This is a genomic window from Hydrogenobacter hydrogenophilus (assembly GCF_900215655.1).
In the GTDB taxonomy this organism is placed as follows: Bacteria; Aquificota; Aquificia; order Aquificales; family Aquificaceae; genus Hydrogenobacter; species Hydrogenobacter hydrogenophilus.
In genome coordinates, this window is the sequence record NZ_OBEN01000009.1 from 1 (window position 1) to 55,829 (window position 55,829).

The 55,829-nt window shown below is 41.1% G+C and carries 60 protein-coding genes and 1 pseudogene (1 of these 61 running past the window's edge); 30 read left to right on the forward strand and 31 right to left on the reverse strand.

Going from position 1 to position 55,829, the window contains the following annotated elements:
- Positions 1 to 231, forward strand: a pseudogene (locus CP948_RS07095) (lipid-A-disaccharide synthase); the annotation flags it as partial.
- On the opposite strand, the gene CP948_RS07100 reads toward CP948_RS07095, so the two are convergent.
- The 4 genes from CP948_RS07100 to CP948_RS07110 are packed head-to-tail and all read right to left on the reverse strand — an operon-like array spanning position 208 to position 5,326.
- On the reverse strand, positions 208 to 1,173 hold the full coding sequence (locus tag CP948_RS07100) for an RluA family pseudouridine synthase (protein WP_096602817.1): 966 nt from the start codon (positions 1,171 to 1,173) through the stop codon (positions 208 to 210). The pseudogene CP948_RS07095 and the gene CP948_RS07100 sit on opposite strands and share 24 nt — an antisense overlap.
- Positions 1,136 to 1,309: a hypothetical protein gene (locus CP948_RS08885; protein WP_180764107.1), complete on the reverse strand. Its 174-nt coding sequence runs from the start codon at positions 1,307 to 1,309 to the stop codon at positions 1,136 to 1,138. Before CP948_RS08885 ends, CP948_RS07100 begins: the two co-directional genes overlap by 38 nt.
- 17 nt (positions 1,310 to 1,326) lie before the next feature.
- Complete coding sequence (locus tag CP948_RS07105) at positions 1,327 to 4,209, reverse strand: AAA family ATPase (RefSeq protein ID WP_096602819.1); 2,883 nt, start codon at positions 4,207 to 4,209, stop codon at positions 1,327 to 1,329.
- On the reverse strand, positions 4,190 to 5,326 hold the full coding sequence (locus CP948_RS07110) for a metallophosphoesterase family protein (protein ID WP_096602945.1): 1,137 nt from the start codon (positions 5,324 to 5,326) through the stop codon (positions 4,190 to 4,192). The genes CP948_RS07105 and CP948_RS07110 overlap by 20 nt, the downstream gene beginning before the upstream one ends.
- A 102-nt stretch (positions 5,327 to 5,428) precedes the next feature.
- Here CP948_RS07110 and hypB point away from each other — a divergent pair, with 102 nt between their 5' ends.
- From hypB to hypF, 6 genes are read left to right on the forward strand one after another with little or no spacing between them, the layout of a single operon-like run.
- Positions 5,429 to 6,154 (forward strand): hydrogenase nickel incorporation protein HypB, encoded by a 726-nt coding sequence (gene hypB / locus CP948_RS07115; protein ID WP_096602821.1) that lies wholly within the window; start codon positions 5,429 to 5,431, stop codon positions 6,152 to 6,154.
- Positions 6,151 to 7,008, forward strand: coding sequence for an NADH-quinone oxidoreductase subunit B family protein (locus tag CP948_RS07120; protein WP_096602823.1), 858 nt, complete (start codon positions 6,151 to 6,153; stop codon positions 7,006 to 7,008). The genes hypB and CP948_RS07120 overlap by 4 nt, the downstream gene beginning before the upstream one ends.
- On the forward strand, positions 6,998 to 8,314 hold the full coding sequence (locus CP948_RS07125; RefSeq protein WP_096602825.1) for a nickel-dependent hydrogenase large subunit: 1,317 nt from the start codon (positions 6,998 to 7,000) through the stop codon (positions 8,312 to 8,314). The genes CP948_RS07120 and CP948_RS07125 overlap by 11 nt, the downstream gene beginning before the upstream one ends.
- A 13-nt stretch (positions 8,315 to 8,327) precedes the next feature.
- A complete protein-coding gene (gene hypE / locus CP948_RS07130) occupies positions 8,328 to 9,329 on the forward strand; it encodes a hydrogenase expression/formation protein HypE (RefSeq protein WP_096602827.1) in 1,002 nt (333 codons plus the stop codon).
- Position 9,330: 1 nt separating this feature from the next.
- On the forward strand, positions 9,331 to 9,687 hold the full coding sequence (hypA, locus tag CP948_RS07135; RefSeq protein ID WP_096602829.1) for a hydrogenase maturation nickel metallochaperone HypA: 357 nt from the start codon (positions 9,331 to 9,333) through the stop codon (positions 9,685 to 9,687).
- Entirely contained in the window at positions 9,677 to 11,905 is a 2,229-nt protein-coding gene (hypF, locus tag CP948_RS07140; RefSeq protein ID WP_096602831.1) for a carbamoyltransferase HypF, read from the forward strand. Before hypA ends, hypF begins: the two co-directional genes overlap by 11 nt.
- Here hypF and CP948_RS07145 read toward each other — a convergent pair.
- The 6 genes from CP948_RS07145 to CP948_RS07170 are packed head-to-tail and all read right to left on the reverse strand — an operon-like array spanning position 11,890 to position 16,706.
- Positions 11,890 to 12,267, reverse strand: coding sequence for a hydrogenase expression/formation protein (locus tag CP948_RS07145; protein ID WP_096602833.1), 378 nt, complete (start codon positions 12,265 to 12,267; stop codon positions 11,890 to 11,892). The genes hypF and CP948_RS07145 overlap by 16 nt on opposite strands.
- The gene (locus CP948_RS07150) at positions 12,258 to 12,569 is read right to left on the reverse strand and encodes a thioredoxin family protein (RefSeq protein WP_096602835.1); all 312 of its coding nucleotides are present in this window, start codon (positions 12,567 to 12,569) and stop codon (positions 12,258 to 12,260) included. Before CP948_RS07150 ends, CP948_RS07145 begins: the two co-directional genes overlap by 10 nt.
- A complete protein-coding gene (locus tag CP948_RS07155; protein ID WP_096602837.1) occupies positions 12,541 to 13,032 on the reverse strand; it encodes a HyaD/HybD family hydrogenase maturation endopeptidase in 492 nt (163 codons plus the stop codon). The genes CP948_RS07150 and CP948_RS07155 overlap by 29 nt, the downstream gene beginning before the upstream one ends.
- Entirely contained in the window at positions 13,029 to 13,733 is a 705-nt protein-coding gene (gene cybH / locus CP948_RS07160) for a Ni/Fe-hydrogenase, b-type cytochrome subunit (protein ID WP_245810113.1), read from the reverse strand. Before cybH ends, CP948_RS07155 begins: the two co-directional genes overlap by 4 nt.
- Before the next feature lie 13 nt (positions 13,734 to 13,746).
- Positions 13,747 to 15,648, reverse strand: a complete 1,902-nt coding sequence (locus CP948_RS07165; RefSeq protein WP_096602839.1) for a nickel-dependent hydrogenase large subunit — start codon at positions 15,646 to 15,648, stop codon at positions 13,747 to 13,749.
- A 2-nt stretch (positions 15,649 to 15,650) separates the two neighbouring features.
- Positions 15,651 to 16,706 (reverse strand): hydrogenase small subunit, encoded by a 1,056-nt coding sequence (locus CP948_RS07170; RefSeq protein ID WP_096602841.1) that lies wholly within the window; start codon positions 16,704 to 16,706, stop codon positions 15,651 to 15,653.
- Between the two features lie 140 nt (positions 16,707 to 16,846).
- Here CP948_RS07170 and gltA point away from each other — a divergent pair, with 140 nt between their 5' ends.
- The 7 genes from gltA to CP948_RS07210 all read left to right on the forward strand — a co-directional run bounded on the left by gltA (position 16,847) and on the right by CP948_RS07210 (position 22,876).
- Entirely contained in the window at positions 16,847 to 18,274 is a 1,428-nt protein-coding gene (gene gltA, locus CP948_RS07175; protein ID WP_096602843.1) for an NADPH-dependent glutamate synthase, read from the forward strand.
- A complete protein-coding gene (locus CP948_RS07180; RefSeq protein ID WP_096602845.1) occupies positions 18,271 to 18,699 on the forward strand; it encodes a DUF4878 domain-containing protein in 429 nt (142 codons plus the stop codon). Before gltA ends, CP948_RS07180 begins: the two co-directional genes overlap by 4 nt.
- Positions 18,696 to 19,646 (forward strand): glycosyltransferase family 9 protein, encoded by a 951-nt coding sequence (locus tag CP948_RS07185; protein ID WP_096602847.1) that lies wholly within the window; start codon positions 18,696 to 18,698, stop codon positions 19,644 to 19,646. The genes CP948_RS07180 and CP948_RS07185 overlap by 4 nt, the downstream gene beginning before the upstream one ends.
- On the forward strand, positions 19,646 to 20,509 hold the full coding sequence (gene rsmH, locus CP948_RS07190; RefSeq protein WP_096602849.1) for a 16S rRNA (cytosine(1402)-N(4))-methyltransferase RsmH: 864 nt from the start codon (positions 19,646 to 19,648) through the stop codon (positions 20,507 to 20,509). The genes CP948_RS07185 and rsmH overlap by 1 nt, the downstream gene beginning before the upstream one ends.
- A gap of 8 nt (positions 20,510 to 20,517) precedes the next feature.
- Positions 20,518 to 20,754, forward strand: a complete 237-nt coding sequence (locus CP948_RS07195; protein WP_245810114.1) for a hypothetical protein — start codon at positions 20,518 to 20,520, stop codon at positions 20,752 to 20,754.
- A 521-nt stretch (positions 20,755 to 21,275) separates the two neighbouring features.
- Positions 21,276 to 21,701, forward strand: coding sequence for a hemerythrin domain-containing protein (locus CP948_RS07205; RefSeq protein WP_096602855.1), 426 nt, complete (start codon positions 21,276 to 21,278; stop codon positions 21,699 to 21,701).
- Positions 21,698 to 22,876, forward strand: a complete 1,179-nt coding sequence (locus CP948_RS07210) for a hypothetical protein (protein WP_096602857.1) — start codon at positions 21,698 to 21,700, stop codon at positions 22,874 to 22,876. The genes CP948_RS07205 and CP948_RS07210 overlap by 4 nt, the downstream gene beginning before the upstream one ends.
- Here CP948_RS07210 and CP948_RS07215 read toward each other — a convergent pair.
- Positions 22,860 to 24,662 (reverse strand): KUP/HAK/KT family potassium transporter, encoded by a 1,803-nt coding sequence (locus CP948_RS07215; protein WP_096602859.1) that lies wholly within the window; start codon positions 24,660 to 24,662, stop codon positions 22,860 to 22,862. The two genes, CP948_RS07210 and CP948_RS07215, sit on opposite strands and share 17 nt — an antisense overlap.
- Positions 24,662 to 26,455, reverse strand: a complete 1,794-nt coding sequence (gene aspS, locus CP948_RS07220) for an aspartate--tRNA ligase (protein ID WP_096602861.1) — start codon at positions 26,453 to 26,455, stop codon at positions 24,662 to 24,664. The genes CP948_RS07215 and aspS overlap by 1 nt, the downstream gene beginning before the upstream one ends.
- A gap of 25 nt (positions 26,456 to 26,480) precedes the next feature.
- Between aspS and CP948_RS07225 the strand changes: the two genes are divergently transcribed.
- On the forward strand, positions 26,481 to 26,933 hold the full coding sequence (locus tag CP948_RS07225; protein WP_096602863.1) for a hypothetical protein: 453 nt from the start codon (positions 26,481 to 26,483) through the stop codon (positions 26,931 to 26,933).
- Here the strand turns inward: CP948_RS07225 and aroA are convergent.
- A complete protein-coding gene (gene aroA, locus CP948_RS07230; RefSeq protein ID WP_096602865.1) occupies positions 26,917 to 28,215 on the reverse strand; it encodes a 3-phosphoshikimate 1-carboxyvinyltransferase in 1,299 nt (432 codons plus the stop codon). The genes CP948_RS07225 and aroA overlap by 17 nt on opposite strands.
- Positions 28,216 to 28,280: 65 nt before the next feature.
- Here aroA and CP948_RS07235 point away from each other — a divergent pair, with 65 nt between their 5' ends.
- The 4 genes from CP948_RS07235 to CP948_RS07250 are packed head-to-tail and all read left to right on the forward strand — an operon-like array spanning position 28,281 to position 31,542.
- Complete coding sequence (locus CP948_RS07235; RefSeq protein ID WP_096602867.1) at positions 28,281 to 28,712, forward strand: hypothetical protein; 432 nt, start codon at positions 28,281 to 28,283, stop codon at positions 28,710 to 28,712.
- Positions 28,693 to 29,373 (forward strand): response regulator transcription factor, encoded by a 681-nt coding sequence (locus tag CP948_RS07240; protein ID WP_096602869.1) that lies wholly within the window; start codon positions 28,693 to 28,695, stop codon positions 29,371 to 29,373. Before CP948_RS07235 ends, CP948_RS07240 begins: the two co-directional genes overlap by 20 nt.
- Positions 29,348 to 30,496 (forward strand): sensor histidine kinase, encoded by a 1,149-nt coding sequence (locus tag CP948_RS07245; RefSeq protein WP_096602871.1) that lies wholly within the window; start codon positions 29,348 to 29,350, stop codon positions 30,494 to 30,496. Before CP948_RS07240 ends, CP948_RS07245 begins: the two co-directional genes overlap by 26 nt.
- Positions 30,496 to 31,542, forward strand: coding sequence for a hypothetical protein (locus CP948_RS07250; protein ID WP_096602873.1), 1,047 nt, complete (start codon positions 30,496 to 30,498; stop codon positions 31,540 to 31,542). Before CP948_RS07245 ends, CP948_RS07250 begins: the two co-directional genes overlap by 1 nt.
- Here the strand turns inward: CP948_RS07250 and CP948_RS07255 are convergent.
- From CP948_RS07255 to CP948_RS07285, 7 genes are read right to left on the reverse strand one after another with little or no spacing between them, the layout of a single operon-like run.
- Positions 31,522 to 32,430: a TIGR00269 family protein gene (locus CP948_RS07255; RefSeq protein ID WP_096602875.1), complete on the reverse strand. Its 909-nt coding sequence runs from the start codon at positions 32,428 to 32,430 to the stop codon at positions 31,522 to 31,524. The genes CP948_RS07250 and CP948_RS07255 overlap by 21 nt on opposite strands.
- Entirely contained in the window at positions 32,427 to 32,636 is a 210-nt protein-coding gene (locus tag CP948_RS07260; RefSeq protein WP_096602877.1) for a MoaD/ThiS family protein, read from the reverse strand. The genes CP948_RS07255 and CP948_RS07260 overlap by 4 nt, the downstream gene beginning before the upstream one ends.
- A 2-nt stretch (positions 32,637 to 32,638) precedes the next feature.
- Positions 32,639 to 33,655: a phenylalanine--tRNA ligase subunit alpha gene (pheS, locus tag CP948_RS07265; RefSeq protein WP_096602879.1), complete on the reverse strand. Its 1,017-nt coding sequence runs from the start codon at positions 33,653 to 33,655 to the stop codon at positions 32,639 to 32,641.
- Positions 33,652 to 33,999, reverse strand: a complete 348-nt coding sequence (gene rplT, locus CP948_RS07270) for a 50S ribosomal protein L20 (RefSeq protein WP_096602881.1) — start codon at positions 33,997 to 33,999, stop codon at positions 33,652 to 33,654. Before rplT ends, pheS begins: the two co-directional genes overlap by 4 nt.
- 49 nt (positions 34,000 to 34,048) lie before the next feature.
- Positions 34,049 to 35,305 (reverse strand): FAD-dependent oxidoreductase, encoded by a 1,257-nt coding sequence (locus CP948_RS07275; RefSeq protein ID WP_096602883.1) that lies wholly within the window; start codon positions 35,303 to 35,305, stop codon positions 34,049 to 34,051.
- A complete protein-coding gene (locus CP948_RS07280; protein ID WP_096602885.1) occupies positions 35,280 to 35,996 on the reverse strand; it encodes a Rieske 2Fe-2S domain-containing protein in 717 nt (238 codons plus the stop codon). Before CP948_RS07280 ends, CP948_RS07275 begins: the two co-directional genes overlap by 26 nt.
- A 29-nt stretch (positions 35,997 to 36,025) precedes the next feature.
- Positions 36,026 to 37,369: an FAD-dependent oxidoreductase gene (locus CP948_RS07285; protein WP_245810115.1), complete on the reverse strand. Its 1,344-nt coding sequence runs from the start codon at positions 37,367 to 37,369 to the stop codon at positions 36,026 to 36,028.
- Positions 37,370 to 37,677: 308 nt separating this feature from the next.
- Here CP948_RS07285 and acpP point away from each other — a divergent pair, with 308 nt between their 5' ends.
- The 3 genes from acpP to rnc are packed head-to-tail and all read left to right on the forward strand — an operon-like array spanning position 37,678 to position 39,822.
- Entirely contained in the window at positions 37,678 to 37,914 is a 237-nt protein-coding gene (gene acpP, locus CP948_RS07290) for an acyl carrier protein (RefSeq protein WP_096602889.1), read from the forward strand.
- Positions 37,914 to 39,152, forward strand: coding sequence for a beta-ketoacyl-ACP synthase II (gene fabF / locus CP948_RS07295; protein ID WP_096602891.1), 1,239 nt, complete (start codon positions 37,914 to 37,916; stop codon positions 39,150 to 39,152). The genes acpP and fabF overlap by 1 nt, the downstream gene beginning before the upstream one ends.
- Positions 39,124 to 39,822, forward strand: coding sequence for a ribonuclease III (gene rnc, locus CP948_RS07300; protein ID WP_096602893.1), 699 nt, complete (start codon positions 39,124 to 39,126; stop codon positions 39,820 to 39,822). Before fabF ends, rnc begins: the two co-directional genes overlap by 29 nt.
- Here the strand turns inward: rnc and CP948_RS07305 are convergent.
- From CP948_RS07305 to CP948_RS07320, 4 genes are read right to left on the reverse strand one after another with little or no spacing between them, the layout of a single operon-like run.
- Positions 39,810 to 40,310 (reverse strand): hypothetical protein, encoded by a 501-nt coding sequence (locus CP948_RS07305; RefSeq protein WP_096602895.1) that lies wholly within the window; start codon positions 40,308 to 40,310, stop codon positions 39,810 to 39,812. The genes rnc and CP948_RS07305 overlap by 13 nt on opposite strands.
- The gene (locus tag CP948_RS07310) at positions 40,237 to 40,635 is read right to left on the reverse strand and encodes a toprim domain-containing protein (protein WP_096602897.1); all 399 of its coding nucleotides are present in this window, start codon (positions 40,633 to 40,635) and stop codon (positions 40,237 to 40,239) included. The genes CP948_RS07305 and CP948_RS07310 overlap by 74 nt, the downstream gene beginning before the upstream one ends.
- Positions 40,632 to 41,306 carry an N-glycosylase/DNA lyase gene (locus tag CP948_RS07315; RefSeq protein ID WP_096602899.1) on the reverse strand — a complete coding sequence of 225 codons (675 nt, stop codon included), beginning with the start codon at positions 41,304 to 41,306 and terminating at the stop codon, positions 40,632 to 40,634. The genes CP948_RS07310 and CP948_RS07315 overlap by 4 nt, the downstream gene beginning before the upstream one ends.
- A gap of 7 nt (positions 41,307 to 41,313) precedes the next feature.
- Complete coding sequence (locus CP948_RS07320; RefSeq protein ID WP_096602901.1) at positions 41,314 to 41,871, reverse strand: Maf family protein; 558 nt, start codon at positions 41,869 to 41,871, stop codon at positions 41,314 to 41,316.
- Positions 41,872 to 41,908: 37 nt separating this feature from the next.
- Between CP948_RS07320 and CP948_RS07325 the strand changes: the two genes are divergently transcribed.
- Genes CP948_RS07325 through purD form a run of 8 tightly spaced genes read left to right on the forward strand, consistent with a single transcriptional unit; the run spans position 41,909 to position 48,524 of the window.
- Entirely contained in the window at positions 41,909 to 42,349 is a 441-nt protein-coding gene (locus tag CP948_RS07325; RefSeq protein WP_096602949.1) for a F0F1 ATP synthase subunit B, read from the forward strand.
- The gene (locus tag CP948_RS07330) at positions 42,346 to 42,840 is read left to right on the forward strand and encodes a F0F1 ATP synthase subunit B (protein WP_096602903.1); all 495 of its coding nucleotides are present in this window, start codon (positions 42,346 to 42,348) and stop codon (positions 42,838 to 42,840) included. The genes CP948_RS07325 and CP948_RS07330 overlap by 4 nt, the downstream gene beginning before the upstream one ends.
- Positions 42,837 to 43,373: a F0F1 ATP synthase subunit delta gene (locus tag CP948_RS07335; protein ID WP_096602905.1), complete on the forward strand. Its 537-nt coding sequence runs from the start codon at positions 42,837 to 42,839 to the stop codon at positions 43,371 to 43,373. The genes CP948_RS07330 and CP948_RS07335 overlap by 4 nt, the downstream gene beginning before the upstream one ends.
- Before the next feature lie 2 nt (positions 43,374 to 43,375).
- Positions 43,376 to 43,675: a hypothetical protein gene (locus CP948_RS07340; RefSeq protein ID WP_096602907.1), complete on the forward strand. Its 300-nt coding sequence runs from the start codon at positions 43,376 to 43,378 to the stop codon at positions 43,673 to 43,675.
- 13 nt (positions 43,676 to 43,688) lie between these two features.
- On the forward strand, positions 43,689 to 44,855 hold the full coding sequence (locus CP948_RS07345) for an LL-diaminopimelate aminotransferase (protein WP_096602909.1): 1,167 nt from the start codon (positions 43,689 to 43,691) through the stop codon (positions 44,853 to 44,855).
- Positions 44,852 to 46,126: a PDC sensor domain-containing protein gene (locus tag CP948_RS07350; protein WP_245810116.1), complete on the forward strand. Its 1,275-nt coding sequence runs from the start codon at positions 44,852 to 44,854 to the stop codon at positions 46,124 to 46,126. Before CP948_RS07345 ends, CP948_RS07350 begins: the two co-directional genes overlap by 4 nt.
- Complete coding sequence (locus CP948_RS07355; RefSeq protein WP_096602913.1) at positions 46,123 to 47,250, forward strand: acetoin utilization protein AcuC; 1,128 nt, start codon at positions 46,123 to 46,125, stop codon at positions 47,248 to 47,250. The genes CP948_RS07350 and CP948_RS07355 overlap by 4 nt, the downstream gene beginning before the upstream one ends.
- An 8-nt stretch (positions 47,251 to 47,258) precedes the next feature.
- Positions 47,259 to 48,524: a phosphoribosylamine--glycine ligase gene (purD, locus tag CP948_RS07360; RefSeq protein WP_096602951.1), complete on the forward strand. Its 1,266-nt coding sequence runs from the start codon at positions 47,259 to 47,261 to the stop codon at positions 48,522 to 48,524.
- On the opposite strand, the gene CP948_RS07365 is transcribed toward purD, so the two are convergent.
- The 7 genes in view from CP948_RS07365 to CP948_RS07395 are tightly spaced (at most 38 nt apart) and all read right to left on the reverse strand, a layout consistent with a single transcriptional unit that may run on beyond the window.
- Positions 48,511 to 49,581, reverse strand: coding sequence for an AI-2E family transporter (locus CP948_RS07365; RefSeq protein ID WP_096602915.1), 1,071 nt, complete (start codon positions 49,579 to 49,581; stop codon positions 48,511 to 48,513). The genes purD and CP948_RS07365 overlap by 14 nt on opposite strands.
- Positions 49,578 to 50,879 carry a UDP-glucose dehydrogenase family protein gene (locus CP948_RS07370; RefSeq protein ID WP_096602917.1) on the reverse strand — a complete coding sequence of 434 codons (1,302 nt, stop codon included), beginning with the start codon at positions 50,877 to 50,879 and terminating at the stop codon, positions 49,578 to 49,580. The genes CP948_RS07365 and CP948_RS07370 overlap by 4 nt, the downstream gene beginning before the upstream one ends.
- Positions 50,876 to 52,975, reverse strand: coding sequence for a ribonuclease R (gene rnr / locus CP948_RS07375; RefSeq protein ID WP_096602919.1), 2,100 nt, complete (start codon positions 52,973 to 52,975; stop codon positions 50,876 to 50,878). The genes CP948_RS07370 and rnr overlap by 4 nt, the downstream gene beginning before the upstream one ends.
- 23 nt (positions 52,976 to 52,998) lie before the next feature.
- Positions 52,999 to 54,510 (reverse strand): diguanylate cyclase, encoded by a 1,512-nt coding sequence (locus tag CP948_RS07380; protein WP_096602921.1) that lies wholly within the window; start codon positions 54,508 to 54,510, stop codon positions 52,999 to 53,001.
- Positions 54,511 to 54,528: 18 nt separating this feature from the next.
- Positions 54,529 to 54,888: a holo-ACP synthase gene (gene acpS / locus CP948_RS07385; RefSeq protein WP_096602923.1), complete on the reverse strand. Its 360-nt coding sequence runs from the start codon at positions 54,886 to 54,888 to the stop codon at positions 54,529 to 54,531.
- Between the two features lie 38 nt (positions 54,889 to 54,926).
- Complete coding sequence (locus CP948_RS07390; RefSeq protein ID WP_096602925.1) at positions 54,927 to 55,370, reverse strand: group I truncated hemoglobin; 444 nt, start codon at positions 55,368 to 55,370, stop codon at positions 54,927 to 54,929.
- A 14-nt stretch (positions 55,371 to 55,384) separates the two neighbouring features.
- Positions 55,385 to 55,829, reverse strand: the 3' portion of a protein-coding gene (locus tag CP948_RS07395; protein ID WP_096602927.1) for a group I truncated hemoglobin. It continues 80 nt past the right edge of the window; only the last 445 of its 525 coding nucleotides appear in the window; its start codon lies beyond the right edge, outside the window; its stop codon occupies positions 55,385 to 55,387.

Consider the following 55,829-nt stretch of genomic DNA (forward strand, 5'->3'; position numbering starts at 1 on the left):
AAAGTAAAATGGGTTTCTCTGACTAACCTTATACTCAAGAGACAGACTGTTCCAGAAATAGTGCAAAAAGACTGGAAAATCCTTTACAAGTATGCGCAGGAGCTCCTTTCCTCAGAGCACCTAAGGCAAGAGATGAAGGAGAGCTTTTTAGAACTTCGTAAGCTCTTAGGGCAGGAAGGTGTTTTAGAAAAACTACGCGAGCTTTTCTTAAGCATTTTCCAAGAAAGCTAAGACATCACTAAAAGGTTTTGGGTCTTCTATCTGAAAATCCATCCACTCTCCAGTATGAGGATGATAAAAACCTAAACGATAGCTCACAAGCATGTGGCAATCACCAAGAAGTTTTCTTAAGTTTTCTCCGACAGATGAAGGCTTAAAGCCGTAAGTTATATCACCAAGGATGGGATATCCCAAAGAAGAAAGATGAACTCTTATCTGGTGGGTCCTTCCTGTGTATATGCGCAGCTCTAAAAGGCTAACGCGGTACTTCTCAAACCTTTTGAGCACTCTGTATTCTGTCTTGGCAGGTTTTCCCTCTTGGCTTACCCAAAACTTTTTCCTATCCGTAGGGTGTCTTCCAATGGGTCTTTCTATAACTCCTTCATCCTCTTTGGGAAGCCCGCTAATAAGTGCCCTGTATAGTTTGAGAACTCTTCTTTCTTTGAACTCTTCCGCTAAGCGCAAATGTGCCTTGTCAGTCTTTGCAACCACCATAAGCCCTGCTGTGTTTTTGTCCAATCTGTGGACTATCCCTGGCCTTTCCCATCCTCCAATGCCAGAAAGATGTTTTATCCTAAAAAGAAGAGCATTTACCAGAGTACCAGAAGAGTATCCGGGAGATGGATGCACCACAAGACCACAGGGTTTTATAAGCACTAATATGTGCTCATCCTCATAAACCGTATCAAAGGGTATATCCTCGGGTAGTACTTCTACAGGCTGTGGCTCTGGTACAAAGAAAGTGATCCTCTGCCCCGGTTTTAGCTTTTTAGATGGCTTTTTGATCTGAATATTATCAACCAGCACAAAACCCTCTTCTATGAGCTTCTGTATATAACTTCGCGAAAACTCTCCGTAAGCTTCTGTTAAGAAAGTATCTAACCTCTTGTTTTCAAAAGGTTCTTCAACCGCAAATTCAAGAACTTCCGCTATCTTCTTTCCCAACTCTGACATATATAACTATATCTTCTGGCTCTTCTTCAAGATTTAGGCTCTTTATCAGCCCAAAAACCACATTGTAGGCGACCCTTTTTGGAAAGTCTTTTAGCCTTATGTCTTTTCCATTGACCTTTATAACCACCTGTTTCATAGTAGAATAATTTTAACTCAAGTGATCTCAACTTTTACAAAGGATTGATCACCCTTTTTCTCTATAAGTATTCTCTGGTCAAACTTTTCCGCCAAATCCTCAAGATGGCTAATAATACCTACCATTCTTCCTGCGTTTAGCTTTATAAATTCAAAAAACTCTCCCAAGGATTCTCTTGTTTCTCTGTCAAGAGAGCCAAAGCCTTCATCTATGAATATACTTTCCAAGGGTGCATTGTGTGAGACTATATCACTGACTGCAAAGGCAAGGGACAGGCTGGCAAGAAAAGTCTCTCCTCCACTTAGCGTCAGGACACTCCTCTCATAACCAGAAGACCTATCAATAATGTAAAGATTATCCCTTTCATCATCAACAAGCTTAAACTCGTACAGTCCAGAGCTAAACTTAAGAATGTAGTAGCTTGCTCTGTCAAGTATGCTGTGTAGCATGTATCTGCTTATAAAGTCCGGAAAGTGATCGCTTCTCATGTCTCTCTCTAAGACTTCGTACTTTTGAAGTTCCTGCGTTAGTTGAGTAAGCTCCTGCTCCACTTCCTTTTTTCTGCGTAAATTTTCTTTAGCTTGCTGTAGATCTTTGGAAAGACTTCCTACCTCTTGATATATCTGATTTATAGTATTTTCTAAGGATCTTAGCTCTTCCTCTATACTCCGCCTGTTTATATCCTGTGGATACTGAGCGAGAGCTTTCTCTAAACTTTGCAGTTCTTCTTGGAGGCTTTTAACAGACATATTATACTGAGAAATTTCTTCCTCAAGCTTTTGTAGTTCTTCCTTTGGAACGCACAGAGATTTTAGGCTTTCTATGTTTCCAAACTTTTTTATGGCTGGAAGGAGAACCTGGTATATCTCTCCAAGCTTTTTTCTTGTGTCTTCTCTATCACTTTCGTTCTGTCTTAATTTCTCCTCTATAATTGAAAGCTTTGCCTTTAAAGATTCCCTGTAATCCCTTATTTTTTTATATTTTTCTTGCACTTGGTTTATGATCTCTTGTCTTTCTATAAGCTCCCGCTCAATGGCTAAAAGCTCTTTGTAGGGATCTTCTATCTTTCTGCTTAGCCTTTCTAAAAGTTCCTGTTTTCCTTTATTTAGCTCAGCAAGGTCTTTGTTGAGGTGTTCCAAGCTTGTGCGGATAGCGGTTAGCTCCTCTGACTTTTTTAACACTCTGGGCATTAGGTCTTCACGCTGTTTTCTTATTTGTTTTTCCTCTTCCTTTAGCTTTAAGAAGGTTTCGTACTTTTCTTTAAGCTGTGAGTAAGTTTTATAAAAGTCCTCGTAGTCTACAAGCTCGTTTCTCTTTTGCTCAAGGTCTTTTTTCCTGTTTTCCTGACTTGCTATATCACTAATAACTTTCTGTTCCTGCTGTCTGATCTTCTCAAGCTCCTGTTTTATGTGGGTAAACTCTTCGGTACCTTTTTCAGATAGTGCGGGCAAAGTTTGGATCCTATTGCCACAAACGGGACATAACTGCCCGGGTGAAAGTCTTAGCGCTATTTGGTGAATACTTGCCTCAAAAAGTTTGGACTCCAGCTTCTCTCTTTCAAACTGAAGTTTTTTGAGCAGTTCTTCGAGGTTTTTCATCTGGATTTCTATCTTTTGTATTTCCAAATTTATCTTAGAGAGCTCATCGTATCTTGTTTTACGTTCTTTGGCTTCTGCGTATTTAGCTTCAATACCTTCTAAGTCTTTAAGTTGTTTTTCTATCTGAGAAAGCCTATCTTCTTTACTTTTTAGGTTTTCTTGGAGGTGCTTTAGTTCTTCTTCAAGATTTTCTTTTAATTTCTGCTTCTCTTCCAAATCTAGAGTGGTCTGTTTTATCTTTTCTTCTATTTTTAACAGTTGATTAATAAGGTCTCTTTCTATTTTCAAATGTCCTATTTCTGATGATAGTTCTCCAAGCTTTTCATACTCTTTTTCTACACTTTTGAGTTCTTCCTCTACATTTTGAAGTTCGTGTTTATACATTATATGGCCACTTTCTAAGCGTTTTTTTTCTTCTATAAGCTCATCCGATTTTTTTTCTAACTGCTCGTATTCCTTCAAAAAATGCTCGTATCCTGATATCTCCTTAGCTATGCTTAGTTTTTCCTGTTTTTTTTGCATCTGCTCTTGCTCTTTCAAAAGCTCTGAAAGTTTTGACTTTTTATTTGATAACTCTTCTTCTATCCTCTCCTTTTCCATTGCTCTGCTAAGCTGGGATCTGAGTTTTTCTTTTTCTCTTTCAAGTACTTCTATCTGCCTTTTTTTATTTTCTAACTGATGCTCCATGTTAACCACTGTTTCTTCTGTAATGTTTACTAAGTTTGAGTATTCTGCCTCAAGAACGCGTTTCTTTCCTTTTAGGTCATTTAAAGTTTCTTTTATGATCTGGTTCATTTTTTCAAAGATCTTGTCGTATCCCAAAAGTTTGTTTAGAATTTCTCTGCGTTCGGTGGGTCTTTGTGGCTTTAGAAACCTATCAAACTGTCCTTGAGGTAGCACTATAACCTTCGTGAAGGTTTCATAATCCATACCCAGTATCTTGGATATATAGTCTTCTACCTCTTTGACTTTTAGGTTTAAGGGTTTTGAGCCTTCGTAAAACCTTACTACCTGAGGCTTTGAAATTTCGTATAATCTGTCTACGGTGTATCTTTTGTCTTTTACCGAAAACTCAAAGCGGACTCGCATGCGCCTTTGTCCCTTTGAAAGAAGGTATTCCTGCGGGTTTGTTCCTTTGTATCTGGGTACTTTTCCGTATAAAGCATAGCATATGGCGTCTATAAGACTTGTCTTACCCGCACCTGTTCTTCCCTGAATTATAAAGAAGTTAAGGTCTGAAAAATCAACCATCTGTCTTCTGTAAACGGTGAAGTTCTCAAGTTCAAGCAGTATGGGTCTCATATTCCGCCCTTTGAAGCAGTTTAATAAACTCTTCCATCAGCTCTTTAGATGGTTTTTGTCTAAGAAACTTCTCGTAATAATCCATGTAAGCGGATATCAGGTCTACTTTTTGTGGTTCGTATGTTCTCTCACCGTTATCTTGGTTTAATGGTTGTATCTCAAACCTTACAAGGTTATCGCCAAGTATCTCCTCTATCTGTTTTTTCTTTACATTTATACTCATATCTCTCATATCTGCAGTTAAAATCACTTTGAAAATACCTCTCATGCCTCTGAGTCTTTCAAGCACCTCAGAAAAGTTTTCTCTGGGACCTACTTTTATCTCATGAAGTTCTCTTTTAATGTCTAACTTTATAGGTTTTACTTGAAGCTCATCTTCAAGAATTACCAAGTTAGCAAACTTCTCCATGCCTTTTTCAGAAAAGTCTATCTGATAAAGACTTCCCGAATAGTAAGCTCTGTTTATTCTTTGGTGCCTATGTACATGTCCAAGAGCTATATAATCAAAACATTCGGGTATGTGCTCCAATTTTAGTGCGTAAAACTCTCCTACTGTAGACTGTCTTTCCGTTCCTGAGATTTTGGCGCTTTCCACCATTAGATGTGCCAAAAGCACCTTGTAGCGTGCAGACTCAACATGTTTGGCTAATACTTTCAAATAGTTAGCTACTTTTTCCGTATAGCTTCTGTGTGGGTTTTCGTGTAGGTGAGTTAAGAGTCTTTCGCTGGGATAAGGAAGGCACGCTACAGTTAAGTCTCCAAATTTTAATATACAATCCTTTGGGTCTTTACATGGTCTGTCTATCACATGTAGATGAGCTATCCTTCTAAGGTGTTTGTAGGACCTTATAAGGTCGTAGCTGTCATGATTACCCGCTATGAGTACCGTGTGTACACCTTCAGTGTGTAGTTTAGTTAAGAAGTCAAGCATCATATCTTGTGATTCGTGATCTGGGTTTGCTTTGTCGTAAATGTCCCCCGCTATGAGAAGTACATCTACTTTTTCTTCTTTACATATATTTATCACCTGACTAAGGGCATATTCAAGGTCCTCATTTCTGTTTATCCTTCCTAAGGACTTACCTGCATGAAGGTCTGATATGTGCAATAGTCTCATGTTTCCCTCCACTTACAGAGCATTATACTACTCTTGCCTCCTTGAAAGAAATAATCCTATGGCGTATATTTTAAAGAATGAATACCTATTCGGAGGATTATCATGTGTAGAGAGTGTGGTTGTTCAGTCAATCATCAGCACGAACACAAACACGAAGAGACAAAGACCTTGGAAGTATTCACCAAGATCCTTGAAGCCAATGACAGGCAGGCACAGGAAAACAGAGAACATTTTGAAGAATATGGAGTTTATTGCATAAACCTGATGAGTTCTCCCGGTGCTGGGAAGACGAGCCTCTTGGAGAAAACTATAGAACTTTTAGGAAACGAGCTAAGGATAGGGGTCATAGAAGGAGATCTGGAAACCAACAGGGATGCAGAGAGGATAAAAGCGAAGGGTGCACCAGCTTATCAGATCACTACAGGGAGCGCTTGCCATCTTGATGCCTCAATGGTTCACGATGGAATACATCATCTTCCTTTAGAAGGCCTTGATGTGGTCTTTGTGGAGAATGTGGGGAACCTTGTCTGTCCAGCCTCTTACGATGTGGGAGCACACCTCAATGTGGTGCTCCTTTCCGTCACGGAAGGGGATGATAAGCCAGAGAAGTATCCGGTGATGTTTAGGTCTGCAGACCTTATGTTGATAACCAAGATAGACCTTCTTCCTTATGTGGATTTCTCCGTTGAGAGGGCACTCAGTAGCGCGAGGAAGATAAAGCCAAATATGGACTTTATGATGTTGTCCACAAAAACGGGAGAAGGGCTTGAGGACTGGATAGATTACTTAAAGTTTAAAGTAAAGTTCTACAGGAAGGCACTGAAATGAATGTACTTTGGCTCCAGAGACTTTCGTGTTGCGGAAATACTCATTCTCTTTTGAACTGTGACACTTTTAACTCCCTTCTCAAAGAAGTAAACTTTCTTTTTCACCCATCTCTTTCCATAGAAAACGAGGAAGAGATTATAAACAAAGTGCTTGAGGGTAGTTTAAAGCTTGACCTTTTTATCCTTGAGGGTGCGGTAAGGATTAATGACGAGAAGGTGAAGGAGCTTTGTTATACCGCAAACTATGTGATGGCAGTAGGCAGTTGTGCGGTTTACGGCAACATACCAGCCTTGAAAGATAACTATGTGTGTGGACTTCAGTATAGATTTAAAGAGAAGGGAGGGTTGTTGGGAGAAGATTTTGTTTCTAAAGGAGGGCTTCCGGTTATCAATCTATCTGGCTGTCCAGCGCATCCCGAATGGATAGTAGGTGTTATCAGATCGCTTGCAAGAGGCATAAAACCTGCGTTGGACAGCTGGGGCAGACCCAAAGAGTTTTACTCAAGCCTTACCCACTGGGGATGTACAAGAAACGAGTACTTTGAATGGAAGATAGAACCCGAAAGCTTAGGCTCAAAAAAGGGATGTCTATTTTATAACTACGGATGCAGAGGTCCCATGACTTACTCTTCTTGCAACACTATCCTCTGGAACGGAGTGAATTCAAAAACAAGAGCAGGCACACCCTGTTTTGGTTGTACTGAGTTTGACTTTCCAAGGGTGGGGCTTTTTGAAACAAAGCAGTTTGCTGGCTTGCCTGCGGAACTACCCATAGGTGTCTCAAAGAGAGGCTACATAATGCTTTCTGGCATTGCAAAGATGTTTGCACCTGAGAGGTTGAAAGTTGAAGATTGAGAAAAGGCTTCTTTCAAGAGTAGAAGGTACAGCAGAACTTGAACTTATATGGGGAAACGGCTATGTACAGGATGTCAAGATAAAAATACCCAGTTCAAGAGGCATAGAGAAGGTACTTGAAGGAAGACCCTTTATGGACGCTCTTGTAATAACGCCAAGAGTGTGTGGTATATGTGGACATGCCCATCTTATGGCTTGTGTAAGAGCCTTAGAGGATGCTGTAGGGAATGTAAAGCTTACCCAAAAGGCTAAACTGGTGAGGGACATAACGCTTACCGTGGAAATGATACAGAACCACATAAAGTGGTTTTACCTGTTCGTAATGCCAGACTTTATAAGGCTTGGAGAAAAAATTGAGGATTTTGAACCCTTCAAAGGTAAAAAGTGGAAGAAAGCTATAAATGTATCATCAAATGTGGTAAAAGTAATAGCAATATTTGGTGGTCAGTGGCCCCACTCTTCTTACGCTGTTCCTGGAGGCATAACTTCAAACTTTACTACCTCAGATATTTCAAGAGCATTATCCGTAGTAGAAAGTGTTGTCGAATTTTTTCTTGAGGATATGGTGGGTATGGATGAGGAAAGTTTTCTTTCTGCAAGGAGCGCCGGTTTATGGGAAGAACTAAAGGGAGATATAAGACTATTTGTAAACTTGTGCATCAAACACAAACTTGAAAAGGTAGGATCTTCCTATGGAAGACTGCTTACTGGAGGTGAGGTATTTCCTTGCATAAGTCCGGGTCATTTTACTGGAGAAAAAAAACTGTGTTCCCTTAATCTTTCAAAAATAAAAGAAGTTGTTAGTCCCTCCTATTCCAGTGTAAAAGTGGTAAGATACAATGGGCTTCCCTACGAAACTGGACCTCTATCGCGCCAATTTCTTTCTGGTAATCCCTTCATCAAAAGACTTTACAAGGCATACAAAGATAGCTACATGACAAGAGTATTGGCTCGTCTTCTTGAGGTTTGGGAACTACTGGATGCCATCAGAGAAAAGCTCCGCGGGCTATATGCTTTAATAAAGGAAGCTTCTTACCATCCTTCTTATCAAAAGGCAGACAAGGTATTTGGAGAAGGAATAGGCGTGGTTGAGGCTGCAAGAGGTACGCTTATACACCGTGTACATATAAGCAAAGGCATTATAACTGAGTACCACATCATAACTCCTTCTGTGTGGAACTTGGGTCCTAGATGTGAAAAGTACTTAGGCGTAGCAGAAAAAGCAATTATCGGTTTAGAAGATCCCTTACATGCAGAGATGGTCTTAAGAAGTTTTGATGTCTGTTCTGTATGCACAACGCACTAAAAGGAGGTGGCTAATGAGAAGAATTCTTCTATCGCAAGGTGGTGGTGGAGAGGAAACATGGAAACTCATAAAGGATGTATTTTTAAAACACTTTTCCAACGAACATTTAGAAAAGCTTGAAGATGCCACATTGCTTGAGATAGATTCTAAGATAGCTTTTACCACAGATTCTTTCACAGTAAACCCTCTCTTTTTTAAAGGAGGAAACATCGGAAAGCTTGCGGTTGCCGGTACAGTAAACGACCTGGCAGTGATGGGAGCAAAGCCTCTTTATATGTCAGTAGGATTTATCATAGAAGAAGGTTTTCCTTACGAGGACCTTGAAAGCATTGTGGTAAGTATGAAGGAAGAAGCAAAAACCTCAGGTGTACTGATAGTTGCTGGTGATACAAAAGTAGTACCCAAAGGAACTGCAGATGGGATCTTTATAAACACTTCTGGCATAGGCAAAGTGCTTTACGAAGGTTTGTCCTGTAGGAACATAAAGGAAGGAGACCTCATTATAGTGTCTGGAGGTATAGGTGAACATGGTGCGTGCATACTTGCCCAAAGGGAGGGTATATATATGGACATAGAGCTTGAGAGTGATTGTAGAAGCCTCTGGAATCTTGTAGAGAGGATAATCTCTTCTAATGCGGAAATACATGCTATGAGAGATCCTACAAGAGGTGGTCTTTCCGCGGTTCTTCACGAATGGGCAAGAAGTTCCCAAGTTTCCTTCTTAGTACAAGAAGAAAATATACCAATAAAGGAACCCGTTTTGGGACTTTGTGATCTTTTGGGTCTTGAACCTTATCACCTTGCCTCTGAGGGAAGGCTTGTTGTAGCAGTCCCTGAAAAAGAAGCAAAGAAGGTACTTGAAATAATAAAGGAACACCCTGATGGAAGAGATGCACAGATAATAGGCAGAGCTATTCCTGCAGAAGGACAACCCAAGGTTATTCTTAAAACTTCTTACGGTACACACAGAGTGCTTGATCCCCCTGCAGGTGAGCTTTTACCGAGGATATGCTAACATGCACGAGTTTTCCGTAGTACAGAGCCTGATGGAACTTATAGAGAAGTATGCGGAGGAAAATAGAGCAAAAAAGGTCCTTAAGGTTGTTGTAAGCATAGGCGCACTTTCAGGTATAGAGCCACACCTTCTTGAGCTTGCCTTCAACACTTTCAAAGAAGGTACCATAGCCGAAAGTGCCCTCTTAGTTATTGAAAAGGAGAAACTAAAGGTTAAGTGTCAGGAGTGTGGTGCAGAAGATGAAAAAGATGAGCTCAACGCACTATGCCCTTTCTGTGGATCGCTGAATACAGAGATCATCTCTGGACAGGAGATGCTTCTTAAAAGCCTTGAGTTAGAGTGTGAAGATGAGACTTAAAATAAACCTAAAAGGTGCGGTTCAAGGTGTGGGTTTTAGACCCTTCGTGTTTCGCCTTGCGTCTGAGTTAGGATTGAAGGGATGGATAATAAATGACTCTTCCGGTGTGGAGATAGAAGTTGAAGGAGATGAGACTATTTTACAAACCTTTTTGATACGGTTGAACGCAGAGAAGCCCCCCTTAGCTCACATATACTCACAGGAAGTGGAGTACTTAGAAGATGTAGGGTACTCAAGCTTTGAGATAAGAGAAAGCAAAGGAGAAGGTAGGAAGGAAGTTTTAGTACTGCCAGATATAGCCACATGCGACGAGTGCCTGAAAGAGCTTTTTGATCCGCAAGACAAGAGATACATGTATCCCTTTATAAACTGTACCAACTGCGGACCAAGGTTCACCATAATAGAAAAACTTCCCTACGATAGACCCAACACAAGTATGAAGGTTTTTCCCATGTGTGAAGACTGTCTTAGGGAATACGAAGACCCTGTCAACAGAAGATTCCACGCACAACCCAACGCTTGTCATGTTTGCGGTCCTTGGGTAAGCCTCTACGCAAGTGATGGAAAATTACTGGCAGAAAGAGGTGATGCTATAAACCTCCTTATAAAAGCTCTGAGAGATGGTCTCATCGTTGCTGTGAAAGGTATAGGAGGCTTTCATCTCATGTGCGATGCCACAAGAGAAGAACCAGTAAAACTTCTCAGAGATAGGAAAAGAAGGTTAGAAAAACCTTTTGCTGTCATGTTTAAGGATATGGAGCAAGTAAGTGAGTATGCGGAACCAACAGAACTTGAAAAGGCACTACTCCTATCCCCAGAAAGACCAATAGTTCTAATAAAAAAACGAAAGGAACTTGCACCTTCCGTAGCACCAGGGCTTAAAAGAGTTGGAGCATTTTTACCTTATTCACCTCTTCATCACATAATTCTAAAAGCTCTTGATTTTCCTGTGGTTGCAACCTCTGGTAATCTTTCTGACGAACCTATAGTCAAAGATAATGAAGAGGCTCTAAGAAAACTATCCTTATTTGCGGATATGATCCTCGTGCATAACAGAGATATAAAAAGAAGGTGCGATGATTCGGTTTTTAAGGTGGTAGGTGGGATACCACAGCCCATTAGGAGATCAAGGGGGTACGCTCCGCTTCCCGTAAAGCTATCTTTCAAACTTCCCAAAAAGATCCTCGCCGTAGGTGGTATGCTAAAGAACACTTTTGCTATAGGTTTTGATGATACGGTAATTCTAAGTCAACATGTGGGTGATGTGGAAAATTTAGAAACGCAGAAAAGTTTTGAAGGTATGGTATTTGACCTCATGACTCTTTACGAATTCAAACCGGAGGTCGTAGTGTGCGACCTCCATCCCAGATACGAAACCACAAGGTGGGCAGAATACTTTTCTCAAAAAGAAAACATACCTCTCATCAAAGTCCAGCACCATTATGCTCACATACTCTCGTGTATGGCAGAAAGAGGTATAAACGGTAAGGTGTTAGGAATAGCTTGGGATGGCACTGGGTACGGTGATGACGGAACACTTTGGGGTGGGGAGTTTATGATATGTGATTATCAGGGTTATGAAAGGGTTTTTTACATGAAACCTTTCAGACTCATAGGTGGAGAGAAAGCGGTCAAAGAGCCAAGAAGGATGGCTCTATCTTTACTATTTGAGCTTTACGGAAAAGATGTCTTTGATATGTCCCTACCAGCAGTTAGTTCCTTCACGAACAGTGGGCTTGTAAACCTCTACACAGCATGGTCTAAAGGCATAAACTCCCCTTACTCAAGCTCAGTAGGGAGGCTATTTGATGCTGTTGCTTCCCTTTTGAACATAAAGCAAACTATATCTTACGAAGGACAAGCAGCGATGATGCTCGAAGACCTTTACGATCCATCTATTAAGGACCATTATCCTTACTTCATTGAAGAAAAACACATAAACTGGAAGCCTACCATATTGGCTATTATTGAAGACAGAGAAAAAGAAAAAATACCTTCTAGGTTTATAAACACATTGGCTAAAATATGTCTTGATGTGTCTATCAGGATGGATGTTGAACAGGTTTGTTTATCTGGTGGAGTGATGCAAAACGATCCCTTGGTAAGCAAGATAAAAGAACTTCTAAGTAATAGAGGTTTCAAAGTTTATACACACCAAAGAGTCCCAGCTAACGATGGAGGGCTGTGTTTAGGACAGGCTGTTTATGGCTCCCTTTGAAACAAGACCTTCAATCTCTCTTCAAGAAGTTTTATAGACTCTTCTATATCTTCCTCTTGTGAAGATGCTAAACGCGGAAATATTGTTATTTCAATGGTTTCCAAGATGGGTTTATTGTCCCTGTCAAAGAACACCCCTATCCAAACGCCGTTTATCCCCGTCTCTCTCCATTCTGCAGGCTGAGTTTTGGAATCAAGCCTTATCCTTACCTGTCCTTCTCCAAGTGTATCTAATATTGCAATTCTGTCTTCCTCAGTTAAGGGTAGTTTGTTTATGTATATAATGTGCTCTTCGCCTTTTTCGTAAAGGTCTTTGAGAGCTTGAAGTATTTCGTTGAGTATGGCTGGAGCGTTCATAAGCATAGTAAAGCCTCCACATATTCGTTCCAAGCCTTTATACCCTCAAGCTTCACCACTTCTTTGCCTTCTTTAAAAATTACTACCGCAGGAACGGGATAATCTTTAAGAAGGTCTGGGTAATTGTCTACATTTACGCTATAGAACTTAAACTTACTGCCAAAACTCTTTTCCATCTCAGGAACTACAATATCCGTGTCAAAAATCTCTCTTATCTTTTCCTTTTTCAATTCACTGCGTACATAAAGAACGAAAGTTTCTTTGCCATCAACCAAAGCTCTAAGCTCTTGCCGGCTTAACTCTTTCATAAGTTATACCCCATTCTCTTAACTGTTCTAAAACTTTATCTATCAGATCCTGCATCCTTCTTTTAATTGAGTATGAAAGCTCTACAGAAAGGTCTAAACTCTCTGGCTCTATACCTATCATAACCACCTCTTTAGGTTTTTTACCCAAAAGGTCTGCAAGTGCCAGAACCTCCTGAAAACCAAGCTCGTGTGCGGATACCTTTTTTCTGAAGTACGCCTTTACCTCCTCATCTTTTAGCTTATAAAGGGTGCCTGGAGGTCCTCCCCCAAGCACCGCATCAACTACTAACAGCCTCTCAAAGCCTTCCATAAAGTAAAGCAGGTCTATACCGAGCGTTCCACCATCCATGAGTTCCACACCATCAGAGAAGGAGTAGTTCTTCCTAAGCTCTTCTACCACCCTTACTCCAACGCCTTCGTCGGACAGAAGTATGTTCCCTATACCCAGCACGAGCACCTTCATTCTTCTACATCCTTTATATCAACGGGTTCCCTTTCAAACACCTTATAACCGCTGAACATGGAAGAAAGCTCACCGTTCTTCTTTATGGCTTCCTCTCTTATGACAAAGTAAACATGAAGCACTGCAAAGATGATTATGAGCCACGCTATCCAGTGATGCCACATGTGCACCATAAACTCACCACCTAAGAAACCTAAAAGCCATCCAAACAGAGAAGACCAAAAGCTACCGGGCTTGGACATTCCGTACATGGCAAAACCTGTTGCTATCATGAAGAATATCATAAAGTAAACGATGGGATAGACCGTTCTTGCACATGCGTTTCTTATGTACTCGTGTCCTTCTGTATCCCTCATGATAAAGGCATACTTTAGTGTGATCTCCTTCAGGCTCGTCCAGTAATCTTTCTTCCAAACAGCAGGAAAGACCAACCTGTCCCTCTTATTAAACACAGCGATTATTATCCTAAAAAGAAAGGAAGCCAGAAGAATATACCCAGCTATGAAGTGGACTTTCCTGATGAAGTCCATGGTAAGTCCTTCTCTGTAAGCGTATGTAGCTTCTACGCCTGTAGGACCCAAGAAGAAGGGATTTCCTATGTAAAGTCCAGTAAAGAAGAGAACCATTATGGTTAAAAAGTTTACCCAGTGCCACAACCTCAACCCTGGGCTAAATATGTAAATCTTCTTTGCTTCTATCATAGCCTATACCTCCTTAATAGCACACATTGGCGCCCTGCACTTTGACGCTTACTATCTCTTTCCCTTCTGTATCGTAAATATGTGTAGAACATGCAAGACATGGATCAAAGGAGTGAATACCTCTGAGAACCTCAAGGGGTTTGTCTACAACTTTAACGGGTGTGTCCTTCATGCACTCTTCAAAGGCACCCTGTCCTCCCATGGGATCCCTCGCCCCACCGTTCCATGTGGTGGGAACAACGCACTGATAGTTTGCTATCTTGCCATCTTTTATTACTACCCAGTGTCCTAAGGCTCCCCGTGGTGCATCAGTTATACCAACGCCTTTTGCCTCCTTTGGCCATGTAGAAGGGTCCCACTTTTCCATGTTTGCAACCGCTGTATCTCCTGCCTTTATGTTATCGTAGAGCTTTTTCAGGAAGTAGAGGTTAGCAGTAGCACCTAACTGAGCCTCAAGTCCTCTTGCTGCTGTTCTTCCTACAGTGGTAGGTAACCATACATGAGGGGGTAAATCAAGCACTTTTGAGACTGTGTCTATCTGTTTTATCACCATCTCATCTATCCAGCTGGGTTTTATATGTCCTTGCTTTACTGCAGTATAAACTACTATGTACCTTGCCAGCGGACCCACCTCGCAGGGCTTTCCTCTCCATCTTGGGGATTTTATCCACGAGTACTTACCCTTTTCGTCAAGATACTTCCACTGAGTCTTAGTTCCTTCCTTGGGTCCCGTGTAGTTGGGTTCTGTTATGCCGTCCCAAGGATGGAGTCCTTTAGTTTCGTCAGGATACTTGTACCAAGAGTGGGCTACATACTCCTGTATCACATTGGGATCTGCAAAGTCCTTTCCTACCATGGGATAGTATTTAGCCTTATCAACACCTTCTGCAAAGTCTTCCACAACGCCGTTGCAATGGTAAAGTATCTTGTTATGATAGTCTCCCGTCTTTATACCTCTGTAAGGCTCGTCAGGAAACTCACCGTACCCGATCACCCTTTTCTTTGCAAGTCCACCGCCGTAAACCTGTCCCTTCTGTACATATATGTGTCCTATAGCCAGAAGGTCTATAAGATAAAAGAGATTTACCGCTTCTACTTGTGTGTATATGGCATCTTCAACCACTGCGAGCCTTTCTGTGTTTATAGGTGCGTTCATGTCGTTCATAGATATGGAACAGGTCATTCCGCCTACCAGATAGTGAGGATGTGGATTTTTACCACCGAAAACCACCTGAGGTATAAAGAGCTCCCTCTGAACATCAAGCATGTTAAGATAGTGAGCTACTGCCATGAGATGTACCTCAGGAGGTAAGAGTTTGTAGTCCGGATGGTCCCACCAGTGCGCAGCGAAAATTCCAAGCTGTCCACTTTCCACTATCTTCTTTATCTTTTCCTGAAAAGCTCTGTAATATCCCGGTGTAGCCTTGGGAAACTTTTTTGGATAGGCTCTGTGACCCAAGAAATCAGGCATGACTTCTGCAATAGCTCCGTATTTTTCTAAGAGCTGGTTCTGTAAAACCGCAGTCTGAACTGGATCCGCTTTAAGAGCCTCTACAGGAGAAACCCAGTCAAGAGCATGAAGGTGGTAAAAGTGTACCAAGTGATCGTGTACCTGCAAACTGCCGTACATGATGTTCCTTATATAGTTAGCATTTTTGGGAATTTGAATCTCAAGGGCATCTTCTATGCAACGCACAGAGGCGAGCGCATGTATAGATGTACACACACCGCATATCCTCTGAGCAAAAGCCCACGCGTCCCGTGGGTCTCTTCCGCGCAGGATAAGCTCAATACCTCTCCACATGGTACCCGAGGATACAGCATCCTGCACTTTACCCGTTTTTTCGTCTACAATGACCTCGATCCTGAGATGCCCTTCAATTCTTGTTACAGGGTCAACTACCACCCTTGCCATGTTTATTTACCTCCTCTGTTTTTTATCTTAGAAAGCACACCGTGAGCAACCGCACCTGCTGCAGCGGCAGCCACAGCCACCGCACCTACCTTGTCAGGGCTTGCTTCTACATTAGGTAAAGGTATTGTAGTAAGTCTTTGGTAGAAGGGTCCTTTGTCCCAAAAGTCTTCCTCTGCACAACCTATACAACCGTGGCCAGCCTGTATTGGATAAGAAAGACCGTTGTACCAACGGATGTTTCCACAGGAGTTATAAGTAGTTGGTCCTCTGCATCCTACTTTATAAAGGCACCACCCTTTCTTAGCGCCATCATCGTCAAATCTCTCTACAAACTGACCTGCGTTGAAGAATGCTCTTCTGTAGCAAGTGTCGTGTATGCGATTGCCATAGAACTGCTTGGGTCTTCCCTGAGAATCTAAAGGAGGTATAGCATCAAAAAGAACAAGATACATAATAACGCCCGTCATTACCTCTGCAATGGGAGGACAGCCAGGAACTTTTATGATGGGTTTGTCCGTTATAACCTTGTGTATGGGGACAGCGGTGGTAGGGTTTGGCTTTGCAGCTTGTACGCATCCCCAACTGGCACAAGAACCCCAAGCGATAACAGCCTTTGCTCCCTTTGCAGACTCCTTGAGGTTCTCAAGGAAAGCTCTCCCTCCTACTACGCAGTACATACCATCCTCACCCAGCGGAGGGTTTCCTTCAACAGCAAGGATGTAATTCCCCCAGTACTTTTTTATGATCTCCTCCCTGTGCCTTTCAAGAGCTTCTCCTGCAGCAGCAGAAAGTGTATCATCGTACTCAAGGGATATCATGGAAAGCACCACATCAGAAGCCAGAGGTGTTGCAGACCTTATAAAAGATTCAGAACAACAGGTACATTCAAGTCCGTGTATCCACAAAACAGGCACTCTCGGTTTTGTTTCTAAAGCCCTAACAACCTGCGGTATCATGGAAGGAGAAAGCCCCATCATGCCCGTTATGGTGGTTGCAAATTTCAAAAAGTCCCTTCTGCTCACACCGTGCCTTTTAAAAGCTTCCCAAAAGGTTTCCATACCTTACCTCCTTATTGAATATTCGTTCAATAACATGATAAAAAATACATTGATTCTTGTCAAGAAAGTTTTTTTTATAGTTTTTATAAGAAACGCTTATACAAACTTTTCAGTGGGAATTATAATATAGTTATATTGAAATGGGTAAAAGCATAAGGTATTTGGACAGAAACACCGAACCCATGCTACCTCCTCAGGAGAGGAACAAAACTTTCAGAGAGTATGCACTGGGATTTTCCGTAAGTATGGCTCTTGATGAAGCCAAAAGATGTCTCTTTTGCAGAGATGCGGAAAAAAGGTGTATAAGAGGCTGTCCTGTGAATGTGGATATTCCTGGTTTTATTAAGAAAATAACAGAAGGAGACCTTGTGGGTGCATACAAGAAGATTATAGAGACAGACCTATTTCCTTCCATATGCGGGAGAGTATGTCCTCAAGAGAGACAGTGTGAAGGTTCTTGCATACTCTATTACGATACAGTAAAAGACAGGAAAAATAAAGGTCTTCCTGTGAGCATAGGAGCTCTTGAGAAGTTTGTAGGGGACTTCATTCGCGTATCGGGTATTGAGATAGAGGAAGAAAAGAGAGAACCCACAGGAAAAAAAGTAGCTGTAGTAGGAGCAGGTCCTGCTGGTCTTTCCTGTGCTTACGACCTTCTACGGTGGGGACACGAGGTACACATATACGAAGCTCTACCCAAGGCAGGGGGAGTTATGGCTTATGGCATACCACCAGCAAGGTTGGACAGAGATCTGCTTGATTGGGAAATAGAGAGGCTCAAAAAGCTTGGTGCCAAGTTCTTCTTCGGTTATGTAGTGGGAAGGACTGTTAGCCTGAAAGATCTGTTAGACAGATACGATGCTGTCTTTTTAAGCGTGGGTGCTGGCAGAGGATCTCTGGGAATAAAAGGGGATCACTTGATAGGTGTGTATTCTGCCATAGAGGTGTTAATGCGCATAAATCTGATGCACGCTAAAGACTTTCCTTTGGCTTCCACACCGATAAATTTGGGAAAAAGGACCGTCATAATAGGTGGTGGCTTTACTGCGGTTGACTGTGCCATCAGCGCTTTGAGGTTAGGTGTAGAGACCCATGTGGTCTATAGAAGAACAAGAGAAACCTCTTCAGCAAGGGACGAAGAGTGGGATCACATAAAAGAAGAAGGTGCCATGATTCACTGGCTTACACAACCCATAGAGATACTAGGAGATGAAAAGAATAGGGTTATAGGTGTTAAGTGTATAAAGATGCAGTTAGGAGAACCTGACGAAAGTGGAAGACCCAGACCAGTAGCCATACCCAACTCGGAACACATTATAGAGTGCGATTCTGTTATATTTGCTATAGGACAGAAACCAAACCCTATAGCTTACGAAGATATTCAAGGTATTGAGCTTACAAAGTGGGGTACAATAAAAGTAGATGAACATTTTAGAACAAACATTGAAGGACTTTTTGCAGGAGGGGATGTAGTAAATGGTGGGGATACAGTAGTAAGAGCCATATCTCACGGTAGAAAAGCTGCAAAGGCTATAGATGAATACCTTATGAAGGAGGTAAGAAGATGAAAAAGGTAGCCATAGGTATAGGCTTAGTCTTACTTGCCTTTTTCGTGATCAAGTCCTGCGGTAAATCTCCAGAGGAGCAGGCAGAGAATACAGTCAAAGACTTTATCTCTGCTATAAAGGATAAGGAAGGTGAGGATGCGGTAAAGCTCCTTTACCCACCCTTTAGAGATGCTCTTGCACAAAATGTAAAACTGCCAGTAGAAATTACAGAACTTAAACCTTCCGAACTTTTAGCTTGCATACTTTCAAGCATGGGAAATAACATTGAAAAAGTAAAGTATCTTGATGCTAAAAACATAGATGACAAACATGTAGAGGTGCTTGTCAAGGTAATAGACAAAAATGGTATAGAAAAGCTTTTTAGCTTTATACTTATAAAAGACGAGAAAAAGTGGAAGATAGCCAGTATATCACCTGTCAAATGAAGATACTCATATGGCAGACGGCTTACTTAGGTGATGTTATACTGACTACCCCTATTATAAGAACCTTAAAAAACAACTTCCCAGACGCGGAGCTGGGCTTTGTAGGAAGGTCCTTTGTGGGTGAGCTTTTGAAGGGATATCCCATACGATTTATTCCATTTAACAAAGGCTTCTTTGAGTCTTTCTCAATAATAGACAAGATAAAGGATCACCATATGGTTTTGTCTCCTCACATATCTGCCAGATCTGCGCTCCTTCTGTTTTTGTCAGGCATTCCTGTCCGTATAGGTTTTGATAGATCTGAACTTTCTTGGCTTTACACCCACACAGTAGCCCACACTTGGGGAAAACACGAAGTGGAGAGGAATTTAGACCTTCTGAGACCCTTAGGGATTAGACAAGACAGCATGATAAAAGAAACAAAACTTTTTGTTGATGAGGAGGAGACAAAGATAGTACGAGAAAAGTTTCGTCTGCCGGAAGAGTATGTGGTGCTTGCCCCCTTTTCTAATTTTCCTCTCAAGGAGTGGTACGCAGAAGGGTGGATAGAATTAGCTCAAGCTTTGGATTTACCAAAGGTGCTTGTAGGTACAGAGAAGGATTTACGAAAAGCTATGCATATAGAAAAAAAAGCTAAACTCATAAACTTGACAGGAAAAACCTCTCTCAGAGAGCTCCTTGCAGTGGTTTCGGGGGCAAAGCTCGTGATCTCATCAGACTCCTCACCTGTACACATTGCTAACGCCCTTGGTATTCCTGCCATTTGTGTATACACATCTACCTCACCCTCTTACGGCTTTTATCCTACAATAGGCTCTTATCTCACTCCGCAAATTCCTTGCTCTCCGTGTTCTCCAAATCCTAAAAAATGTAAAACGGGAAGTTATGAGTGCCTCAAAGCAGTAAGTCCAGAAGATGTAATAAAAAAAGCTAACTTTTTCCTATAATGCACGTTCCTGTGTTATTAAAAGAAACTCTGGAAATACTTGTAAAAAACAGGGGAGGGGTGTATGTGGATTGTACTGTGGGGCTTGGAGGACATACAAAAGGAATACTCCAAAAAGACCCTACAGCGTATGTGATAGGTATAGACAGAGATCCCTATGCATTAAAGTTAGCCAAAGAAAACCTCAAGGATTTTGAAGGAAGGTATTCCTTATATCAAGCTAACTTTAAGGACTTGGATCAAGTTTTAAAAGAAGAAGGTATAAAAGAAGTGGACGGTTTTTTGTTTGATCTTGGTGTGTCCATGCTACAGCTCAAAAGCGATAGAGGTTTTTCTTTCCAAAGAGATGAACCTTTGGACATGAGAATGAATCCAGAAGACAAGAAAACCGCCTATCAAGTAGTGAATACTTACAGCGAGAAAGAACTTGCGAGGATTTTCAGGGAATACGGAGAAGAGCGTTACGCAGAAAAAATAGCCAAAGCCATAGTTGTGCAAAGAGCTAAAAAACCCATAGAAACCACCGCTGAGCTTGTACAGATCATACTATCCGTCATACCCTACAGATACGGTAAGATACACCCCGCTACCAAGGTGTTTCAGGCTCTGAGAATAGAAGTAAACCAAGAACTTGCTTCTCTTGAGATTGCCCTTGAGAAAACCATCCCTTTTTTAAAGAAAGGGGGAAGGCTGGTGGTTATCTCCTTTCATTCTCTTGAAGATAGGATAGTGAAGAACTTTTTTAAAAAACACGCGGATACACTCAAAGTGTTAACAAAAAAGCCTATAAGACCCACTATAGATGAGGTAAAACGCAACCCAGCAAGCAGGAGTGCCAAACTTAGAGCGGGAGAGAAAATATGAAATACCTGATGGCAAGTTTGATACTTTTATTCCTTAACTTGCTCTACTCAGCTTATGCGCTAAAAACATCTAAAGAGTATGCCAAAAAACTCTCCGAACTTAGATCCCAGTCTGAGAGATACCTTAAACTCAAAGCGGAGATAGACAGTAAGATCAACTATTCAACCGCTAAAAACTACGCCAAAAGCGATGCTTTTACACCTGTGGACTGGAGCAAAATAAGTATCCTGAAGGAAATCAAGTAAGCTCTTTAAAAATACTCAAAGCTACGTTAATCAAAAGCATGTTAATATAATCGCTCTTATATTAACATAGTTTAATTTTACGTTCTTGGGAGAAGACTGCTTCTTCCAAAACTCCCACCAGCTTTTATTAAGTTTAGTTTTGAGCTCTGCTATTAGTTCCGCCTTAGTTTGCAACTGCCCTTGAAGCTCTCCCAACTTGTACATGACTATGGTATTCGGAAAAGACACTACTATAGCACCAACACTGATCTGTTCCTCTTCCTTCAACTAGATGTAGAAATTGTGAATGACCCATGATATAACTTCTGTCTCCGATACACCAAGAATTTGAGATATTTCACTTAGCTCCCTTATCGTTTCGTAAGATAACCTAAAGTTCTTGCTCTTCTTCCTCATGTTTAATTTAGTGTATAGTTTTGTATAGATTTTGTATAGTGAAAAATTTATGAAGAAAGAGAGAAAGTTCTACTCTTGACTTTTACTATTGTAAGTATATATATACTTATTTAAGGAGGTGATAGATGAGTATCAGAGACTATCTCACACAAGAGCACAGAGAATGTGATGAGCTTTATGCAGAGGTTGAAAGCCTTCTGCAGGAAGATAATTGGGAGAGAGCTTTGGAGGCATTCAAAGCCTTTAAAGATGCTACCCTTCTGCACTTCAAAAAGGAGGAGGACATTCTCTTTCCTGCCTTTGAAGAAACCACCGGCATGGTTATGGGACCAACTCAAGTGATGAGAATGGAACACGCACAGGCAAAAGAGCTTATAGAGAGAATGGAAAAAGCTATTAAGGAAAGGGACAAGAAGTCTTTCCTGTCCTTAGGTGAAACCTTTATGGTGCTCATTCAACAGCATAACATGAAGGAAGAGCAGATCCTTTATCCCATGTGCGACCAGCACCTTCCTGCAAGCAATATAATAGAAAACATGGAAAGATTATGACGGGACTTTCTTTACAACAGGCACCGCCTTTTATAATAGTCTTTGGTTTTTTCTTAACTGCCTGCTCTTTTGGTGTAATCCTCTCTATTGCAGAGTTTTACATGGCTTTGAGACATGCTCTTTATCTACCTGCTTTAGTGCACCTATACACCTTAGGATTTGCTCTCTTTACTATGTTTGGAGCGCTCTTTCAGATGCTACCCGTAGTTGCAGGAGCGGTTATAAAAAATCCAAAACCTAAGGCTCTCATCTCTTATCTTTTACTCATCTCTGGAATACCTACATTTGTTTATTCCTTTATTTTTGGCAGGTTCATGCTTCTTGGTGCTCTCTTGACCTACGCAGGGATACTTTATACATCTCTACTCATGCTGTACCATCTTTTTAAGATCAAGAGCTTCACACCCACACCCAAGGGCATGAAGTTCTCCTTGGTGTTTCTCTTACTTGGTGCTACAGCAGGTCTATACCGCGTGCTTTCTTACTATGGCTATTTACCTACATGGGAAAAGGTGCTTGACCTTCACTATACCTTGCTTCTTTTTGGGTGGATAGGACTGCTCATATCTGCTGTTTCTTTTCAGGTAGTGGAGATGTTCTTTGTAGCTAAGGGTTATCCCAAACATTTTTCAGAAAATTTCCCTCTGCTTGTTTCGTTGTCCATCTTTCTATCTATCATGGGTAATTTCTTCAGTCTACTTCTGCTTTTTCTCTTCTTTGCATACTCTTTTCTGACACTAAAAGGGCTGATAGCAAGAAAAAGAAAAATTAAAGACTACACTCTGTACTTCTGGTATCTTGGGCAGATTAGCCTTGTGATCTCTCTTGTACTTTTTGGTTTTAAAGAGGGCTTTTTTATTCCTTTTCTCTTTTTCTATGCAGTTTTCTTTACCAGCATTATTATGGGTATGATGTACAGGATAATACCCTTTCTCGTGTGGTTCCACTCAAGCAATGAAGGAAGAAAAGATGTACCATTAATGTCAGAAGTGATACCTCCAGAAAGAATAAAGATTAGCTTCTACCTACACTCAGCTTGGGTTTTAATGACTGTGCTTATCTACCTACTGGGTGAAGGGTATCTTCTTGCGTCCGTTATCCATCTTATATCTTCCCTTTTTCTTCTTTACAACATATATAAAGGTGGCATTCTTTACTTTAAAACTCAACCCTGACCGCTACACCATGAAGTTTTCCGTGAGGGAATCTATAAAACTCTACAAAGCTTGGTGTGGTACGCTTTAGGAAACTGAAAAGTTTCCAAAGGAACTTATCAGTATATATGTACTCAACTCCGTAGAATATGGCTCTTTCGTAAATGCCTACCGCTCTTAGCTCTTTATCAATGTCTAACACTTCCATGTATCCGTATCTTATCTCCACAAGCCTAAGTCCTGTTGTGATTTCCATTAAGAGAGTACTCACACCAAAAGGTTCGTCCTTCTTTACCAAAGAAAGAAAGACATTGTCTTCGTATAGTATTCCGTGCTCAAAAAAGGTTTGGGTAACATAAGGGGGAATACTTTTTAGGTCTCTCACTAAGAATATGGCTGTGCCTTTTATCCTTGGGCTTTTTGCATAAAGTTCTTCAAACTTAAGGACAAACTCTTTGAAGGTTATAAACCTCATCTTTCTGTAAAGCTTGGATTGTCCCGAAGTATAAAGAACCATTACAGATATGGGAACCGATGCAAAAATAACAGACCAATAGGCGCCGTGAGGTATTTTGTAGAAGTTAGAGAGGAAGAACGCTATATCTACAAAGAGCAAGAAAACAGAACCTATGAAGTAAAAAACTTCCCTTTTCATGAGGTGTATAAAGGTTAGGAAAAAGCCCGTTATTGTCATCACAGCACTAACTGCAAATCCATAAGCGGATGCCATGTTATCAGAGGTTTTAAAGTTAAAGTACATAAATATTACACCCATCATCAGAGCCCAGTTAACTGCAGGTATGTATATTTGAGTGCTTAACTCAGTTGATGTATGTTTTATGTTTAGTAGTGGTGCTATCCTCACATTTATAGCCTGAAAAACTATTGAGAAGGCACCGCTTATGAGAGATTGAGATGCTATAATACCAGCAATAATTACCAAGATTAAGAAGGGAATGTAAAAAGTGTCTCCAAGAACTGCATGGGCAGACTCAAAAAACACAGCCTGCTCTTTGGAGGTCCCTCCCTTTAAAAGGAAAGATGCCTGACCCAGATAGTTAAGTACTAACATAGGAAAGACATAAATCCATGCCTGCCTTATGGCAACCCTTCCCAAATGTCCCATATCCGCATACATTGCCTCACCACCCGTTGCTGCAAGTATAACCTCGGAAAGTGCTACAAAGCCCTTTAAGGGATTGTTCATCAGGAACTCAACAGCATGATGAGGACTTAAAGTGTAAAGCACCTGTGGATAGGAAATAATATGATAAAAACCTATCAATCCTATGCTGGTAAACCAAAGGAACATTATAGGTCCAAAGTATTCACCTAACTTTCCAGTACCTTTGGATTGTAAAAGAAAAAGTCCAACGGTGATAATAAGTGCTATGAGTATTACCTCAAACTGTGGTGTGTGCTCAAAGCCCGGAATAAGCCTTATACCTTCTGCAGAGCTAAGGATAGTTATGGCTGGGGTTATAACACCATCTCCCAGCAAGAACCCAAGACCTATAAATACAAGTATCCTATAGAGCTTTCTGAGTTTTTTGCTTTTTGTCAATGACTTTGCTATTTCTCCAAGCACTACGGTGCCACCCTCGCCCTTTATGCTAAGATTCATGGCAAACCACGCATACTGAACAGTGACAAGGATAATGAGTGTCCAAATTATGAGAGAAACTATCCCCAATATCTCTTTCTGTGTAGGTTTTGTCAGCAATACTATAACGCTAAAAGTGTATAAAGGACTCGTTCCTAAATCTCCAAAGACAGCTCCCATAGCTCTGAGTGCCCCTTTGAGCATCACTCCATCTCCTTTATATGCACCTCTTTGAGCTGTTTTGGACTCACATAGTCTGGTGCACCCGTAAGGAGGCACACGCCTTTTTGTGTTTTTGGAAAGGCAATAACATCTCTTATGGAGTCTAAACTTCTCATTATGGCTATTAACCTATCCAATCCAAAGGCGAGTCCTCCGTGAGGTGGTGCTCCATACCTCAAAGCCTTAAGAAGAAAGCCAAACTTTTCCTCTGCTTCTATCTGTGATATACCTAAGAGTTTAAAAACAAGGTCTTGAACTTCCCTTTTGTGTATACGAATAGAACCGCCTCCTACCTCATACCCGTTTATTACCATGTCGTAAGCCCTTGCTTTTACTTTGCTTATGAGCTTCTTTTTCTCTTCTATATTGGAAGTTTCTAAGGCTTGTTTCAAAAGAGGTATGTCTTCTTCTTTGGGTGAGGTAAAGGGATGATGCAGAGCTACAAACCTACCTTCTTCCTCATCCCACTCCATAAGGGGGAAGTCTACGATCCAAAGCACATCAAACTTACCTTCATCTATAAGCTTGTACTTTTTGGCTATGTGAAGTCTCAGGTTTCCAAGGATTTTATAAACTGTCTCTCTTTGGTCTGCGGAAAAGAATATGGTGTCTCCTGCCTGCGCATTGGTTCTTTTGAGGAGTTCCTCTATCTCTTGCTTACTGAAGAACTTGACGATGGGAGAGTTTAGCTTGCCCTCTTCTACTCTTATCCAAGCTAAACCTTTTGCTCCAAGGGACTGTACAAACTGTGTAAGTTCGTCTATCTCCTTTCTTGAAAGATTTGATTCTTTGAAGTTTATGGCTTTTACTACACCACCTGCCTTTATGGTATCTGCAAACACTTTAAACTCTGTGTTTTTAAAGATGTCAGTAAGGTCTATAAGTTCTAAGCCAAAGCGCCTGTCTGGTTTGTCAGTGCCGTAGCGTTCCATAGCAGATGTATAAGACAGCCTTTCAAAGGGTCTTTTTAGCTCAATGCCCAAAAGCTCACTAAAGAGTGTGTATATGAGCTCTTCGCTAAAGCTCATAACATCCTCTTCTTCCACAAAGGACATCTCAAAGTCAATTTGGGTGAATTCTGGCTGGCGGTCTGCTCTTAGGTCTTCGTCTCTTAGACACCTTACTATCTGGAAGTATCTATCAAAACCTGCTACCATAAGTATCTGTTTGAATAGCTGAGGAGATTGGGGAAGGGCGTAAAACTTTCCTGGGTGAAGTCTGGAAGGCACTAAAAAGTCCCTTGCACCTTCTGGTGTGGATTTGGTCAAAAAGGGAGTTTCTATCTCCACAAAACCGTGTTTGAGAAAAACATTTCTGACGACCTGATAAGCTCTGTGTCTAAAAAGGAGGTTCTCTTTCATGCTTTCGCGCCTGAGGTCAAGGTATCTGTAGCGAAGCTTTAGCTCTTCGGATATGTGCGTCTCTTCGTCAACAGGAAAGGGTAGGGGGTCTGAGATGTTTAGAATTTGTATCTCTTGCGCTAACACTTCGTAGTTTCCCGTCTTTAGCTTGGGGTTTTCCGTTCCAGGTGGTCTGTTTCTTACCGTACCTTTTACTGCTATCACATACTCTGACTTTAGACTGTCTGCAACCTTGTAAGCTTGTGGGTAGGTTTTTTCTTCTGCCACTACCTGGACAATGCCCTCTCTGTCTCTTAGGTCTATAAATACTACACCACCGTGGTTTCTAACCCTGTGTACCCACCCGCACAGAACTAACTCTTTTCCAAGGTCTTCCTCAGATACCTGTCCGCAGTACTTGGTCCTTTTAAACATGGGAAATTTATTATAATAGTACTTTATGGTTCTGAGAGATGTTATGCTATTTCTTCACATAGTTCTTGCTTCTCTGTGGATAGGTGGTATGCTTTTCCTCGTATTGGTGCTCGCCCCTTTTGTCAGAAAGCTGCCCGCTAAGGATCAGATTTTTCAGGAAGTGGGTAGACGTTTTAGTTTTTATGGTACCCTTATTGCTCTTTTGGGACTCTTTATTACTGGTCTTTTCAATGTGCATTACATACTGGGATTTTCCAACATCTTTAACTTTTCAAACCCTTATACGCTTACACTGTGGCACAAAATAGGCCTTTTTATCCTCATAGTTATAATCTCTCTCCTTCACGACCTTTACTTTGGAAAAAGAGCTTTAGAAAGCACCTTTCACAGATGGATGGCACGCTTCTTAGGTTTTATAAATCTTCTTCTTAGCCTTGCTGTTGTGTACTTCGCGGTGCTTCTCAGGTTTGGTGGGTGAGCCTTTCAAGATCCTTAAAAAAGTCAGGGTAAGATACGGATACACACTCAGGATTATCTATGATAGTCTCCCCGTCAGCCACAAGACCCGCTATTGAAAAAGTCATAGCTATGCGGTGATCTTTGTAGGTTCTTATGTAAGCGCCCCTTAGTTTTTCAACGCCCTCTATGTAAAAGCCATCCTCGTACTCCTCTATCTTTGCACCCATACTTCTTAGGTTTTCTACAACCGCCTTGATTCTGTCGCTTTCCTTTACCCTAAGCTCTTGAGCACCCCTAACGGAAGATGTGCCCTCTGCTAAGGACATTATCAGAGCCAAAAGAGGAAGCTCATCTATAACAGATGGGATATCTTCCTCACCCACATTTATCCCTCTTAACCTTCCCTTCCCTTTAACCCATATGTCCGCTATGGGTTCTCCAGAAATCTCTCTTAAGTTTAGATACTCTATATGAGCTCCCATCTGTTTAAGCTTTCTAAAAAAGCCATCTCTGGTTGGATTTACTAAGACATCTTTGAGGATGAGCTCGGAACCTTCTATAAGAACTGCAAGTGCAACAAAGAAAGCAGAGGAAGACGGATCTGCTGGACAGTATACCTCGCAACCATAAAGCTTTTGTCCACCTTTTATTTTTACTATATGTCCGTCTACACCTTCCAACTGGGTTATCTCCGCCCCAAAAAGCCTGAGCATCCTTTCCGTGTGGTCTCTTGAAAGGTAAGGTTCTGTTATCTCGGTAATACCATCTGCTTTTAATGATGCCAAAAGTAGTGCAGATTTTACCTGAGCGGATGCTCTCTTGTTGAAAAAAGAGATTCCCTTTAGTTTACCACCTCTTATAGCTACGGGGAGTTTGTTTCCTTTTTCCCTACCATCAAGCCATGCTCCCATCTGCCTGAGGGGTTCTACCACCCTAAGCATGGGTCTGTTTCTTAGACTTTCATCTCCTGTAATGACACTGAAAAAATCCTGAGTTGAAAGCACACCCATAAGAAGTCTTGCAGTAGTTCCCGAATTTTTAGCATCAAGGATGTTTGATGGTTCATTGAATAAGTAATCTCTTCCTTCTATTATCACTTCGTTGCCCTTCATGTGTGCTTTTACTCCTAACTGGAGCACGGCATTAAAAGTCGCTTTTGTATCCTCAGACACAAGCCAGTTTCTTATGACACTTTTGCCCTCTGCGATGGAGGATATAAGAATAGCTCTATGGGATATGGACTTGTCAGAAGGCACTCTGATTTCACCTTTTACCATCTTTATCTTTTTTAGAGTGAGCATCTTACTAAAGTATTATAACAACAGTTTATAAAAAATTTATGCTCCCAACCTAAACTTGAAAAATAATGGACATAGTAGAGGTGAATACGCCAGACCTTTTGGAAAAGCTAAAATCCTTAGAACTGAAAGTCTGGAAAGGACTCAGCGATATTGAAGTAAAAGAACTGCTACAGCACAAAAAAGCTTACATGTTTAGGTCTTCAACACAGGAAGTAGGATATTTAGTCTACAGCTATAGAAGAGGTAGAGCCTACATTGAAGACCTTGTAATTAGCGATTCCGCTCACTTTATACCCATAATGAGAAGCATAGAGAAGATCTTCAAACCCGCATCCATAGTTGCCCTTATAGAACCTCATTTTATGTGGTTTTTCTCACCAAAAAGAGAAAGGATACTTAAAAATTCAGGTTATAAATTAAGTAAAGTTAGGAGATTTAAACTTTTTGGCGAGGACTTCCTTTATGTGAGGTTAGTATATGAAAGTTCTTCTGGTTGAGGACGAAATAGATTTAGCGCTTCCCATAAGCAAGCTTTTCTCTTCTGCAGGTTGGGATTGTGCGGTAGCCAAAAGTGTGAGCTCTGCTCTTGAATTGCTTGAAAGGGAAGTTTTTGATGTGTGCGTGCTTGATCTTTTCCTTGGTAGAGAAGATGGGACTAAGCTTATACCCATACTTAGCGATAAGAACATTCCCATAGTAGTTTTAACAGTAGTGGATGATGTTTCTGAAAAGGTAAGATGTTTGAAGATGGGAGCTGATGATTATATGGTAAAACCTTTTAATCCAGAAGAGCTTTTAACAAGGATAGAGACTGTTCTAAGAAGAGTGAAAAACATTACAAAAAACCGAACAATAGTGTACGAAGATATGGAGATAGATCCCTTTTCCATGACTGTGCGCATAAAGGGGGAGACCCTTTTACTTCCTAAGAAACAGGTAATGATCCTTATAAAGCTTCTGGAAAATGTAGGAAAGGTGACTTCTTATAACACTTTATTTTCTTATGCGTGGACTTCTTACGAAGATGCAAGCATAGACGCTCTTAGAACGCATGTTCATAATTTAAGAAAATTATTAAGAAATTATGGATTTGACATAATAAGCTATCCAGGTATAGGATATACCCTAAGGTATGAAAAGTCCAAAGAACCTGTATAAAGCTTTCTTTTTTAACTTTTTCAAATTCCTCTTACCCATAGGTACTTTTTTTACCTTTAGTTTTTGGAGTTTTAAATCATACATAAATGACTTAGAAAGCGACTACCTTCTGAAAACAGGTGAGAAACTCGTAGATTTTTTAAACCATGATGAGGACATTTTTGACAACCAGTACCTGGGTTATGACTATATAATCCTGATAACAGACAGTAAAGGGAAAATACTCAGCTCTAACAGAAGGTTGGATAGTTTAAGAGACGCAAACTACCTGATAAGTCTAAAACCTATGCCCGGTCAGGCTCAAGACATTGGGAACTATTTAGCTTATGTAGATAAATTTCTGTGCGGTACTTCTCTTTGTAAGGTGGTTGTTGCGCTATCTAAGGCAAAAATAGAAAAAAGAGTGAATCTCCTTCTTCTATCTTCTGTGTTTTCCTCTGTTATAACTGCTTTACTTATAGCTTTTCTGTCTGTGCTTGACATAAGAAAGCATCTGCATGATTATGAGCTTTACTCAAAGGAGCTAAGGAAAGTTGCCCTTTACTTATCTCACGAGGTAAAAACTCCTCTAAGTATAATACTCATGAACTTATCCCATATAAAGGCAGATGAGGATGTAAGACAAGCTATAGAAAGAGCCATAAGGCGCATCATAAAACTTATGAAGAATCTAAAGGTACTTTCAGAACTTGAGCTAAAACCTACAAGAATCACACTGATAAACATAAAGGGTCTTATATCTGAGTTGGTGGAGTTTTACCAAGCTAACCTGTATGCCAAAAACCTCACCATAAGTGTTGACCATGTTCCCAATGTGCAGGTGCTTTCTGATTACGAGCTTATCTACACTTTGTTTCTTAACCTTCTGGACAATGCGGTAAAATACGCTAAGGAAGGTACACAGATAAAAATAAGTGGAGAGGTTAGAAACAGCAAACTAAGGGTACTTATGAGCAACATAACTGATGAGAAAAATCGTCTTGATATGGAAGATGAATCTTACGGACTGGGTCTTACTATAGTGGATGAAGTAGCCAAAAGATTAGGTATACAGGTGAGCTTTAAAAGGGATGCCTCTCTTTTTACGGTAGTGCTGGATCTGCAAGTAGGTAAAGAGGAGTGATGCCTTTCCTCTTGTATGTACTCTTTGAATTTGTAGATACCATATTTTCTTCTTTTTTGATCTACATCTACTTTCCCTCAAAAAGCTACGGAATTTTAAGTGCAAGCACCTACGGCTATGCTATAACTGTAGCAAACGCTTTAGGTTTTTTACTTTTGTGGGCAGGTATGTACGGCATCAGAGCCTTAAATTACAGTTTTTATATCATTACGCTTCTTGTTCTCTGCCTACTAATAGGTTTTCTACCTTACAACTCCTTTGTGTTAATTCTTCTTTTTCTTTTTGTGGTCTTTCACACAGCTTTTTTCTTCTGGTATGAAGTATTGGCAACCAAGTTTGAAAAGTTTGAAATTGCAGTGGGATTATCCTATGCAAGTGGTTTTTTAGCTTTAGGCTTGCTCATGCTCTTTGAAAGTTTAAATCTGCCTTTGTTGTCTTTGCTTTACTCCTTTGCCTTGCTCTCCATGTTGTTTTTAAGGGGTGTTCCCTTTGGTGTCAAAAGGCTGAGTTTTTCTCAGATAAAGAGACCTAAGTTCTTGGCGGAAGTGTTTACAGTTTGGATTATGGGTGAGTATGCGGAAGTTTTATCTTCCATGGCTTACTATGTGCTCAGAGATAGCTCTGCACTTAATGAAGCTTATATACACAAGCTTTTTGGAATAGCATTGCTTACAGCGTTTTTCTGTGCAATACTTTCACCTTTCCTGATGGAAAAGCTCGGAATAAAGAACTTTGGGACGCTTACCATCTTTATCATGATGTGTATACCCGCTCTTCTGGGATTTCCGTCGCTTTTTCCTCTTCTTGCAGTGATGGTAGGTGTCAGCATAGCATTTTACTGGGTATTTTTCCGTACTTACCTTTACTATAGGTATCCAAAGGAAGAGTACATACACAGGTTTATGTTTTTTTATTTCGCATCGCACCTGGGGGGGATTTTCCTATACTCCACTTTATTTGAAATTTTTCATAGCCATCAGCTTAGTCTTTTGGCTTTTTCTGCGTTGTTGATTCCTACACTTGCTTTAAATCTTTTCTTTCTGTGAGCTTAGCTTTAGCTTAAGCCTGCAAACATTGCAAAGGGAATTGCTAGAGGGTTCTCCGCAAACCTCACACTTTTGCAAGTTTCCCTTTGAGCTTTCCTTCAGAAGGGGATACAGCTTCCTTAAAAACTCACTGTAAAATCTCAGCTTTGTTCCAGGGCTTTTATCCTCAAGTTGCGAGAGGTAAAGCTTGTGCTCTATAGATGTAGCACCTTCGGAGAAGGGACACTCCTCTTCTATATAATCTATACCCGACAAAACTGCATACAAAGCGCTCTCTTTCTCGCTTATCTTACACAGAGGCTTTACCTTTCTGACAAACCCATCATCCTCTGGCAAAACCGGATACTGCCTTTTCAGATACTCCACATTCCAGTTTAAGGTGTTTACAAACAGAACTGCAGACTCATCATCTAAGTTGTGTCCAGTAGCCAGTACTGTGTATCCTTTTTCTCTTGCAAATTTGTTCATATAGTATCTCTTTACGCTACCGCACAGAGAACATGCAGGCCTACTATCGTAAGATTTGAGCTCAGGGACGCTTGCTATCTCCTTAGAAAGGTCTAAGGTGTGTAGGGTAAGCTGGTGCTTTTCCGCAAAGTCCTTAGCTTTTTGTAAAGACTTTTGAGAGTAATCACCTATACCTAAGTTTATGTAAAAACCGTCTGCTTGATAGCCAAGTTTGATGAGTGCATGCCACAGGGAGAGGCTATCTTTACCCCCGGACACTGCGACAAGAATTTTCTCTTCCTTTGTGAACATGTTAAACTCTTTTATGGTTCTCTCTACTCTGTTTTCAAACCACTCTAAGTAGTGCTCTCCGCAAAGAGAGAGTCTATGAGAGTGCAGGTAAATTTGCGCCTTCTTACCACACTTTATACACCTTCTCAAAGTACACCTCCGGATATGGCATTTATGACCCTTACACGATCACCAGGGTTTATAGTTTCTTCTTCACTTACCACCTGATCGTTCTTAACAACAAAGGCATAATCTCTTGAGAGGTTCAGGGCTTTAAGAATGTCTTTTGCTCTGACCTTCTCTCCTTCAAAGTGTAATATCTTTTCTTGACCTCTGTAGATGACCTTTATCTCCATAATTATATAAATTGTTTCAGAAATCTAAGGTCGTTCTCGTAAAAGAGCTTTATGTTGTCTATGCCAAAGTAGAGCATGGAAAGCCTTTCCACACCCATTCCAAAGGCAAAACCTTGATAAAGCTCCGTATCTACACCACAGTTTTCTAAAACCTTGGGATGCACCATACCACAACCCATAACCTCCAGCCATCCAGAACCCTTACACACCCTACATCCCAAACCTTCACATATTACACAACCTATATCAACTTCTGCAGAAGGCTCTGTAAAAGGAAAGTAAGATGCTCTGAACCTTACAGGTACATTTTTCTCAAAAAAGGTTCTTAGAAAAGCTTCTATGGTATACTTCATGTGCTTGAAATTTGCATACTCATTCACTACAAGACCCTCTACCTGATGAAACATGGGTGAATGAGTAGGGTCATCATCTCTTCTATAAACTTTGCCAGGTGCTATGACCTGTATGGGTGGTTTCTGAAGAAGCATGACCCTTATCTGTGCCGGAGAAGTGTGAGTCCTCAGAAGATACCCCTCTTTGTTTATATAGAAAGTATCCTGCATGTCTCTTGCCGGGTGTTCTTTGGGTATGTTCAAAAGATCAAAGTTATAACTTTCAAGTTCCATCTCTGGACCTTCAAATACTGAAAAACCCATACTGACAAATATGTCTCTTATCCTCGTAAGCGTCTGTGTGATGGGGTGCAGAGCTCCTACCAGACTTTCTAAGGGTACGGACATGTCTACCCATTGAGCGCTGAGCTTTTCTTCTATCTCAAGATTTCTAAGGTATTCTTCCTTTTCTTTTATAAGTTTCTCCACAAATTCCTTCAGGACGTTCAGTTCTGAGCCATACTCCTTTCTTTTCTCCTGAGGCAGATCCTTTATGCTTTTAAGAGAAAGGCTGATAATTCCCTCTTTTCCAAGATACTTTGCCTTTACTTCGGATAGTTTTTGCAAACTGTCCGCTTTCTTTATGTCTTTTTCTGCTTGTCTTTTTACCTCTGATGGGTCTATCATAAGGCTGATTTAGCTCTGTTTACTATGTGCGCAAAGCCCTCTGGGTCCCTCACTGCCATTTCAGCGAGAACCTTCCTGTTTAGGTCTATACCTGCCTTCTTTAGACCCGCCATAAACTTGCTGTAGGACATACCGTGAAGCCTAACCGCTGCGTTTATCCTTGCTATCCACAGCCTTCTGAACTCTCTTTTTCTCTGTCTTCTGTCTCTGTACTGGTACTGCAAAGCTCTGAATACATACTCTTTTGCTCTTCTGTAAACATTCTTCCTTTGCCCTCTAAAACCCTTCGCGAGCTTTAGTATCTTCTTTTTAAACTTCCTTGAAGACGGACCTTTTACTCTCATCTTTTACCTCCTAAGAGGAGGAATATTATATTACACTTTTTAAGATATCTTATCCGAACATATCCCTCCACAAACCTTTTGCCCATTCTATATACCTCTTAGCGGTAGATTCCCTCCTTTGATTGTCTTCTCTGTGTATGGGTATAAACCTTCCTTTGTCTTTCTCGTACTTGAAGCTCGTCTCCGTCATTATGGCTTCTTTATCACTTACCATAGCGTAGCAAACCATCTGTAAAAGCTCTTCCTTTACTTCTCTTCCCTTTAATCTTGCGCTTATGATTTTGGCAACTACCTTTCCTTCAGAGTGAGCTGCATAACCACTTTTTGGCAGGTAGCTGACGCAAGCATCACCTATGACGAAGACATTTTCCATATGCGTTTCGAAGGTTAACGGGTTTACGCTTACCCATTTTTCTTTCTTTTTGATGAGTCCTGCAGAAGCCAAAATGCTGTTAGCCTTCATAGGCGGTATTATGTTTGCAATGTCAAACTTGAAGTCTCCGTGAGATGTTTTAACTATCCTTTTCCTTACATCTACATCCTTTACCTCCGCAGATGTCACATAGGTGGCAACATCTTTATAAAGGTCATAGTAAGCAGACATAAAGCCTTCTGAGTTTATAAGTGGTCTTTCGTTGGCATCTATGAAGTAGAGGTGTGCTTTTAGTTTGTTTCTCTTTATCATGTTTGCTATGAGAGCTGCTCTTTCATAAGGTGCTGGTGGACACCTGTAGGGTGGTGGAGGGACTGTTATTACTATATCTCCACCTTCAAACTCACTTAGAAGCTTTTTGAGGTATATGTGTTCGGAGCCAGGTTTAAAAGCAGGAGGGTAATAAACGAGACTTTCTGAGTAAAAGGGCTTATCTTCCACATCGTAATCTATGCCAGGAGATAGGATTAAAAAGTCATAGTTCACATATCCCTGAGAGGTTTTGACTGCTTTTTTATCAAGCTCTATGGCTATCACTTTGTCCGTGATCACCTTTACACCATGCTTAACTTCCAAGGTATTGTAAGCAAAGCACAAAGAAGTGAGCTCCATCAAACCTGCCAGAAAGTGATTAGAAAGAGGACACGACATAAAAAAGGGTCTTTCCTCTATCAGAACTACACTTAGGTCTGGGTTCTCTTTTTTAAGATATTTTGCAGCAGTAACACCGCCGTACCCACCACCCACTATTACCACCTTTGCGCTTCCTCTCTTTGGCTGGTTTTTAGAGAAGGCTATTGTGGGAAAGAGACTTAACCCTGCAACTGTCTTTATAATGTCCCTTCTACTAACACCTGATGGTTTCTTTGACATACTTTTCCACCTCCAAAACAATGCATTTATCCACGAGTTCCTTTGCCTTAGCGGAAGAGCCGTACTGTTTCCTCAGATCCGTTTTGTAGTTCTCAAAAAAGGCATCAAACTGGTCTTTTCCAAGAATACCTACTGCGAAAAGCTTACCACCATCTTCTTCCAATACCACCGACGCCAAAGGCAGTTCTGCTGGACCCTCTAAAACCTTTCCTCCCGCCTTTGGATCAAAGACAGAGAGGTGCGCACAGCACTGTATTACACCTGCTTTTTTTGTAGTTCCTGAGGGTTTATCAGGAGGGTAATAATTTATAAATGCGTACTCTTTTGTAGGATAGCTCCATTGATGAGAACATATGGCAGAGTAAGCCACTATACTCTTTTTGCTTCCCACACCACCTTTCCAAAGGTAAGTTTTTCCATCACTCAGCTTTACTTCTACACCTTTTACCTCTTCCCCAAGATTTAAAAGAAAGCAAGGTGTAGAGGTAAAAGGATAAAAGAATAAATACTCCTTATGAGGGAGTATGTCTTTTTCAGTGATGGGTGAGCCGTCCTCTTTGATAAGAAGGGCTTTGTTGTAGAGTTTTAAGAATCCTTCCTGATTAGCTAATACATTAGAAAAAAAAGAAGCGTCCAAAAAGGACGCCACAGCCACAGTTCCACAGGTTTTTATGAAGTCCCTCCTGTTCATACCTATACTCCTATCAATATCCGTGCCAATTATGAGAACATGTCTTTGTACATGCTCTTTGCCCATTCATAAGTAGCTTTGGCAAGGTCTGTAGAGCGTTCGTTTATTACCTTTGGCTTTGGTACTATCTTCTTCTCTTTGTCATTGTAGTCATAAGTGACGTTTATGACAATGGCTTCCTGAGGGTCTCCATTAACCATAGAGTAGCAGGTGTTGTCAGGAAGTGTAGGTTTTACATCTTTCCCTGCTATGCGCCCCGCTATGATCTTTGCTACTATTTTACCCTGTGAGTTGCCCATGTGCCCACTCTTGGGGTAAGGAGTGCCACCTATGACATCACCCACCAAAAACACATGTGGGTCTGATTTAGCTTGGAAGGTAAGAGGATCCTGATCTGCCCAGCCTGTAGGTTTGCCGTCTTTGTCCTTTGCTATAAGGTCTGCCATCCATACGAGCTCTCCCGCTTGATGGGGAGGTACCAGGTTGGCATCCGTAAACTTAAAGTCTCCAGCCGTGGTTTTTATAACCTTCTTTACTGGATCCACTTCCTTTATTTGAGCTTTGGGAACATACTCCACTATACCCAGATAAAGCTGTTCGTAGGCAGCTCTAAAGCCAGGACCCTTAGGAGCTATATCATCCTTAGGGTCAAGTATGATGACCCTTCCTTTTACATTGTTCTTCTTAAAGACATACGCTATCATTGCGGCACGTTCATAGGGTGCTGGTGGACATCTGAAAGCTCCTGGGGGTACGGTTATAACAAAGTCGCCTTCTTCAAACTCCCAAACTTTCCTTTTGAGAGCTAGGTGTTCTGAACCCGGTATAAAAGCTGCCGGATAATTGATCTTTGTGTAAGCTACCATATCTTTATCCCCTTTAAACCACGCGTCGTAATTGTAGCGAATACCAGGAGCAAGAACCAGGTAGTCATACTCTATATAACCGTGATTGGTATAAACCCTCTTTTTGTCTCTTTCTATGCCTACAACCACTGCGTTTATAAATCTGTATCCGTACTTGGAAGCAGGCTGATTGTAGTCATGAGATAGAAAGTCAAGATTTACGAGATTGGCAAGCCATTCATTAGATATGGGACAGGAAAAGAAGTTTGGTCTTTTTTCAATAAGGATAACTTCTATGTTAGGATTTTCTTTTTTGAGATACTTGGCAACGGTAAGCCCTGCCCATCCACCACCGCATATGACTACCCTATTACCTTTAGGTGATGGAAGCATAGCGGAAAACTTCTTTTTTTCTGCGGCTGTAAAGCCCACAGAAGGAAGCCCCACTGTCAAAGCCCCAACTCCTGCCAACTTAAAAAGATCGCGCCTGCTTAAGCTCATGTTCTTTACCTCCCATAAAGTTTTCATGAAATTATATCTCTTAAGGTTAAGAAGTCAATTAATGGAGCATTATAAAGGTATTAAAAAGGTTTATATAATACTTTTATAATATTTGAAAACTTTTATTTAAGATGGTGTTCCGTAAAAATCCTGAGTGTACCCAGACTGGCATAAGTTTCTTGAAAAATAATCACAACAAGTGTATAATCTTATACCGTAAAAAATACTGGAGCACACCTAAAACCGCCTGCTGGGGTTGGGTGTGCTTTAAAAGGCGGGATACAAATACCCCAGCACCAGACCTAATACTACGGTCTGGTTATTGGGATTAAGCAATGGATTTAGAGCAGAAGGTAAAAGAGATCATAGCAGATCAGTTAGGAGTTGAGGTAGAAAAGCTAAGCCCTGAAGCTAAATTTGTTGAGGATCTGGGAGCAGACTCCCTTGATGTGGTAGAGCTTATAATGGCTTTTGAAGAGGAATTCGGCATTGAAATACCTGACGAAGATGCTGAGAAGATAAGAACAGTAGGTGATGTTATCGATTATCTCAAGGAGAAAGTGAAGGGCTGATGCGTAGGGTAGTGATCACCGGTTTAGGTGTAGTTTCACCCATAGGTACTGGTGTAGAGAAGTTTTGGAAGAATCTCACGCAAGGTGTGAGCGGTGTAGACATCATAAAACGCTTTGATCCTGTAGAGGTGGGTTTACCAGTTCACATAGCCGCAGAGGTAAAGGACTTCAATCCTGAGAACTATTTTGATAAAAAGGAGCTACAAAGAGTTTCAGATTTTATAAAGTATGCAGTAGCAGCTTCAGATGAAGCCATCAAAGACAGCGGTTTACTTGAAGGTAAGTTTGACCCTTACAAAGTAGGTGTCATAATAGGAACGGGTATAGGAGGTCTTAAAGAAATTGAAGAACAGCAGAAGGTTCTTATGGAGAAAGGTCCTAGGCGAGTATCTCCTTTCTTTATACCTTACGGTATATCTAACATGGCTTCCGGAATAATTGCAATAAGATACGGCTTTAAAGGACCCAACTACTGTGTGGTATCCGCTTGTGCAACGGGTAATCATTCCATAGGAGATGCCATGAGGCTCATACAAAAAGGCGATATAGACATAGCTATAGCTGGTGGTTGTGAAAGTGCAATAACACCTTTAGGCATAGCAGGGTTTGCGTCTATGAAGGCGCTCTCTACGAGAAACGATGAGCCTCAAAAGGCGTCAAGACCTTTTGATATGGAAAGAGATGGCTTTGTTATGGGAGAAGGTGCAGGTGTGCTTGTCTTGGAAGAGTATGAGCATGCAAAAGCAAGAGGAGCAAGGATATATGCAGAACTTGTAGGTTATTCTGCAACAGATGATGCCTATCACATAACCGCTCCATGTGCGGACGGAGAGGGTGCTTACATGTGTATGAAGCTTGCCTTAGAGGATGCAAAGGTAAGGCCGGAAGAAGTGGATTACATAAATGCTCATGGCACTTCTACACCTCTGAACGATAAAGCAGAAACTTTGGCTATTAAGAATCTCTTTGGTGAACACGCCTATAGGCTAAAAATTAGCTCCAACAAATCTATGATAGGACACCTTCTTGGTGCTGCAGGCGCGGTGGAAGCGGTGGCTACGGTAAAGACCATACAGACAGGTATCATACCTCCCACCATAAACCTTGAGCATCCTGATCCTGAGTGTGATCTTGATTACACACCCAACAGGGCGGTTCACAAAGAAGTCCACATTGCTCTTTCTAACTCCTTTGGCTTTGGTGGAACCAATGCATGCCTTGTCTTCAGAAGACTATAAACCTTTAGAAGATAAACTCGGATACACTTTCAAAGACAAAAACCTTTTAGAACAAGCTCTTACCCACAAGTCCTACGCTACAGAGAAGGGAGTTAAAAGTTATGAAACTCTTGAGTTTTTAGGAGATGCTCTGATAAATCTCTTTGTAGTTGACATCTTAATATCCGAGTTTACGCAAGCAAAGGAGGGAGAGTTAGCTCCTATGAAAGCTTTCTTCGTAAGCGAGGATTTTCTAAGCAGTCTTGCCCAAGACCTTCAACTTGAAAGATACCTTCTGGTAAGTGGTAAGAAGGGTAAGTTTAAGATAAATACCTCCATATTAGGAGATGTCTTTGAAGCTCTTTGGGGAGCCATTTACATGGATACGGGTAAAGACCTGAACTTTACTAAGCACCTGTTTGAAAACCTTTACAAAGATAAAGTGGTCAGCATGGCAAGATCGCAGGACTACAAGAGAGACTATAAGACTATCCTTCAGGAGATAACGCAGAAAAAGTGGAAAGAAAGACCTGTTTATAGAATAGTTTCCGTTAGTGGACCTCAACACAGCAGGACCTTTGAAGTAGAATGTTCTGTAAAAAACTTTCGGGCAGTCGCAGTAGGTAGTAGCAAGAAAGAAGCGGAACAGTTATCTGCCAAAAGACTACTTGAGATGCTTCAGGAACTTTGAAAGGTAAGCTCCCAAAGTTTTTTGTTGAAAGAGATAGAGTGCTCTACTACCTCCCTATAAACCCTGAAAGGTGTAAGGATAGTTTTTAGTTTTTCACTTTCACCTTCAAAAAGTAGAAGCTCATCAATTACTGACAGAATAAGCTCAAGTTTTGTGTTTATGGAATTAAGAGCGTCAAGCCTTTCTATCTCCCTTTCTATCTCTTCTGGAAGCGATGCCAAAAAAGTAATATCAAAGTTAAATATCTCGTAAAGGTCGTAAATATGGTCAAGCACCTCAGATATTTTAAGAAGAAGATTTTCTTCTATCATTAAAAGGGCTTTCTCGTAAACCTGTTTTTCCTTATCATCAAGGCAAGCATCTGCGAGTATCTTGCTCTCTTCTACATCACCCTTTATTTCGGATAAAAGCCCTTCAAGAAGCCGAAGGTTCAGCCTTATAAGCCTGTCCTGCACCAGAACCGCTGTGAGCACCTCTGACTTTTTCATAAAGCTCCTCCACAAAAAGAATGTCCAGCTCTCTCATCCTGTCTCTAAAGTCTTCTATTAAAATATAACCCTGAGATGAAAGTATGTCTTTTACCTTTCTGTTTATTCTTTCACCGTGCTTGTCAAGGTCAAAAAGCAGGATCACTTCAGAAAAATCTTCCAATAATTCCGGCAAGTCTGTTAATCTTTTACCACCTAAGGTAAAGATGTTTTTTATGCCAAACCTCTCAAGAGCTTGTTTATCCCTTTTACCTTCAACAAGAACAGCCATCCTTTGTGATGCTTCTCTTAGTTCTTTTAAAAAAGTGTTTATTTCCCCTCTCATTTGAGCACCTTTTTGGTTTTTATGTAAAAAATATAAAGATCAAGCTCCGCTTGAGTAAGATTTAGCTTAGAACATATCTCTGCGAGCCTCTCTTCTGCAGTCAGGTATATCCTTCTGGTGAGTGTCTTTTGTTCAGGTATTAGTTTTTTCTCTTTTAAGTACCTTAAGACATGTCTGTCAACGATGGCAACATCGTCAAAACCTATATTTCTAAGAAAGTGAGAGGCTTCTTTTAGTCCAAATCCCTGAACCTTATACTTGGAACAAGCATCGCTCAGGAGGTCTCTTATCTCCTTTCCGCTCTTTGCACTCTGCACAAGCCCAAGAACATCTTCAAAAACTTCCCTTGCCTTTACTATCCTTTCTGCTCTCTGTCTTGCAAACCTATGTCCGTGCTTAGATATGATTTGTGTTAGCTCCTCAAGGTCCATACTCTTAAAGCCATCTATGCCTATCTCCTTCTGGAGAAGTATGCCCATGCTTGCGGAAGAGTTTGCGGTAAGAATACAAAAGCAGAGTTCTGAAAATATGTCCGCATCAAGCTCTACCTTTAGAAAAGGTCTAAAGTCGTAATGCGTTATCCCTTCACTTCTTAGTCTTTTGAACTCACTTATTCTCTGCTTTACATAAGGTTCTACAGATTCTATAGCCCTTTGCAAGTCCTCAAACATCACATTATTAATCTAAAACATCCTTTAGGAGTTTGTAGGTTTTTCCTACGGGTAATCCCATCACAGTATAAAAATCTCCTACGATCTTTTCAACAAAAGTTGCACCAAAACCTTGCACCGCATAAGCCCCTGCCTTATCCCAAGGTTCAGAGGTTTGTATATACTCCTTTAGCTCCTTGTCTTCTATATGCCTAAACTTAACGCGTGCTATATCATGAAAGACTATCCTTTTGCCTGTGGATATTATACACACCGCTGTTATCACACTGTGCCATCTTCCAGAAAGAGCGCGAAGCATTTGTAAGGCTTGTTCTGCATCTTTTGGTTTTCCCAACACCTTACCATCCGCTACTACCAATGTGTCCGCTCCGATTACAGTAGCGTACTTATAGTCCTTCCATACTGTGAAGCTCTTTTTGAAAGCTAAGCGCCTTGCTATCAAGATGGGAGAGCACTCACTTACACTTTCATCAACCCCCGAAGGAATAACCAAGAACTTAAAACCCAGCATACGCAGTATATCCACTCTTCTTTTGGAACTTGACGCAAGTATGAGAAGCTTCACGAATATAATTATAACTTTTTATGCTATAATACTGAGTATGGACATACAGCAAGCTCTTTATCCCAACTTTACCCTTTTTGTGCAGGCAGGGTTGTTCTTAGTGTTTGTATTTTTAGTAAATTACCTCTTTGTAAGACCTTACACACGGGTCATAGAGGAAAGGGATAGCATAACAGAAAGAAGCTTGCAGGAAGCTAAGAAACTCAAAGATCAAGCAACTCAACTACTATCAGAGGCTTCTAAGATATTGGAAGAAGGAAGAAGAGAATCAAACGCCATAATAGAGCAAGCAAGGAAAGAAGCGGAAAGATTAAAAGCAGAGATCTTGCAAAGAGTAGAGGCAGAAACTCAGCAAGAGATATCTAAGGCAGTGGAAGAAATAAGAAAGGCTTTGGAAGAAGAAAAGGCGAAGCTTGAAGGAAAGGTAGAAGAGATAGCCAAGCTTATAAGGGATAAGCTGTTGGAGGAAGCAGCATGACAGAAGGCGGACATCACGCTATAGAGCTTTTATGGAAAGGTTTCAATATACTTCTTTTCCTTGGAATAGTCTATTGGTTCGGTCGCAAGCCCGCATCCGAAGCCTTTAATAACTTCTTCAAAAGCCTTACCGAAAGGCTCAACGCTTCAGAAGAAGAGCTAAGACTTTCAAAAGAAGAGCTAGCAAAAGCAAAAGAGAGCTATGAGGATGCTCAAAGACGCTACAAAGAGCAGATAAAACTCGCCCAAGAAACTGCTGAGTATATAAAAGAAGAGGAAACAAAAAAGGCTCAGCAGATGGCAAACAGGATAAGGGAAAAAGCAAAGTCCGCTATAGAGATAGAAACCAAAAAAGCAAAAGAAGAGCTCATACGCTTTGGTATGGAAAAGGCAAAGCAGATGGCAGAAGACATGCTTAGAAAAGCTTTTGAGGATCCTAAGGTTCAAAGAAATTACATAGAGAAGGCTCTCAAGTCTATGGAGGAAACATGATTAACAAAACAGAGCTTTCAAGAAAAATATCCAGAACGCTCATAAGCTCTCTGCCCAAAGATAGGCAGAGTATGGTCTCTGTCTCAGACTTTCTTGGCTTTCTTTCCGAGCTCTACAGAAAAGAGAGAACCTTCAAGGACTTTATGCTAAACCCCCTTATACCTGTATCCGCTAAACTATCTTACCTGAATGCCCTGCGCGAGAAGTTTGGACTTCCCAAGGAGTTAGAACAAGCCCTCTCTTACATAGTACAGCTATCAGCCTTTCCCTTTATATCCCAAATAAAGCACTTCTTTGATCACGAAGTGGAAAAAACTCTTAGATTTTCAAAGGCTTTCCTAATTTTAGCCCAAAAAACCGACGAATCCCAACTTAAAAGGATAAGAGATGTGGTGAGCAAAATGCTCAGCAGAGATTTGGAGTTTGAGGTGATAGAAGATAAGAGTCTTATCGGTGGTTTTGTGGTAAAAACTTACGGCTTTGTTCTGGACGCATCCATAAAGAAGAATCTGCAAGAGATTCTTAGGAGTTAACCGTGGAATATCCAAAGGAAACCTTTAAGAAATTAGCTCAAGAGCTTAAAAATATGGCTATTCCTCCAGAGATAGAGCTTGTCATTTGCTTTCCTGATGTTGAACAGCAGGATTGCGAAGAAGAGGTGAGCTATCCTACTGTTGTGGTGCGCTATGTGGGAAGCTTTGAGGACGAAGGTCCTGAGAAGAAGCTCATCTTTAACGAAGCTTACTGGAAGTCAAGCGTAGAACAGTTAAAGGGTGCTGTGTTGCATCAGATAAAGTCTCTGATGGAAGAACTCCAATCCTTTGAAGGAGAATAAAGGAGGAAGAAGCATGGTGGAATACTCAGAAAGGATAAAGAGCTTACCACCCTACCTTTTTGCACAGATAGACAAAAAGAAAAGGGAAAAGCTCTCTCAGGGTGTGGACATAATAGACCTTGGGGTAGGTGATCCTGATATACCAACACCTGAACCTATAGTGAGAGCCATGCAAAAAGCAGTAGAAAAACCCGAGCATCATAGATATCCCTCTTACGAAGGCATGCTATCTTTTAGGTCTGCGGTTGCGGATTTTTACAAAAGGAGGTTCGGCGTTTTTCTTGATCCTCACAAAGAGGTAATAGCGCTCATAGGCTCAAAGGAAGGCATAGCCCACTTTCCTTTAGCTTTTATAAATCCCGGTGATGTGGTGCTCTGCCCTGACCCAGCTTACCCCGTTTATAAGATAGGTACTATATTTGCAGGAGGCGTGCCTTATACCCTGCCTCTAAAAGAAGAGAATCACTTTTTACCTGATTTTAAAAGCATTCCAGAAGAAGTTCTAAGAAAAGCAAAAATCATTTGGGTAAATTATCCTAACAACCCCACCTCTGCGGTTGCAACGGAGAACTTTTACAGGGAACTAATACAATGGGCAAAGGAGCACAACATAATAGTGGCATCTGACCTTGCCTATTCGGAGATATACTTTGGAGAAGAAAAACCCCTTTCCATACTCCAAATAGAAGGAGCTAAGGATATAGCTATAGAGTTTCACTCTTTGTCAAAAACGTACAACATGACTGGTTGGCGTATAGGTATGGCGGTAGGAAATGAACATCTTATTGCTGGGCTTGGTAAAGTAAAAACCAATGTGGATTCTGGACAGTTCCAAGCTATCCAAGAGGCAGCTATAACAGCACTAAACCTTCCAGATAGCGAGGTCCAAAAGATAAGAGATATCTACAAACAAAGAAGAGAGGTTATGGTAAAGGCTCTTGAAGACATAGGTCTTGAGGTCTATAAATCCTCTGCCACCTTTTACCTTTGGGTGAAAGTTCCCAAAGGCTTTACTTCTGCGGAGTTTGTTTCTTTACTTCTTGACCAGTGTGGTATAGTTTGCACACCAGGAAACGGCTTTGGAGATTACGGAGAGGGCTACTTTCGTATATCACTCACTGTACCCACCGAAAGACTCCTTCAGGCGGTGGAAAGGATCAGTAAATTAAAAATATTATGAAGGAGATAGAGCTATCACAGCTTTGTACTTTTGTACCTACTGTAGAGCACGAGACGACCCTTGAGGAGGTTCTAAAACTCTTTAAAGAGCGTGAGCCCCATGAACTCTTCGTTGTGGTAAAAGATGGAAAACCCATAGGTTTTGTTAAAAGAAAAGATGTAAGTTCTGCCATATATAGGGCTGACCTCTTAGTAGGCGACCTTCTAAAGCCTTTTATTAGGCTAAGGAACATAAAAACCACTGTGGATAACATTCAAGGTCTTTTTGACTTTTTTAATTTGCAAAAAGACCCCATAGTGGTGGTAAACAGGAACGGTTTATATGTGGGTGTGCTTTTTTATCATGTACTTTTGCACTATGTGTGCATGTATAAAGATACAGAAACTTCCATTTTTCAGAAGCTTAGGAAACTTTTTGGACAACCCTATTATCTTTATGTTTTTTTCTTAAAGGGGAAGAAGGATTTTAGAGAGCGGTTTGGAGCGGTAAAAGAAGAAGGGCTCTACAAGATACTTTACGAGGATATAAAGGATACCATCCCGGGCGACATAACCCTTTTGAGAGATGAAGGGGAGGTGTATGCACTCTCCAAAGAGAAACTCTCTAAGGATAAGGTAAAAGAGATCATAGAAGGCTTTCACAAGGAGTTTTCCCTCCTTTACGCAGATGCAAAACCCGTTTATGTGCAGGGCTACATGCTACCCCTTGAACCTATAAAGAGTTATGAGGAGTTTTTTAAGTTGGCTTCTGACACAAGAGACAGATTAAAGGGTGTGGAAGCATCCTTCTTTATACTGCACGGACTACAGCCTTCTGTTGTCATGTGTGAGTATGCATCAAAGGAACTCATTGCTAAGATAAAGGAACAGATAACTCAAGATTTCAAAACCATTCTTGATAGGATACTTAAAGAAGACAGAGAACTTTGGGAGTATGTGCTTTACGACTTTTTCAAGGATTACCCTTACTTTGAGCTTTTTTACATAATGAACGAGAAGGGTATACAGATATCCAACAATGTGATAAACCCAAAAACAAAGTATCACATAAAGGCAGGTAAAAAAGGAGCGGATAGGTCAGAAAAGCCTTACTTCAAGCAGGCCATGAAGGACGGCATGTACATATCAGACATATACATCTCTCAAGCTACAGATGACTTTTGTATAACGCTCTCCTCAAAATTTCAGTATAAAGATAAGACTTATGTGCTTGCTGGAGACATAAACTATAGGGAGATACACAAGCTTGTAAAAAGCTACGCCAAACAATGAGAAAGCTAATAGGCAGTTTAAAATACAGAGACCTTAGATACACAAAGAACCATCCCCTTAGGATACCTCGCGTTTCTTTGCTGATGGAGTTTCTCAGGGCTATGGACTTAATAGAGGAAGATGAGATAATAGAAAGCAGAGAAGCGCATCAGGAGGAACTTTTGCTTTATCATAAGGAGGACTATATACGCGCCCTGCAAGAGGCAGATGCTTGTATGTGCGTCAAAAGACAGCATAGGGAAAGATACAACATAGGCACTTACGAAAACCCTGTTTCGCCTGCCATGTGGAAGGGGTCTCTTTTGGCTACTGGGTCTTCTATACAAGCTGCGGAGGTATTTTTAAAGGGTGGTATAGCCTTTAATCCTGCAGGTGGTATGCACCACGCTTATCCGGATAGAGCAAATGGCTTTTGTTTCATCAACGATCCTGCTATTACCATAGAGTTTTTAAAAAGGCAGGGCATAAAAAGAATACTTTACATAGACTTAGATGCGCATCATTGCGACGCCATTCAGGATTACTACTACGAAGATGACAGTGTGTTTGTCCTCTCTTTGCACCAATCCCCTGAGTATGCCTTCCCCTTCAAGAGTGGTTTTTTAGAGGAAATGGGTAGAGGCAGAGGAAAAGGTTTTAATATGAATGTACCACTTCCTAAGGGTACAAAGGACAGAGATTACCTTTACGCTCTGGAAGAAAGTTTGAGGATAGTCAAAGAGATCTTTCAGCCCGAGGTGTATGTGCTACAGCTGGGAACAGACACTCTAAGAGAGGATTACCTTTCCAAGTTGGAACTTTCTAACGCAGGATTTTTGCGTGCCTTTGATATGGTAAGAGAAGCCTTTGGAGAAGGTATATACATAGGAGGTGGTGGATACCATCCCATAGCTCTGGTAAGAGCTTGGGCAGTCCTTTGGTGTAGGATAACTGGTAGGGAGATACCTACAGAGATAAAGCCTACCGCCAAGGAAGTGCTTTTAAAAGTAGATTTTGAAGAGTTTGACGATGATGAAGATAAGTCTTATATGTACAACAGGCTTTTAGATGAACTCAACGATGAACCTGTAAAGCAAGAAGTAAAAAGCCTTATGGAAAAAGTCAGGTCTTATTTTCTGGTATAATCTTAATGGTGAAGGTTCTTGTAGTAGGAAACGGAGGAAGGGAACACGCCTTAGTTTGGAAGTTAAAGCAGAGTCCTTTAGTCAAAGAAATTTACGTAGCTAAGGGAAACGCTGGTATATGGCAGATAGCTAAAAGGGTTGATATAGAACCTTACAACATAAAAGAACTTGCGGACTTTGCTGAAAAGGAAGGTATAGACTTTACCGTTGTAGGACCCGAGGCTCCCCTCGTAGAGGGCATAGTGGATGAGTTTGAAAGCAGGGGACTTAGGATATTTGGACCTAGCAGGAGAGCCTCCCAATTGGAAGGTAGTAAAGTGTTTGCTAAAAGCTTTATGCTAAGGCATAACATACCCACCGCCGTGTACGAAGTTTTTGAAGATCCTACAAAAGCCAAAAGGTTTATCAGGGACTTTGGAGTACCTCTGGTAATAAAGGCTGATGGACTTGCAAGTGGCAAAGGTGCTGTGGTTTGCTACGATGAAAATACCGCCATATCTACTGTGGAGAGACTGATGGTAAGGGGTGAGCTGGGTCCTGCAGGGAAGAGAGTGGTAATAGAGCAGTTCCTTGAAGGGGAGGAAGTTTCTTATATAGTGCTTTTGGACGGAGATAGGTATGTGCCACTTCCCACTTCTCAGGACCATAAGCGACTTCTTGACGGTGATAAAGGACCCAACACAGGTGGTATGGGAGCTTACTCACCCACACCCTTTGTAGACCAAGATACAGAGAGAAATATAAAGGAACTGATAATAGATAGACTGATAAAGGGACTAAAGGAAGAGGGCATACACTACAGAGGATTTTTGTATGCAGGGCTTATGCTCACCAAAGAGGGACCCAAAGTGCTTGAATTTAACGTAAGGCTCGGAGACCCAGAAGCGCAACCCATACTTATGAGAATCAAAGGAGACTTCATGAAGAATCTCTTGGACTTTTACGAAGGAAAGGAAGTGTCTTTGGAAGTAGATGAAAGATGCGCTCTGTGTGTGGTGCTTGCAAATAAGGGATACCCAGAAAAACCCCAAAGGGGAAGCGTTATACACGGGCTTGAGAACATAAAAGACCCTGATGTAATAGTGTTTCACGCGGGAACGGATATAGAAGATGGAAAGCTAATAGCAAAAGGTGGAAGGGTTCTAAATGTGTGTGCGTGGGCAGATACCATATCAAAAGCCAGAGAAAAGGTATATAGAGCCGTAGAAAATATAAAGTTTGAAGGTATGCAGTACAGAAAAGATATAGGAATAAAAGCGGTTAACCTTCTTTGAGGAGTCTCCTCTCATATATAACCGCTAAGGAAAATAAGACGGTGAACACCAAAGGTCCCAAAAATAGCCCAATAAAACCAAAAGCCAACATACCTCCTACTGTTGAGAAGAAAAGCACTATATAAGGCATATTTATACCCTTTTTCATGATCATGGGTCTAATTATGTTATCAACAGTAGATATAACAAGAATTCCCCAAAGCAACATAAATATGCCGTAAAATATACCTTTGCTTAAGAAGGTGTATACCGCTATAGGAAACCATACAAAGCCTGTTCCAAAAGGCGGAACAAAGGAAGCGATGAAGGTAAGTAAAGCCCAAACAAGGGAATAGTTAACTCCTACTATGGTGTAAGCAACAAATCCCAGAACCGCCTGAACTACAGCTACTCCTATGCTTCCATAAACAACGGCAAGTATAGTTTTGTAAATGGTCAGCAAGATCTCGTAAAGATCTTCTTTGTACATGGGAAGGAATCTTTCAAAAAACTGAATGAATTTCCTGCCGTCCCTAAGTATGAAAAATAGACTTATCAAAAACACAAAAGACTTGAAAATAACAGACCCAGTTGCTAAAAGCATGGAAGTAAAAAGCTCTCCTGCCTTTTGAGTGAGCTTACCAAGGTATGAAGTAATACTACTTCTGAATTCGTCAGACTGTGCGTAGGCATAAATCTTCTGTAGCATGTCTTCCGTTAGAATTCTGTCCGCAAAAGGTACTCTGTAAAGGTTATGCAAGGCATCTATCATGGTATGGCTCTGAAAGTAATCAAGTAATGTTCTTGTTATCTCTACGCTTTGCCTGACTGCGACAATGCCTATAAAAAACACGGGTATGACTATGAAAAGTGCTACCGCAAAGGTTATAAGCAAAGAGGAGATAGTAGCGCTTCGCAAAAGGTTTGACAGTCTTAAATGCACAGGATAGGCAACAAGGGAAAATATTATAGCCCACAGTATGGGGTTTAAAAAAGGCATAAGAACCAAAAGCACCAGAATGGCAAACAGTAGAGTCATACCCAGTAAAAAATAAGAGAATACCCTTTCTTTGCTCATGAGCGTCCCATGCAGTAGTACTCAAAGCCCTCCTCTCTCATCTTTGATGGTTCATATATGTTCCTACCATCTACTATTATGGGAAGCCTGAGAAGTTCTTTTACTTTTTGAAGGTCAGCCTTTTTAAACTCTTCCCATTCGGTAAGTATGAGAAGTGCCTCACAGTCCACAAGTGCCTGGTACATATCTTGTGCGTAGGAGAGGTCCTTGCCTTCGGGGAAGAGTCTTTTGAAGTTATTCATAGCTTTGGGATCATATAAACTTAGCTTGGCTCCGTGCTTGAGAAGAGCGGACACCACCTTTATAGAGGGTGCGTACCTTATGTCATCTGTGTTGGGTTTGAAAGAAAGCCCCCAAACTGCTAACCTTTTGTCCTTTAAGCTCCAGAGTGCAGTCTTCACCTTTTGAATAAACCTATCTATCCTCTCTGCGTTTATCTTCTCTACCTCTTTGAGCAATGAAAAGTCAACCCCGTGATCTTCTGCTATCTTTATGAAGGCTTTTACATCTTTGGGGAAACAACTTCCACCCCAGCCTATGCCTGCATCCAAGAAAGCCCTCCCTATCCTCTTATCGTATCCTATACCATCTGCTACCAACTTTACGTCCGCTCCCGTTTTTTCACACAGGTCTGCTATCATGTTTATGAAAGATATCTTCATGGCTAAGAAGGAATTAGATGCGTGTTTTATAAGTTCTGCTGTGGCTGGGTCTGTGAATATAATGGGTGCCTTTATGGGTTTGTAGATTTCCTGCATAATGCTCTTTGCTCTATCACTTTCAACACCTATAACTATTCTGTCCGGCTCTAAAAAGTCCTTTACCGCATTCCCCTCTCTTAAAAACTCAGGATTGGAAACCACATCAAACTCTATAGGACTTTTCATATATCTTTGCACGGTCTTTTTGATGAGCTTGTGGGTATTTACTGGCACTGTGGACTTTTCTATTAGCAGTTTGTAGTCCTTCATATGCTGTGCAGTGAGTCTTGCTACCTCCTCCACCTGTGATAGGTCTGCAGAGCCGTCTTCTTGCTCGGGTGTACCAACACATACAAAAATCACTTGGGAAAAATCAATTCCTTCAACGATATCCGTAGTAAAACTTATCCTATCCTGTTTGAGGCTCTCTTGGAGGAGTTCTTCTAGTCCTGGCTCGTAAATGGGGAGATGTCCCTCTTTTAGCATCTGTACTTTCTGTGGAATTTTCTCCACCACTTTCACTTTGTATCCCAGATGGGAAAGACATATGCCCGTTGTCAATCCTACGTAACCACCGCCTACAACGGTTATATTCATCCCTCTTCCTCCACAAGCTCAAGCTCTATCTTACCTCTGTCTTCTTCAACTTTGACTACCCTAACCTTTACCATATCACCCAACCTGTATACTTTCCCAGTCCTTACACCCACAAGCCTGTGAGCTGGTTCGTCGTAAACATATTCATCTTCCGTTAGGGTGTTTATGCTCACAAGCCCCTCTACCAGATACTCTTGCAGTTCTACAAAAAAGCCAAAAGGTACAACCCCAGTTATTATACCCGTATGTACTTCACCTATATGTGCCTTCATGAGTCTAGCTTTTAACAGGTCTATGGCTTCTCTTTCTACATCGTCCGCGAGCCTTTCCTGTTTGGATAAATGCTGTCCAGCCATCTCAAGGTATGCTACCGTTTCTTCGTAAGGCACATCCTCACCTTTTATGGCTTTTTTCAAAAGCCTATGAACTATTATGTCTGTGTATCTCCTTATAGGTGATGTAAAGTGAGCGTAATGTTCAGAGGCAAGTCCAAAATGCCCCACATTGTGAGGTGAATAATAAGCTCTCTTCATGCTTCTGAGTGTCAAGAACCTAACCAAGTTTTCTTCTGGTCTTCCCTCAAAATCCTCTATGATCTTTTGAAAAAACTTAGGCTCAAGAGAGACTTTCTTTACTTTATACCCAAGACCACCAAGTATTTCTATTAGATTGTTTACCTTATCTGGGTCTGGTTTTTCGTGTACTCGGTAAAGACAAGGATATCCCATATTCTGCAAGTGCATGGCTACAGTCTCGTTGGCAGATATCATAAATTGCTCTATGATCTTATGGGCTATGTGCCTCTCGTAGGGGATCACCGCTACGGGTTCTCCAAACTCATTCACGACTACTTCCGATTCTGGAAGGTCAAAGTCAATGCTCCCTTTCTCCCAACGCTTTCTGGAAAGTATGCGATAAAGGTCTTCCATAAGCCTAAGGGGTTCTACAAGGTAAGGGTATTTATCTTCAAGCACCGGATCACCTACTATGAGCTTTAGAGCTTCTTCGTATGTCAGGCGCGCTTTGCTCTTTATGACGCTCTCGTATATGTCGTAGCTTACCAAGTTCCCCTTTTTATCAAACACCATCTCACAGGTGAAAGCAAGCCTGTCCTCATAGGGTTTTAGACTACACAGGTCTGCAGATAGCTTTTCTGGAAGCATGTGCAGGGCTCTGTCAGGGAGGTAAAAGGTAAAACCCCTTCTGAAAGCTTCCTTATCTGTGTGAGAGCCTTCTTTGACAAAATGAGATACATCAGCTATGTGCACCCACAGTCTGTAGTGTCCTTCCGGTGTCATTTCTATAGCTACTGCGTCGTCAAAGTCCTTAGCTCTTTCGGGGTCTATGGTAAAGCAAACCTGATCCCTTAGGTCTTTTCTCTTTTTCAACTCCCTCTTTATACTAATGCGTATCTTTTGGGCTTCTTTTATAACTTCTTCTGGATACCCAAGAGGGAGATCGTACTTTCTAATAAGAAGGTCTATGATAAGCAGTCTTTCCTGAGGATGTCCCAGCACTTCCTTGATCACTCCCTTAGCGGGGACTCTTTCCCTTGGGTACTCCTTTATCTCAACTACTACCAAGGTGTCCTTCTTTAGGTCCTTGCAACTTTCTTGGCTCAGCAGTATCTTTTGGTGGGGTGCGTCATAGATGGGTATCCCGTAGCAAATTTTACCTTTTACTATCTTACATACCAGCTCTCTTTTACCTCTCTTTATAATCTTGAGTATGCGCACTTCCTTTTTACCTCTAAACTCCACCACTTTAGCCTTTACCAAGTCACCACCAAAGACCTTTGTCATTTCAAAGGGTGGTATGTATATGTCCTTTCTGCCTTCTCCTATATGGAGGAAGCCAAATCCTGCAGGGTAAGGAATCACAGTCCCTACAACTGTGTCTTCCTCCGTAAGCTTATACCTTCCTTTTTCTACAAATAGCCTCCCCTCTCTTTTTAGGGACTTGAGCAGTTTTTTGAGCTTTTTTCTACCTTCTTTGTCAAGCCCCAAATGTTTGGCTATCTGTTCAAAGTGCATGGCTTTATTAGAGCTTTTGAGCAGATTAAGAACTTCTTCTTCTGTTATGTGCCCATATGCCATATGAAAAGATTATAAACTATGCTCTAAAGGTAAAAAACTCTATTCTTTCCTTCACTTTTGGCTTTGTAAAGAGCGCTATCAGCCTTTCTTAAGATGGTGTCTATGGTATCACCTTCACGGTATGTGGTTATTCCTATAGATACAGTTATCTTAATTTTTCCGTCAAAAACCGTTTCTTCCACAATCCTCCTGAGCTTTTCCGCAACTACTAATGGTTCTGAATGCGCAATTAGTAAAAACTCTTCCCCTCCCCATCTTCCCATTATGTCCGTTTTTCTTATGTTATTTTTGAAAAGCCTTGCTAATTGTTTAAGAACCCTATCTCCAGCTTGGTGTCCGTAAGTATCGTTTATCTGCTTGAAGTTATCCACATCAATGAACAGAAGACTCAAAGGCATTTTGTATCTGCGTGCCTTGGCAACTTCCTTCTTAAGAAATTCCTCAAGAGCGTATCTGTTATACACACCTGTAAGTCTGTCGTAAAGGGCTAACTTTTTAAGTTTGTTCTCTGTGAGCTTTCTATCCGTTATATCCATGACCACACCCACTCCCGCAGGAGCAGACTTATAGTGTACAGTTTCTGAGCTTATCTGTACCCATACAACCTTCCCATCCTTTCTTTTTATCCTTACCTCGTACCTTTTAACTCCTTTTTTACCCATATCCCTCTTGATCATAACCTTCTTGACCTTATCTCTGTCCTTTGGATGGATAAGAGAAAGAAGATCCTCAAGGGATAAAAGCTCTTCAACGGAGTAGCCTGTTATCTCGGAAAGTGCCTCATTTGCGTATATTAACCTTTTTCCCTGCCTTAGAAAAATACCTACGGGAGAAGCAGAAGCGAGTGAACGGAAGAGTTCTTCTTTCTCGTGTTTTTCTGTGATATCAACCACATACTTGTAATAGCCTATTACTTTCCCTTTATCATCTTTTAGGCAAACGGTATGATCAAGCACCCACTTTACTTTACCATCCTTAGTTATGATCCTGTAATCTTCGTGAGTTTGCTCTGATAGAGGACCCTCTGTGCATTCTTTCAGCTCCTTCACTACTTTATCAAGGTCCTCTTTGTGTATAAGGTCTGTGTACTTTAACTTTCTTTCTACAAACTCTTCCACAGAGTAGCCCGTTAGATCTTTCACATTGGGAGAGACAAGTTTAACAGACCATCCAACAGCGTCCTCTAAAAAGAAAAACACCATGGGACCGCTTGTAAGGAAAATTTCTGGACTTAGCTTAACATACTCAAAAGCTTTGAGCACTTGGGATAGATCTATGTGTATCTCTATGTAAGTATTGTTTTCTTTATTATAGCTTGCAATTACATAAATATAATTCTCTCTGCCTTCTTTTGTAGTGTGCACATACACTGTCTGATAGTTCTCCAGCCCCTGCTGTTTCATAATCTTTGCTACATACGGATAAAACTCCATGCCATAGAGTTCCTTAGCTTTTTTGTTTGCGTACACTACCCTGTATTTTTCGTCTATTACCAAAAGAACTATAGGAAGGTTTTCAAAGCTTGAATAATCCATGAAAAGACTTTTATTTTATCACAGTATAAAGGCTACTGCTACAGAATAGTCCCTTTCGTGAGATATGGATACATACAGGCTTATACCTTCAAGCAGATGCTTTATGTCATCCCTAAGGATGTTCACCTTTGCAGGTTTTCCTCTGTCTCCGAGCACTTCTATTTGTGAGAATCTTAGCACTATACCGAATCTCTGGTAAAAAGCTTTCAAAACAGCTTCTTTGCAAGCCCATCTTGCAGAAAGGCATGCGCAGAAAGACTTTTGCTGTGTGCAATACCCAAGCTCTCTTTGTGTGTATATGCGATTTAAAAATTTATCACCAAAGCGTTCTATAGCCTTCTTGATCCTTTCGTTTTTCACTATGTCTATACCAACCACAGAGGGATATTATAAAGGGGGAAAGCCCCCCAAGAAACTTACTTTTTCTCTACTATAACGCCTTTTAACGGTGCTACCGCCTGTAAAAATTCCTGCTGTTCCTTTGGAGGCACTTTAAACTTGTTGAGGGTTTCTTTTGTGAGTTCTACAAATCTGTTCCAGTCTGAATCTGAGATACCAAGCCCTTCGTGAGCGGTTTTCATGTCCCTTCCCGTATATATACAGGGTCCTCCTGTGGCACTACATACAAAGTTAGTAAGATGAGCTATCAGTTTGTTCTTACTGTCGTTGCTGAGACCTTTAAAGTATACGCCTAATTGCCTGTCCGTCACAAGACGCACTGCAAGGTCCTTAACAACTGCTGAGATGGCATCGTATCCACCAAGTCTCTGATAAAGGGTCTTTTCTTTGTGCATCATCTCCGCAGAGCCAACTCCAAAAAGCCCAAAGACTAACATAAGGCTAAGTGCAGTTTTTCTCATGACACTACCTCCTCTTATTTATTCCTATCATCAACTACATCATTCCTTTGGCTCTCCAATATGTTAAGAACCGCTTGCTGTAAGTCAGCAGGAACACCGTTTTGTTGCATAGATTTTTGAACGCACGCCTTAAAACTATCTACATCATCGTTGGCTATACCTTTACCATCAGGTCCTACCATACCTTGATGCGCTGCTCTCATAGGTCTACATGTAAAGGTTCTCTGCTGTCCATCAACGGGACTTGTGTAAGTTATAGTAGTTGGAAAAGTACATGGACCACCAGCGGCAGCGCACAACTGTTTTGTTAGGCATACCTGTATACGTTCAAGAGAGTCCGCGGATAATCCTCTGAAGAATATACCTATGTTTGGGTCTGTTGCGAGACAGGGTACCGCATCACTTACTACTTTCCTAATACCCTGCTCACCACCGAGCCTCTCAAAGGGTGTTTGAGCA

Excerpts from the sequence above, each read along its gene's own strand:
- CP948_RS07100 (WP_096602817.1), bottom strand. The coding sequence starts at position 1,173 with ATGTCAGAGTTGGGAAAGAAGATAGCGGAAGTTCTTGAATTTGCGGTT.
- CP948_RS08885 (WP_180764107.1), bottom strand. The coding sequence starts at position 1,309 with ATGAAACAGGTGGTTATAAAGGTCAATGGAAAAGACATAAGGCTAAAA.
- CP948_RS07105 (WP_096602819.1), bottom strand. The coding sequence starts at position 4,209 with ATGAGACCCATACTGCTTGAACTTGAGAACTTCACCGTTTACAGAAGA.
- CP948_RS07110 (WP_096602945.1), bottom strand. The coding sequence starts at position 5,326 with ATGAGACTATTGCACATATCAGACCTTCATGCAGGTAAGTCCTTAGGA.
- hypB (WP_096602821.1), top strand. The coding sequence starts at position 5,429 with ATGTGTAGAGAGTGTGGTTGTTCAGTCAATCATCAGCACGAACACAAA.
- CP948_RS07120 (WP_096602823.1), top strand. The coding sequence starts at position 6,151 with ATGAATGTACTTTGGCTCCAGAGACTTTCGTGTTGCGGAAATACTCAT.
- hypE (WP_096602827.1), top strand. The coding sequence starts at position 8,328 with ATGAGAAGAATTCTTCTATCGCAAGGTGGTGGTGGAGAGGAAACATGG.
- hypA (WP_096602829.1), top strand. The coding sequence starts at position 9,331 with ATGCACGAGTTTTCCGTAGTACAGAGCCTGATGGAACTTATAGAGAAG.
- hypF (WP_096602831.1), top strand. The coding sequence starts at position 9,677 with ATGAGACTTAAAATAAACCTAAAAGGTGCGGTTCAAGGTGTGGGTTTT.
- CP948_RS07145 (WP_096602833.1), bottom strand. The coding sequence starts at position 12,267 with ATGCTTATGAACGCTCCAGCCATACTCAACGAAATACTTCAAGCTCTC.
- CP948_RS07150 (WP_096602835.1), bottom strand. The coding sequence starts at position 12,569 with ATGAAAGAGTTAAGCCGGCAAGAGCTTAGAGCTTTGGTTGATGGCAAA.
- CP948_RS07155 (WP_096602837.1), bottom strand. The coding sequence starts at position 13,032 with ATGAAGGTGCTCGTGCTGGGTATAGGGAACATACTTCTGTCCGACGAA.
- cybH (WP_245810113.1), bottom strand. The coding sequence starts at position 13,733 with ATGATAGAAGCAAAGAAGATTTACATATTTAGCCCAGGGTTGAGGTTG.
- CP948_RS07165 (WP_096602839.1), bottom strand. The coding sequence starts at position 15,648 with ATGGCAAGGGTGGTAGTTGACCCTGTAACAAGAATTGAAGGGCATCTC.
- CP948_RS07170 (WP_096602841.1), bottom strand. The coding sequence starts at position 16,706 with ATGGAAACCTTTTGGGAAGCTTTTAAAAGGCACGGTGTGAGCAGAAGG.
- gltA (WP_096602843.1), top strand. The coding sequence starts at position 16,847 with ATGGGTAAAAGCATAAGGTATTTGGACAGAAACACCGAACCCATGCTA.
- CP948_RS07180 (WP_096602845.1), top strand. The coding sequence starts at position 18,271 with ATGAAAAAGGTAGCCATAGGTATAGGCTTAGTCTTACTTGCCTTTTTC.
- CP948_RS07185 (WP_096602847.1), top strand. The coding sequence starts at position 18,696 with ATGAAGATACTCATATGGCAGACGGCTTACTTAGGTGATGTTATACTG.
- rsmH (WP_096602849.1), top strand. The coding sequence starts at position 19,646 with ATGCACGTTCCTGTGTTATTAAAAGAAACTCTGGAAATACTTGTAAAA.
- CP948_RS07195 (WP_245810114.1), top strand. The coding sequence starts at position 20,518 with ATGGCAAGTTTGATACTTTTATTCCTTAACTTGCTCTACTCAGCTTAT.
- CP948_RS07205 (WP_096602855.1), top strand. The coding sequence starts at position 21,276 with ATGAGTATCAGAGACTATCTCACACAAGAGCACAGAGAATGTGATGAG.
- CP948_RS07210 (WP_096602857.1), top strand. The coding sequence starts at position 21,698 with ATGACGGGACTTTCTTTACAACAGGCACCGCCTTTTATAATAGTCTTT.
- CP948_RS07215 (WP_096602859.1), bottom strand. The coding sequence starts at position 24,662 with ATGCTCAAAGGGGCACTCAGAGCTATGGGAGCTGTCTTTGGAGATTTA.
- aspS (WP_096602861.1), bottom strand. The coding sequence starts at position 26,455 with ATGTTTAAAAGGACCAAGTACTGCGGACAGGTATCTGAGGAAGACCTT.
- CP948_RS07225 (WP_096602863.1), top strand. The coding sequence starts at position 26,481 with ATGGTTCTGAGAGATGTTATGCTATTTCTTCACATAGTTCTTGCTTCT.
- aroA (WP_096602865.1), bottom strand. The coding sequence starts at position 28,215 with ATGCTCACTCTAAAAAAGATAAAGATGGTAAAAGGTGAAATCAGAGTG.
- CP948_RS07235 (WP_096602867.1), top strand. The coding sequence starts at position 28,281 with ATGGACATAGTAGAGGTGAATACGCCAGACCTTTTGGAAAAGCTAAAA.
- CP948_RS07240 (WP_096602869.1), top strand. The coding sequence starts at position 28,693 with ATGAAAGTTCTTCTGGTTGAGGACGAAATAGATTTAGCGCTTCCCATA.
- CP948_RS07245 (WP_096602871.1), top strand. The coding sequence starts at position 29,348 with ATGAAAAGTCCAAAGAACCTGTATAAAGCTTTCTTTTTTAACTTTTTC.
- CP948_RS07250 (WP_096602873.1), top strand. The coding sequence starts at position 30,496 with ATGCCTTTCCTCTTGTATGTACTCTTTGAATTTGTAGATACCATATTT.
- CP948_RS07260 (WP_096602877.1), bottom strand. The coding sequence starts at position 32,636 with ATGGAGATAAAGGTCATCTACAGAGGTCAAGAAAAGATATTACACTTT.
- pheS (WP_096602879.1), bottom strand. The coding sequence starts at position 33,655 with ATGATAGACCCATCAGAGGTAAAAAGACAAGCAGAAAAAGACATAAAG.
- rplT (WP_096602881.1), bottom strand. The coding sequence starts at position 33,999 with ATGAGAGTAAAAGGTCCGTCTTCAAGGAAGTTTAAAAAGAAGATACTA.
- CP948_RS07275 (WP_096602883.1), bottom strand. The coding sequence starts at position 35,305 with ATGTCAAAGAAACCATCAGGTGTTAGTAGAAGGGACATTATAAAGACA.
- CP948_RS07280 (WP_096602885.1), bottom strand. The coding sequence starts at position 35,996 with ATGAACAGGAGGGACTTCATAAAAACCTGTGGAACTGTGGCTGTGGCG.
- CP948_RS07285 (WP_245810115.1), bottom strand. The coding sequence starts at position 37,369 with ATGAAAACTTTATGGGAGGTAAAGAACATGAGCTTAAGCAGGCGCGAT.
- acpP (WP_096602889.1), top strand. The coding sequence starts at position 37,678 with ATGGATTTAGAGCAGAAGGTAAAAGAGATCATAGCAGATCAGTTAGGA.
- fabF (WP_096602891.1), top strand. The coding sequence starts at position 37,914 with ATGCGTAGGGTAGTGATCACCGGTTTAGGTGTAGTTTCACCCATAGGT.
- rnc (WP_096602893.1), top strand. The coding sequence starts at position 39,124 with ATGCATGCCTTGTCTTCAGAAGACTATAAACCTTTAGAAGATAAACTC.
- CP948_RS07305 (WP_096602895.1), bottom strand. The coding sequence starts at position 40,310 with ATGAAAAAGTCAGAGGTGCTCACAGCGGTTCTGGTGCAGGACAGGCTT.
- CP948_RS07310 (WP_096602897.1), bottom strand. The coding sequence starts at position 40,635 with ATGAGAGGGGAAATAAACACTTTTTTAAAAGAACTAAGAGAAGCATCA.
- CP948_RS07315 (WP_096602899.1), bottom strand. The coding sequence starts at position 41,306 with ATGTTTGAGGACTTGCAAAGGGCTATAGAATCTGTAGAACCTTATGTA.
- CP948_RS07325 (WP_096602949.1), top strand. The coding sequence starts at position 41,909 with ATGGACATACAGCAAGCTCTTTATCCCAACTTTACCCTTTTTGTGCAG.
- CP948_RS07330 (WP_096602903.1), top strand. The coding sequence starts at position 42,346 with ATGACAGAAGGCGGACATCACGCTATAGAGCTTTTATGGAAAGGTTTC.
- CP948_RS07335 (WP_096602905.1), top strand. The coding sequence starts at position 42,837 with ATGATTAACAAAACAGAGCTTTCAAGAAAAATATCCAGAACGCTCATA.
- CP948_RS07345 (WP_096602909.1), top strand. The coding sequence starts at position 43,689 with ATGGTGGAATACTCAGAAAGGATAAAGAGCTTACCACCCTACCTTTTT.
- CP948_RS07350 (WP_245810116.1), top strand. The coding sequence starts at position 44,852 with ATGAAGGAGATAGAGCTATCACAGCTTTGTACTTTTGTACCTACTGTA.
- CP948_RS07355 (WP_096602913.1), top strand. The coding sequence starts at position 46,123 with ATGAGAAAGCTAATAGGCAGTTTAAAATACAGAGACCTTAGATACACA.
- CP948_RS07365 (WP_096602915.1), bottom strand. The coding sequence starts at position 49,581 with ATGAGCAAAGAAAGGGTATTCTCTTATTTTTTACTGGGTATGACTCTA.
- CP948_RS07370 (WP_096602917.1), bottom strand. The coding sequence starts at position 50,879 with ATGAATATAACCGTTGTAGGCGGTGGTTACGTAGGATTGACAACGGGC.
- rnr (WP_096602919.1), bottom strand. The coding sequence starts at position 52,975 with ATGGCATATGGGCACATAACAGAAGAAGAAGTTCTTAATCTGCTCAAA.
- CP948_RS07380 (WP_096602921.1), bottom strand. The coding sequence starts at position 54,510 with ATGGATTATTCAAGCTTTGAAAACCTTCCTATAGTTCTTTTGGTAATA.
- CP948_RS07390 (WP_096602925.1), bottom strand. The coding sequence starts at position 55,370 with ATGAGAAAAACTGCACTTAGCCTTATGTTAGTCTTTGGGCTTTTTGGA.